Origin of the sequence: Stenotrophomonas sp. CASM110 (assembly GCF_049384345.1) — a bacterium.
Taxonomy (GTDB): domain Bacteria; phylum Pseudomonadota; class Gammaproteobacteria; order Xanthomonadales; family Xanthomonadaceae; genus Stenotrophomonas; species Stenotrophomonas muris.
Map to the genome: position 1 here is coordinate 1 of NZ_JBMRGI010000027.1, position 56,932 is coordinate 56,932.

At 68.9% G+C, this 56,932-nt stretch carries 51 protein-coding genes and 1 tRNA gene (1 of these 52 cut by a window edge); 17 read left to right on the top strand and 35 right to left on the bottom strand.

Translation table 11 applies throughout. The features are described 5' to 3' along the window. Positions 1–44: 44 nt before the first annotated feature. Positions 45–842, bottom strand: a complete 798-nt coding sequence (locus VG561_RS18660) for a TatD family hydrolase (protein ID WP_046433165.1) — start codon at positions 840–842, stop codon at positions 45–47. A 67-nt stretch (positions 843–909) separates the two neighbouring features. Here VG561_RS18660 and hrpB point away from each other — a divergent pair, with 67 nt between their 5' ends. Both hrpB and VG561_RS18670 read left to right on the top strand, forming a co-directional pair. After that, positions 910–3,414 carry an ATP-dependent helicase HrpB gene (hrpB, locus tag VG561_RS18665; protein ID WP_046433145.1) on the top strand — a complete coding sequence of 835 codons (2,505 nt, stop codon included), beginning with the start codon at positions 910–912 and terminating at the stop codon, positions 3,412–3,414. Between the two features lie 200 nt (positions 3,415–3,614). Continuing rightward, on the top strand, positions 3,615–3,989 hold the full coding sequence (locus tag VG561_RS18670) for a hypothetical protein (protein WP_014648816.1): 375 nt from the start codon (positions 3,615–3,617) through the stop codon (positions 3,987–3,989). 93 nt (positions 3,990–4,082) lie between these two features. Here the strand turns inward: VG561_RS18670 and VG561_RS18675 are convergent, their stop codons facing one another. Together VG561_RS18675 and VG561_RS18680 are read right to left on the bottom strand one after the other, a co-directional pair. Then, positions 4,083–4,622, bottom strand: coding sequence for a pseudouridine synthase (locus tag VG561_RS18675; RefSeq protein WP_014648817.1), 540 nt, complete (start codon positions 4,620–4,622; stop codon positions 4,083–4,085). 171 nt (positions 4,623–4,793) lie between these two features. Further along, a complete protein-coding gene (locus tag VG561_RS18680) occupies positions 4,794–5,651 on the bottom strand; it encodes a class I SAM-dependent methyltransferase (protein ID WP_046433148.1) in 858 nt (285 codons plus the stop codon). A gap of 169 nt (positions 5,652–5,820) precedes the next feature. On the opposite strand from VG561_RS18680, the gene VG561_RS18685 reads away from it, so the two are divergent. From VG561_RS18685 to VG561_RS18700, 4 genes are all read left to right on the top strand, one after another. Further along, entirely contained in the window at positions 5,821–6,777 is a 957-nt protein-coding gene (locus tag VG561_RS18685) for an aldo/keto reductase (RefSeq protein WP_053495507.1), read from the top strand. Between the two features lie 649 nt (positions 6,778–7,426). Beyond that, a tRNA-Gln gene (locus VG561_RS18690) sits at positions 7,427–7,499 on the top strand. Positions 7,500–7,855: 356 nt separating this feature from the next. Next, positions 7,856–8,980 carry a slipin family protein gene (locus VG561_RS18695; RefSeq protein WP_423179874.1) on the top strand — a complete coding sequence of 375 codons (1,125 nt, stop codon included), beginning with the start codon at positions 7,856–7,858 and terminating at the stop codon, positions 8,978–8,980. Positions 8,981–9,036: 56 nt separating this feature from the next. Then, entirely contained in the window at positions 9,037–10,257 is a 1,221-nt protein-coding gene (locus tag VG561_RS18700) for an RtcB family protein (RefSeq protein ID WP_014648821.1), read from the top strand. A 95-nt stretch (positions 10,258–10,352) separates the two neighbouring features. On the opposite strand, the gene VG561_RS18705 is transcribed toward VG561_RS18700, so the two are convergent. Both VG561_RS18705 and VG561_RS18710 read right to left on the bottom strand, forming a co-directional pair. Next, complete coding sequence (locus VG561_RS18705) at positions 10,353–11,258, bottom strand: NAD(P)/FAD-dependent oxidoreductase (RefSeq protein WP_423179875.1); 906 nt, start codon at positions 11,256–11,258, stop codon at positions 10,353–10,355. After that, positions 11,248–11,703, bottom strand: a complete 456-nt coding sequence (locus VG561_RS18710) for an Rrf2 family transcriptional regulator (protein ID WP_423179876.1) — start codon at positions 11,701–11,703, stop codon at positions 11,248–11,250. The genes VG561_RS18705 and VG561_RS18710 overlap by 11 nt, the downstream gene beginning before the upstream one ends. A 183-nt stretch (positions 11,704–11,886) precedes the next feature. Between VG561_RS18710 and VG561_RS18715 the strand changes: the two genes are divergently transcribed. After that, entirely contained in the window at positions 11,887–14,007 is a 2,121-nt protein-coding gene (locus tag VG561_RS18715) for a methyl-accepting chemotaxis protein (protein ID WP_423179877.1), read from the top strand. Positions 14,008–14,252: 245 nt separating this feature from the next. Then, positions 14,253–15,062 carry a 2,5-didehydrogluconate reductase DkgB gene (dkgB, locus tag VG561_RS18720; protein WP_014648825.1) on the top strand — a complete coding sequence of 270 codons (810 nt, stop codon included), beginning with the start codon at positions 14,253–14,255 and terminating at the stop codon, positions 15,060–15,062. Positions 15,063–15,224: 162 nt separating this feature from the next. Here the strand turns inward: dkgB and VG561_RS18725 are convergent, their stop codons facing one another. Beyond that, positions 15,225–15,932, bottom strand: coding sequence for an alpha/beta fold hydrolase (locus VG561_RS18725; protein ID WP_032960593.1), 708 nt, complete (start codon positions 15,930–15,932; stop codon positions 15,225–15,227). A gap of 139 nt (positions 15,933–16,071) precedes the next feature. On the opposite strand from VG561_RS18725, the gene VG561_RS18730 reads away from it, so the two are divergent. Beyond that, complete coding sequence (locus VG561_RS18730; RefSeq protein ID WP_049442059.1) at positions 16,072–16,452, top strand: YbjQ family protein; 381 nt, start codon at positions 16,072–16,074, stop codon at positions 16,450–16,452. Between the two features lie 73 nt (positions 16,453–16,525). On the opposite strand, the gene VG561_RS18735 is transcribed toward VG561_RS18730, so the two are convergent. Together VG561_RS18735 and mgtE are read right to left on the bottom strand one after the other, a co-directional pair. Next, a complete protein-coding gene (locus VG561_RS18735) occupies positions 16,526–19,246 on the bottom strand; it encodes a bifunctional acetate--CoA ligase family protein/GNAT family N-acetyltransferase (protein WP_049442060.1) in 2,721 nt (906 codons plus the stop codon). Between the two features lie 150 nt (positions 19,247–19,396). Beyond that, positions 19,397–20,767, bottom strand: coding sequence for a magnesium transporter (gene mgtE, locus VG561_RS18740; RefSeq protein WP_014648829.1), 1,371 nt, complete (start codon positions 20,765–20,767; stop codon positions 19,397–19,399). Positions 20,768–21,113: 346 nt separating this feature from the next. On the opposite strand from mgtE, the gene VG561_RS18745 reads away from it, so the two are divergent. Further along, on the top strand, positions 21,114–22,892 hold the full coding sequence (locus VG561_RS18745) for a monovalent cation:proton antiporter-2 (CPA2) family protein (RefSeq protein ID WP_014648831.1): 1,779 nt from the start codon (positions 21,114–21,116) through the stop codon (positions 22,890–22,892). 189 nt (positions 22,893–23,081) lie between these two features. Here the strand turns inward: VG561_RS18745 and VG561_RS18750 are convergent, their stop codons facing one another. The 26 genes from VG561_RS18750 to VG561_RS18875 form a co-directional block, all read right to left on the bottom strand. After that, on the bottom strand, positions 23,082–26,420 hold the full coding sequence (locus VG561_RS18750; RefSeq protein WP_423179878.1) for an ankyrin repeat domain-containing protein: 3,339 nt from the start codon (positions 26,418–26,420) through the stop codon (positions 23,082–23,084). Then, positions 26,413–26,673: a YcgL domain-containing protein gene (locus VG561_RS18755; protein ID WP_049404015.1), complete on the bottom strand. Its 261-nt coding sequence runs from the start codon at positions 26,671–26,673 to the stop codon at positions 26,413–26,415. The genes VG561_RS18750 and VG561_RS18755 overlap by 8 nt, the downstream gene beginning before the upstream one ends. A gap of 160 nt (positions 26,674–26,833) precedes the next feature. Beyond that, positions 26,834–27,274 carry a hypothetical protein gene (locus tag VG561_RS18760; protein WP_032960605.1) on the bottom strand — a complete coding sequence of 147 codons (441 nt, stop codon included), beginning with the start codon at positions 27,272–27,274 and terminating at the stop codon, positions 26,834–26,836. Between the two features lie 61 nt (positions 27,275–27,335). Beyond that, the gene (locus VG561_RS18765) at positions 27,336–28,574 is read right to left on the bottom strand and encodes a beta-ketoacyl-ACP synthase (RefSeq protein WP_014648835.1); all 1,239 of its coding nucleotides are present in this window, start codon (positions 28,572–28,574) and stop codon (positions 27,336–27,338) included. Beyond that, complete coding sequence (locus tag VG561_RS18770) at positions 28,574–29,305, bottom strand: 3-ketoacyl-ACP reductase FabG2 (protein WP_032960607.1); 732 nt, start codon at positions 29,303–29,305, stop codon at positions 28,574–28,576. Before VG561_RS18770 ends, VG561_RS18765 begins: the two co-directional genes overlap by 1 nt. After that, complete coding sequence (locus tag VG561_RS18775) at positions 29,302–29,757, bottom strand: dehydratase (protein ID WP_032960608.1); 456 nt, start codon at positions 29,755–29,757, stop codon at positions 29,302–29,304. Before VG561_RS18775 ends, VG561_RS18770 begins: the two co-directional genes overlap by 4 nt. After that, the gene (locus VG561_RS18780; RefSeq protein WP_049442067.1) at positions 29,754–30,938 is read right to left on the bottom strand and encodes a beta-ketoacyl-[acyl-carrier-protein] synthase family protein; all 1,185 of its coding nucleotides are present in this window, start codon (positions 30,936–30,938) and stop codon (positions 29,754–29,756) included. The genes VG561_RS18775 and VG561_RS18780 overlap by 4 nt, the downstream gene beginning before the upstream one ends. Continuing rightward, entirely contained in the window at positions 30,935–31,492 is a 558-nt protein-coding gene (locus VG561_RS18785) for a DUF3261 domain-containing protein (RefSeq protein ID WP_134809430.1), read from the bottom strand. Before VG561_RS18785 ends, VG561_RS18780 begins: the two co-directional genes overlap by 4 nt. Next, on the bottom strand, positions 31,480–32,730 hold the full coding sequence (locus VG561_RS18790; RefSeq protein WP_014648840.1) for an NAD(P)/FAD-dependent oxidoreductase: 1,251 nt from the start codon (positions 32,728–32,730) through the stop codon (positions 31,480–31,482). Before VG561_RS18790 ends, VG561_RS18785 begins: the two co-directional genes overlap by 13 nt. Positions 32,731–32,782: 52 nt before the next feature. Next, positions 32,783–35,137 (bottom strand): MMPL family transporter, encoded by a 2,355-nt coding sequence (locus tag VG561_RS18795; protein ID WP_032960614.1) that lies wholly within the window; start codon positions 35,135–35,137, stop codon positions 32,783–32,785. Beyond that, entirely contained in the window at positions 35,130–35,759 is a 630-nt protein-coding gene (locus VG561_RS18800; RefSeq protein WP_041863962.1) for a LolA family protein, read from the bottom strand. Before VG561_RS18800 ends, VG561_RS18795 begins: the two co-directional genes overlap by 8 nt. After that, positions 35,756–36,187, bottom strand: coding sequence for an acyl-CoA thioesterase (locus tag VG561_RS18805; RefSeq protein ID WP_032960618.1), 432 nt, complete (start codon positions 36,185–36,187; stop codon positions 35,756–35,758). The genes VG561_RS18800 and VG561_RS18805 overlap by 4 nt, the downstream gene beginning before the upstream one ends. Continuing rightward, positions 36,174–37,724 (bottom strand): HAL/PAL/TAL family ammonia-lyase, encoded by a 1,551-nt coding sequence (locus VG561_RS18810; protein WP_142235038.1) that lies wholly within the window; start codon positions 37,722–37,724, stop codon positions 36,174–36,176. The genes VG561_RS18805 and VG561_RS18810 overlap by 14 nt, the downstream gene beginning before the upstream one ends. Next, positions 37,714–38,655 (bottom strand): acyltransferase, encoded by a 942-nt coding sequence (locus VG561_RS18815; protein ID WP_014648845.1) that lies wholly within the window; start codon positions 38,653–38,655, stop codon positions 37,714–37,716. Before VG561_RS18815 ends, VG561_RS18810 begins: the two co-directional genes overlap by 11 nt. 1 nt (position 38,656) lies before the next feature. Beyond that, entirely contained in the window at positions 38,657–39,427 is a 771-nt protein-coding gene (locus VG561_RS18820) for a glycosyltransferase family 2 protein (protein ID WP_014648846.1), read from the bottom strand. Next, positions 39,417–41,102: an AMP-binding protein gene (locus VG561_RS18825; RefSeq protein ID WP_111205367.1), complete on the bottom strand. Its 1,686-nt coding sequence runs from the start codon at positions 41,100–41,102 to the stop codon at positions 39,417–39,419. Before VG561_RS18825 ends, VG561_RS18820 begins: the two co-directional genes overlap by 11 nt. Further along, positions 41,095–41,646: a membrane protein gene (locus VG561_RS18830; RefSeq protein WP_046433259.1), complete on the bottom strand. Its 552-nt coding sequence runs from the start codon at positions 41,644–41,646 to the stop codon at positions 41,095–41,097. Before VG561_RS18830 ends, VG561_RS18825 begins: the two co-directional genes overlap by 8 nt. Before the next feature lie 22 nt (positions 41,647–41,668). Beyond that, positions 41,669–41,926 (bottom strand): acyl carrier protein, encoded by a 258-nt coding sequence (locus tag VG561_RS18835; RefSeq protein WP_005411609.1) that lies wholly within the window; start codon positions 41,924–41,926, stop codon positions 41,669–41,671. Between the two features lie 17 nt (positions 41,927–41,943). Continuing rightward, positions 41,944–42,201, bottom strand: a complete 258-nt coding sequence (locus VG561_RS18840; protein WP_005411610.1) for a phosphopantetheine-binding protein — start codon at positions 42,199–42,201, stop codon at positions 41,944–41,946. After that, on the bottom strand, positions 42,188–42,985 hold the full coding sequence (locus tag VG561_RS18845) for a lysophospholipid acyltransferase family protein (protein ID WP_014038937.1): 798 nt from the start codon (positions 42,983–42,985) through the stop codon (positions 42,188–42,190). Before VG561_RS18845 ends, VG561_RS18840 begins: the two co-directional genes overlap by 14 nt. Then, the gene (locus VG561_RS18850; RefSeq protein ID WP_014648849.1) at positions 42,978–43,721 is read right to left on the bottom strand and encodes a beta-ketoacyl synthase chain length factor; all 744 of its coding nucleotides are present in this window, start codon (positions 43,719–43,721) and stop codon (positions 42,978–42,980) included. The genes VG561_RS18845 and VG561_RS18850 overlap by 8 nt, the downstream gene beginning before the upstream one ends. A 217-nt stretch (positions 43,722–43,938) precedes the next feature. Then, positions 43,939–44,952 carry a cytochrome d ubiquinol oxidase subunit II gene (gene cydB, locus VG561_RS18855; RefSeq protein ID WP_032960627.1) on the bottom strand — a complete coding sequence of 338 codons (1,014 nt, stop codon included), beginning with the start codon at positions 44,950–44,952 and terminating at the stop codon, positions 43,939–43,941. 1 nt (position 44,953) lies between these two features. Further along, positions 44,954–46,351, bottom strand: a complete 1,398-nt coding sequence (locus VG561_RS18860; RefSeq protein WP_032960628.1) for a cytochrome ubiquinol oxidase subunit I — start codon at positions 46,349–46,351, stop codon at positions 44,954–44,956. A gap of 213 nt (positions 46,352–46,564) precedes the next feature. Then, entirely contained in the window at positions 46,565–46,780 is a 216-nt protein-coding gene (locus VG561_RS18865; RefSeq protein WP_014648852.1) for a hypothetical protein, read from the bottom strand. Next, a complete protein-coding gene (locus VG561_RS18870) occupies positions 46,777–47,430 on the bottom strand; it encodes an RNA polymerase sigma factor (RefSeq protein WP_014648853.1) in 654 nt (217 codons plus the stop codon). The genes VG561_RS18865 and VG561_RS18870 overlap by 4 nt, the downstream gene beginning before the upstream one ends. Positions 47,431–47,466: 36 nt before the next feature. After that, entirely contained in the window at positions 47,467–47,796 is a 330-nt protein-coding gene (locus tag VG561_RS18875; protein ID WP_005411618.1) for a hypothetical protein, read from the bottom strand. A gap of 167 nt (positions 47,797–47,963) precedes the next feature. Between VG561_RS18875 and VG561_RS18880 the strand changes: the two genes are divergently transcribed. The 7 genes from VG561_RS18880 to VG561_RS18910 all read left to right on the top strand — a co-directional run bounded on the left by VG561_RS18880 (position 47,964) and on the right by VG561_RS18910 (position 56,705). Next, positions 47,964–50,333 (top strand): prolyl oligopeptidase family serine peptidase, encoded by a 2,370-nt coding sequence (locus VG561_RS18880; protein ID WP_169411216.1) that lies wholly within the window; start codon positions 47,964–47,966, stop codon positions 50,331–50,333. Beyond that, complete coding sequence (locus VG561_RS18885; RefSeq protein WP_032960632.1) at positions 50,330–50,749, top strand: NUDIX hydrolase; 420 nt, start codon at positions 50,330–50,332, stop codon at positions 50,747–50,749. Before VG561_RS18880 ends, VG561_RS18885 begins: the two co-directional genes overlap by 4 nt. A gap of 30 nt (positions 50,750–50,779) precedes the next feature. Next, positions 50,780–51,340 carry a hypothetical protein gene (locus tag VG561_RS18890; protein WP_346601588.1) on the top strand — a complete coding sequence of 187 codons (561 nt, stop codon included), beginning with the start codon at positions 50,780–50,782 and terminating at the stop codon, positions 51,338–51,340. Positions 51,341–51,374: 34 nt separating this feature from the next. Further along, the gene (locus VG561_RS18895; RefSeq protein ID WP_346601589.1) at positions 51,375–52,487 is read left to right on the top strand and encodes a hypothetical protein; all 1,113 of its coding nucleotides are present in this window, start codon (positions 51,375–51,377) and stop codon (positions 52,485–52,487) included. A gap of 37 nt (positions 52,488–52,524) precedes the next feature. Further along, positions 52,525–54,138 carry a hypothetical protein gene (locus tag VG561_RS18900; RefSeq protein WP_423179879.1) on the top strand — a complete coding sequence of 538 codons (1,614 nt, stop codon included), beginning with the start codon at positions 52,525–52,527 and terminating at the stop codon, positions 54,136–54,138. Positions 54,139–54,191: 53 nt separating this feature from the next. Beyond that, the gene (gene hemF / locus VG561_RS18905) at positions 54,192–55,088 is read left to right on the top strand and encodes an oxygen-dependent coproporphyrinogen oxidase (protein WP_014648860.1); all 897 of its coding nucleotides are present in this window, start codon (positions 54,192–54,194) and stop codon (positions 55,086–55,088) included. A 96-nt stretch (positions 55,089–55,184) separates the two neighbouring features. Next, positions 55,185–56,705 carry a hypothetical protein gene (locus VG561_RS18910; protein WP_423179880.1) on the top strand — a complete coding sequence of 507 codons (1,521 nt, stop codon included), beginning with the start codon at positions 55,185–55,187 and terminating at the stop codon, positions 56,703–56,705. A 44-nt stretch (positions 56,706–56,749) separates the two neighbouring features. On the opposite strand, the gene VG561_RS18915 is transcribed toward VG561_RS18910, so the two are convergent. Then, positions 56,750–56,932: the final stretch of a DUF421 domain-containing protein gene (locus VG561_RS18915; protein WP_014648862.1), read on the bottom strand. It continues 297 nt past the right edge of the window; only the last 183 of its 480 coding nucleotides appear in the window; the start codon falls outside the window, past its right edge — the gene reads right to left on this strand; its stop codon occupies positions 56,750–56,752.

Here is a 56,932-nt window from a genome sequence, read left to right on the forward strand (position 1 = left end):
GGCCGGCAATCAACCGTGTTGCCGGCCAGCGGCCGGCACTACCATCAACCTGCGCCGGGCAGGCGGAAGAACGTACGCGTCGCGGCCGTTGCATTCGCGGCGGTAACTGCCACGTCCTCGCCACGGTCACGCGCCAGTTCTTCCACGATGTGCGAGAGAAACATCGGTTCGTTGCGGCGGTCCTTCGGCATCGGCTTCAGCGTGCGCGGCAGCAGGTACGGTGCGTCGGTCTCGATCATCAGGCGGTTGGCCGGGATGTTCTTCACCAGTTCGCGCAGGTGCGCGCCACGGCGCTCGTCGCACAGCCAGCCGGTGATGCCGATGTACCAGTCCTGGTCCAGGTAGTCGAACAGCTCGTCACGCTCACCGGTGAAGCAATGCACCACCGCCGGGCCGATGCGGCCTTCGAAGTTCTTCATCTGTGCCATGAAATCGGCATGCGCATCGCGCTGGTGCAGGAACAGGGGCTTGCCATTGTCCGCGGCCAGCTGCAGCTGGCGCTCGAACGCGCGGTGCTGGGCCGGGCGCGGCGAGAAATCGCGGAAGTAGTCCAGCCCGCACTCCCCCACCGCCACTACTTCCGGGTGGGCATGCAGCGCGCGCATTTCGGCATCGCATTCCTCGGTGTATTCCACCGCGTGGTGCGGGTGCACGCCGGCGGTGGCGTACAGGAAGCCGGGGTGCTGCTGGGCCAACTGCAGGGCCAGTGGCGAGTGCTCGCGGCTGGCACCGGTGATGACCATCTGCACCACGCCGGCCTGGCGCGCGCGGTCCAGCACGGCATCGCGGTCGCGGTCGAAGGAGTCGTGGGTCAGGTTGGCGCCGATATCGATCAGGTGCATGGTCATCGCGGGGGAAAAGTGCCCGCGCATTGTACCTGCGCCTGCCGTGGCCCCTTATCCTTTGCATATGAACGCCCCGCTCTTCCCGATTTCCCCGCTGCTGCCGCAGATCCAGCAGCAGCTGGCCGTGCAACCACGGCTGGTGCTGGAGGCCCCGCCCGGTGCCGGCAAGACCACCCAGGTGCCGCTGGCGCTGCTCGACGCGCCGTGGCTGCAGGGCCGCAAGATCATTCTGCTGGAACCACGCCGGGTCGCCGCGCGCAGCGCGGCGCTGTTCATGGCACGGCAGCTGGGTGAGGAGGTCGGCGGCACGGTCGGCTACCGCATCCGCTTCGAGAACAAGGTATCCGCGCGCACCCGCATCGAGGTGGTCACCGAGGGCATCCTGACCCGGATGCTGCAGGACGACCCGATGCTGGAAACCGTCGGCGCGATCCTGTTCGATGAATTCCACGAGCGCCATCTCAGTGGGGATCTGGGCCTGGCGCTGGCGCTGGACGTGCAGGCGCAGCTGCGCGACGACCTGCGCCTGGTGGTGATGTCGGCCACGCTGGACGGCGAGCGGCTGGCACGCTTCCTCGATGCGCCGCGGCTGAGCAGCGAGGGCCGCAGTTATCCGGTGGCGATCAGCCACTTCCCGGCGCGCCGCGATGAAGCCCTGGAACTGCAGGTGCGCCGCGCGGTGCAGCAGGCGCTGGCCGAGCACCCCGGTGACCTGCTGGTGTTCCTGCCCGGCCAGCGCGAGATCGCGCGCGTCCAGGCCGGCCTGCAGGAGTCACTCGATGGCAACGTCGAGGTGCTGGCGCTGCATGGTGAACTGCCGGTGGAACAACAGGCGCGCGTGTTGCAGGCCGCCAGCGATGGCCGCCGTCGCGTGGTGCTGGCGACCAACGTGGCCGAGTCGTCGGTGACCCTGCCCGGCGTGCGCGTGGTGATCGACAGCGGCCAGGCGCGCGAGCCGCGCTACGACCCCAACAGCGGCTTCACCCGGCTGGACGTGGTGGCCATCGCGCAGGCGTCGGCCGACCAGCGCGCGGGCCGTGCCGGTCGGGTGGCCGAGGGCGTGGCCTGGCGGCTGTGGCCGCAGTCGCAGCGGCTGGAGCCGCAGCGCCGCGCGGAGATCGACCAGGTGGAACTGGCCGGACTGGCGCTGGAACTGGCCGCGTGGGGCAGCAGCGACCTGCGCTTCCTCGACCCGCCACCGGCCGGCCCGATGGGTGCGGCGCGCGAGCTGCTGCAACGCCTGGGTGCACTGTCGGACTCGGGCGCGATCACCGCACTCGGGCGCCGTGTACTGGCGCTGGGTACGCACCCGCGGATGGCGGCGATGCTGCTGGCAGCGCCCGATGCCCGCGCGCAGGCGCTGGCCGCCGATCTGGCCGCCCTGCTGGAAGCGCGCGACCCGCTGCGCCAGGGCGGTGACGCGCTGGCGGCCCGCTGGCGCGCACTGGCCGCGTTCCGCACTGGCCGCGCGCCGGGCGATGCCAACCGCAGCGGGCTGGCCGCCATTGATGCCGCCGCCAAGCAGTGGCGTCGCCGCCTGCGCTGCGAGGCTACGCCGCCGGCCAGCATCGAGGCGCACGAACTGGGCGATCTGCTTGCACACGCCTTTCCCGACCGGATCGGTTTCCAGCATCCCGGCGATCCGCTGCGCTACCTGCTGGCCAATGGCCGCAGCGCGCGCCTGCACGAACTGAGTGACCTGCGCGGTGAGCCGTGGCTGGTGGCCAGCGAACTGCGCTTCGAGGCGCGCGATGCGCTGCTGCTGCGTGCCGCACCGGTGGATGAAGGCCAGCTGCGCAAGGCATGGCCGGAGCGCTTCGTCACCGAAGACGTGGTGCGCTGGGACAGCGAGCGACGCGCCCTGGTGGCGCTGCGCGAGACCCGTTTCGACCGGATCGTGCTGGACAGCCGCTCGGCCGGCCGGGTCGATCCGCAGCACGCCGCGCAGGCGCTGACCGATGCGGTGGCCGAGCTCGGCCTGCAGGCGCTGCCGTGGACCGAGGGCCTGCGCCAGTGGCAGGCACGGGTGGAATCGCTGCGGCGCTGGATGCCCGAGCTCGGCCTGCCCGACTGCAGCGACGATGCCCTGCTGGCCACGCGCGCACAATGGCTGCAGCCCGCGTTCGCCGGCAGGACGCGACTGGATGCGCTGGATGAATCCAGCTTCGGCGAGGCGCTGAAATCGCCACTGGAGTGGTCACAACGGCAGTTGGTCGAGCGTCATGCGCCGACCCGCATCACCGTGCCGTCCGGACTGGAGCGGCCGATCACCTATGCGCTGGACAGCGAGAGCGGCGATCCGCTGCCGCCGGTGCTGGCGGTGAAGCTGCAGGAACTGTTCGGCCTGGCCGACACGCCGCGCATCGCCGATGGCCGCGTGCCGCTGACCCTGCACCTGCTCTCCCCCGGCGGCCGCCCGCTGCAGGTCACCCAGGATCTGCGCAACTTCTGGGAAAGCACCTACGCCGAAGTGAAAAAGGAGATGAAGGGCCGTTACCCGCGCCACCCATGGCCGGATGATCCGTGGACGGCGACGGCCACGCACCGGGCCAAGCCGCGCGGAACCTGATTGGTAGTGCCGGCCGCTGGCCGGCAGCCCCCTGGCACCAGGCGGAGAGCATTGCCGGCCAGCGGCCGGCACTACCGGGTGCGGAGCCTGCCTGATCCTGAATGGCTGCGGTAAAGTCACACCACGTGCGTCCCCGACTGACATACCGTTTACGGGCAACACGCGACACTGGACTTCGACCCGAGGCAAAGGATCCCCGCATGAGCAAGCTGACCGTAATCACCGACCGCGCTCTGGAGCGCGCCCTGGAGCTGGCCCACACCGCCGGCGATGGCCTGAAGAGCGCCGGTGGCAGCCTGCGCAACGCGGACTGGATCAAGACCGGCGCCGCCCTCGGCGCAGTGAAGACCGGCGGCAAGGTCGCCACCAAGTTCGCCCGCCGCAACCCGGCCGTGACCATTGCCGCGGCTGCCGTCGGCGTCGGCCTGCTCGGCTATGCGCTGTACCGCAAGCAGCAGAAGAAGAAGGCTGCCAATGGCCACGTGGTGAATGGGCAGGCGCAGCGCATCCACGCACGCGACCGCCGCAACGACACCGTGGTGGACGAGCACAGCGATATCGGCAGCGACGCGTGAAGCTGCCCGGGTCAGACCCCTTCCGCAGGAAGGGCTCTGACCCTACCAGCTACGAGAGGGCCGGATGCCGCGAGGTATCCGGCCCTTTCTGTTTCAACCGATCTGCCGCCACTGCCCCGGCTGCAGGTCGTCCAGCCGGTAGGGCCCCATCGCCACCCGCACCAGCCGCAGCGTTGGCAGGTTCACTGCCGCGGTCATCCGCCGCACCTGGCGGTTGCGGCCCTCGCGGATCGTGATCGCCAGCCAGGCATCGGGCACGGTCTTGCGGAAGCGCACCGGCGGATCGCGTGTCCACAGCGACGGCGCCGGATCGAGGCGCTCGATCTTCGCCGGCAAGGTCGGCCCGTCATTCAGCTCCACCCCATCGCGCAACCGTTGCAGCTGCTCATCGCTGGGCGTGCCTTCCACCTGCACCCAGTAGGTCTTGTCGGCCTTGTGCTTCGGGTCGGTCAACGTGTGCGCCAGCGTGCCGTTATCCGTCAGCAGCAGCAGGCCTTCGCTGTCATGGTCCAGGCGACCGGCGGCATACACGCGCGGCGGCAGGCCGAACCCGGCCAGCGTCGGACGCGGCGGTACGCTGCGGTCGGTGAACTGGCAGAGCACGTTGAAGGGCTTGTTGAAGGCGATCAGCATTGCGGGCACGGCAGTCAGCGGGTGGCGCATTGTCCCATGCCGCGCCACGCGCCACTCGGCTGTAGAGCCGAGCCCATGCTCGGCTCATCGCGCACAGCACGGCGGAACGCAACAGCAGCCGAGCATGGGCTCGGCTCTACAGAGTCAGCATGCGCCAGCCCGGCACCCCTCTTACGGCTTGATGAAGCGCAGGGTCATGCGGTCGCTTTCGCCGATCGCCTGGTACTTCGCATCATCGGCCTTGTCGTGCTGGTTGGTCGGCGGCAGCGTCCACACGCCGTTCGGGTGGTCCTTGGTGTCGCGCGGGTTGGCGTTGACCTCACTGCGCGCGTCCAGCTTGAAGCCGGCGGCCTCGGCCATCGCGATCACCTGCTGCTGGCCGACATAGCCGGTGTCATCGTCGTCAGCCACGTCGGCCTTGGCGCGGTGCTCGACCACGCCCAGCACGCCGCCCGGCTTGAGCACGTTGAAGAAGCCCTGGAACATGCCCTGCGCCTGGCCGGCCTTGCGCCAGTTGTGCACGTTGCGGAAGGTCAGCACCACATCGGCTGAACCGGCCGGGCCGAACACCGGCTTGGCCGGATCGTAGGCCACCACGGCAGTCTTGCCGAACTGTGCCGGTGCAGCGGCGTACTTCCTTTCCAGGCTGTCGCGGCTGCGCTGCTGGTAGTCACGGCCGCGGCCTTCGGGCACCGCCATCGGATCGACCACCGCAGCAACGTAGTGGCCCTTGTCGTGCAGCAGCGGCGCCAGGATCTCCGAGTACCAGCCGTTGCCGGGGGTGATCTCGATGACGGTCTTTTCCGGCGTCACCTTGAAGAACGACAGCGTCTGCGCCGGGTGGCGGAAACCGTCGCGCTTGACGTTGTTGGCATCGCGGGTGGGCGCCTTCACCGCCGCGTCGATGGCCGGCGACACCTGGATCTTCGCCGGCGCGACCGTGGCCGGTGCGGCAAACGCGGGAACAGCGGCAAGCAGGGCCGAAGCAAGCAGCAGGCGGCAACCACGCAGGGACGAAGCAGGCATCATCGGAGCGACTCCAGCGGAAGATGCGGCGAGACTAGCAGCCGCGGCGCCCCAGGTGTTCACAAAATGTTAGCCGCGTGCGTATCGCGGAACACTGTTTTGTGGTCGCCGCCGCAGCACGGTCACACTACGCGTTCTATTCTGGAGCACTTCCCCCAAGGAGTCCGTGCCCATGACGGCAACCCGCGAACTGGGCCGTTCCGGCCTGCATGTACGTCCGCTCGCCTTCGGTGGCAACGTGTTCGGCTGGAGCGCCGATGAGAAGGCCAGCTTCGCCCTGCTCGATGCCTTCGTCGACGCCGGCTTCAACCTGGTCGACACCGCCGATGTGTATTCGGCCTGGGTGCCGGGCAACACCGGCGGCGAATCGGAAACGCTGATCGGCAAATGGTTCGCGCGCAGCGGAAAGCGCGACAAGGTGGTGCTGGCGACCAAGGTGGCCAAATGGGCCGAACGCCCCGGCCTGACCCCGGACAACATCAATGCGGCGGTCGAGGATTCGCTGCGCCGCCTGCAGACCGACGTGATCGATCTGTACCAGGCCCACGAGGATGATGAGTCGACGCCACTGGAAGCGACCCTGGCCGCGTTCGGCCGCCTGATCGAAGCCGGCAAGGTGCGCGCCATCGGTGCCTCCAACTACAGCGCCACGCGCCTGGCCGATGCGCTGAAGGTGTCCACCGACTACAAGCTGCCGCGTTACGAAACCCTGCAGCCGGAGTACAACCTGTACGACCGTGCCGGCTACGAGAAGGAGCTGGAACCGCTGGTGCAGCGCGAACAGATCGGCGTGATCGGCTACTACGCCCTGGCCAGTGGCTTCCTCAGCGGCAAGTACCGCACACCGGCCGATGCGGCCAAGAGCCCGGCACGTGGCGAAACGGTGGTGAAGCGCTATCTGAACCCGCGCGGCCTGCGCATCCTGCAGGCGCTGGATGACGTGGCCAGCAAGCACAATGCCAGCGCCGCACAGATCGCACTGGCATGGCAGATCGCGCGGCCGTCGATCACCGCGCCGATCGTCAGCGCCACCAGCGTCGAACAGCTGCACGATCTGCTGGCAGCGGCCAACGTGTCGCTGAGCGTGCAGGATGTCGCGCAGCTGGACGCCGCCAGCGCCGAAGCGTGAGGCCCGGTAGTGCCGGCCGCCGGCCGGCATTGCCCACGTGCAGAAGAAAACAATTGAACAAAATGGTTGCACGCGACTAAATCGTGGTTTATCGTGCGCACCTCGTTTCAACAACCACTGGAAACTTCCCTTGAACGCGCATTCCGTCGCCATCGCCAAACTGCTGCCATGCCTGCGCATGGACGGGCTGGCGCGCGCGTTCGGCAAGGAAGACCAGCTGACAACGGCCTGATACCCGCCCTGCGGAGATCGGCCACCCCGATCTCCGAGGCCTGACGACGCCCTCGGAACGCAAGTCCCGGGGGCGTTTTCGTTTGCGTCGGCACAAGGACCCGCGATGCCAGAACTGCACCCCGCGCGGCAACCCGCCGCTCACTGACCCAGGTTTCTCCCGCCCCGCCGAAGGATTTACTTCGCGCGATCGGCTGCGCCCGGACATTATCTGCATCGCATCAAAACATTATCGCTCGTCGATAATGTCGGTGGCCTGCACCCTCGATTCTCCAACGGTCCCGTTTCCATCACGGGCTGGTGCGCGCGGCGTTGCCGTGGCGTATGCCGGAGGTCGCGGACATGCCATCGCCTGGATCGCCTGCTGGAGGCAGGCGCCGGTTCGCCGGTACGCGGTTCGATTCCGCGCGGTCCCCAACTGGATAGCTCAGCAGGGTAGAGCAACGGATCCTGATTCCGTCTGTCGTGGGTTCGACTCCCACTCCAAACCACATGACCTGTCACGTCATGACTTGAAGCAACACCCGGGGCGCAAGCCCCAGCGGCCATCGTCGCCGTCCACCGCCATCGCCTTCGGGCGGGGCATGGAAGGCAACGGACCGCACGCCGGGCCCCGGCCCGCCGCCACTGCCAGCCACGTTCCGCCCCGGTGCTGCCTGCCGGGAACGGCGATGGCAGCACTGCCGGCGCACCGAAGGCTCCGCGCGCGGACCGTCCGCCGATGGCCGCCCTCTTCCGCTGCCTGCACGTGGTGTGCAGGCGGCCGCGCCACGACCTGATCGACCCGGGTCATGGCGATTCATCCGCAACGGGTCGAACCACCAGAGCCATACAAGGAGAGACTCCCATGTTCTGGACCATCAAGGTCGTGATCGGCGACGGCGAGCGCGGCCTGGTGTATCGCAACCGTCGTTTCCGGCAGATCCTGCTGCCGGGCGTGCACCGCCTGTCGCCGTTCGGCGGCCGCCCGCACGTGGACATCCACACCGCATCGAAGGGCGCGGCCTATACCGGCAGCGACCAGGACAGCCTGATCGAGGCACTGGGCGCGACGCTGGACACGCACTTCGTGATGGCCAATGTCAGCGCCACCGAAGTCGGCCTGTTGCTGCGCAACGGCCGCATCGATGAAGTGCTGCCGCCGGGCAGCCGCCGCCTGTACTGGCGGGGTTCGGTCGACACCCAGGTACGCGTGATGGCGCTGGGTGACGAGCCGCGCATCCCGGCGGACGTGCAGCAACGCCTGGGCCAGCTGGGGGTGCTGCCGCGTGTGGCGGTGATCAGCACCGTGCCAAGCGAGTCGGTCGGCCTGCTGTTCATCGATGGCACGCTGCGGCAGACGCTGGACGCCGGCCTGCACGCGTTCTGGAACTTCAACGGCAACGTGTCGGTGGAGCGCGTGGAACTGCGTGCACGTTCGCTGGACGTGTCCGGCCAGGAGCTGCTCAGCCGCGACAAGGTGACCCTGCGGGTGAATCTGGCCGCGACCGTGCAGGTGATCGACCCAGTGCGTGCACACCGCACGCTCAGCAATGCCGATGAGTTCGTCTACCGGCAGCTGCAGTTCGGCCTGCGCCAGGCGATTGCCGCGCGCAGCCTGGACGAGCTGCTGGGCGACAAGGCGGCGCTGGACGGCGAGATCGCCGCCCATGTGCAGGCCGCGATCGAGGGCCACGGCGTGCGGCTGCTCGGCGTGGGCATCAAGGACGTGATCCTGCCGGGCGAGATGAAGGAGATCCTCAATGGCGTGGTGCTGGCCGAGAAGCAGGCCCAGGCCAGCGTGATCCGTCGACGCGAGGAGGCCAGCGCCACGCGTTCGCAGCTCAACACCGCAAAGCTGATCGAGGACAACCCGGTGCTGATGCGCTTGAAGGAGCTGGAGGCACTGGAGAAGGTCACCGAGAAGATCGACACGCTCACCGTATTCGGCGGCCTGGATGGCGTGCTGAAGCAGCTGGTGACGATCAGGTAGGGGGCAGCGGCGGCGCAGGGACGCGCCGCCGGCCCATCAAGGACATACACGAAGACATGGACACTCAACACAACTATCAATGGCTGCACGCCGAGGGCACCACGCCGATCAAGGGCTGGGTCAACGGTGTGCCGCTGGAAGCGCAGGCGCATGAGCAGCTGCGCAACATCGCCGCGATCCCGTTCGTCGGGCCGTGGGTGGCCGTGATGCCGGACGTGCACCTGGGCAAGGGCGCGACCGTCGGCTCGGTGATCCCGACCCGCGGTGCGATCATCCCGGCCGCGGTCGGCGTCGACATCGGCTGCGGCATGGCGGCGGTACGCACCACGCTGCGCGCCAACGACCTGCCCGACGACCTGCGGCAGCTGCGCAACAGCATCGAGCGCAGCATTCCGGTCGGCAACGGACGCGGCGGCGAGCATCACCGCATGCCCGACAGCATCCACACGCGGCTCGTGCAGTCCGGGCTGGCCGCCGGCCTGGAGAAGATCAAGGACAGGCACCGCAGAATCCGCACCGACAAGCTCGACCGCCAGCTGGGTACGCTGGGTGGTGGCAACCACTTCATCGAACTGTGCCTGGACGAGACGGACACGGTGTGGGTGATGCTGCACAGCGGATCGCGCGGCACCGGCAACCTGATCGGCACCTACTTCATCGAGAAGGCGCGCGAGGAACTGGCCCGGCGCGTGCTCGGCTTCCACCTGCCGGACAAGGACCTGGCGTTCTTCATGGAAGGCGAGCCGCTGTTCGATGACTACGTCGAAGCCGTGTCGTGGGCGCAGGACTACGCCCGGCAGAACCGCGAGGCGATGATGTCGCGCGTGCTGGCCGAGATGCGCCACCGCTTGCCGAAGTTCCAGCTGGCAGCGATGGCGGTGAACTGCCACCACAACTACGTGCAGAAGGAGACGCACCACGGCCAGGAACTGCTGGTGACCCGGAAGGGGGCGGTGAGTGCGCGCGAAGGCGAGCTGGGCATCATTCCCGGCAGCATGGGCACGCGCAGCTACATCGTGCGCGGCAAGGGCAACGCCGACAGCTTCCACAGCTGCAGCCACGGTGCCGGCCGGGTGATGAGCCGTGGCACGGCGCGCCAGCAGATCACGCTGGCCCAGCACCGCGAGGCCACCGCGCACGTGGAATGCCGCAAGGACAGCGGCGTGCTGGACGAGTCACCGGCCGCGTACAAGTCGATCGACGATGTGATGGCAGCGCAGCTGGACCTGGTCGAGGTGGTGCACACCCTGCGCCAGGTGCTGTGCGTGAAGGGGTAACGGAGCGGTGCTGGCCAAGGCCGGCCTCTACCAGAGCAGCACGTCGCGTCGGGGGTCAGATCGCTTTCTGCGAAAGGGATCTGACCCCGGCACATTCAGCGCGGCACGCTGTCTTCGGCCACCAGCGCATGATGCACGCCGATGCCCGCGCGCACGCCTTCGGCCATGGCCAGGGTGATGTTGCCGACCGTCGTCGCATCGCCTGCGGCATACACGTTCGGCACCGAGGTCTGCTTCATCATGTCGACCTCGATCAGCACCCCCAGCGGGCTCTCGACCAAGGTGCAGCCAAGCTGCTGCACCAATGACGTGGCCATCGCCTGGGTGGCCGGTACGAACAGCGCACGCTGGGCGATGCGGCGGCCGTCGGCCAGCTCCACCTCCAGCCAGGTCGGCTGGTCGCCCTGTACGCCCAGCACCGGCGAGGTCTCGATCTGCACGCCGCGCTGCTGCATGGCAGCCCGTTCCTCATCGGTGATCGGCAGGCCCTGGCTGAAGAAGGTGACATTGCCCCAGTCGGCAAACAGCGGCGCCTTGCCGGCGGACATCGGATGGCCGCCAAGCAGGCCGATGGCGCCGCCACCCACTTCGTAACCATGGCAGTAGGGGCAGTGCAGCACGGTGCTGCCCCAGCGCTCGGCCAGCCCGGGCAGTTCCGGCAGCTGGTCGGCGATACCGCTGGCCAGCAGCAGCTTGCGCGCGGCCAGCACCTGGCCATCGGCGGTACGTACTTCCACGCCCTCTGCGCTGGCGTTGGCCTGCACGGCCTCGGCATGCACCCAGCGCACGCTGGGGTAATCCAGCAGCTGCTGGCGCGCGGTCTTCAGCAGCTCGGCGCCGCTGATGCCATCCAGCCCTGGCACCCCGTGCGAATGGCTGGCGAAGCGGTTGCGCGGCGAGCCGGCGTCGATGACGGTGACCGGCCGCCGGGCGCGGGCCAGGATCAGGCCGGCGGCAATGCCGGCGTAGCTGCCGCCGACGATGAGCACATCAGGATTCATGAGGACCTTCCAGGGAACGGTGATGGGCGAGATGGCGGGCGAAGTCGGCGCCGAGCTGGTCCAGCGTGGTCGCCCGCAGGCGCGCCTCCAGCAACCGCTGTGCCTCGCGTGCCCCCTCCAGCAGCGCGCTGTTGACCAGCTGCTGGATCGGGCAGCCGCCGCCGGCGTCGCGGGCGCCGACCTGCACCAGCGGTGGTGCGCCCACGGCCAGGTAGATGTCATGCAGGGTGATCGTTGCAGCGTCGCGGGCCAGCTGGCTGCCACCGCCATGACCGCGGGTGCTGCGTACCAGGCCGGCCTTGTGCAGTTGCGCCAGCAGACGGCGGATCACCACCGGATGGGTCGGCAGGCAGGACGCCAGCTTCCCGGAGGTGCGCGGGCCATCCTGGCCGACCAGATGCGCCATCACGTGCAGGGCGTCAGAGAGCGGGTTCGCGGATTTCATGTAACTACATTAGTTACATTTATATCCCCTGTCCAGGGTCCGCATTTGTTCCATATGGACACATTTGTCCTATGAAACACTTCCTTCACATCACTAAACGAAACGCTAATGTGATGTTCGTCGCACTTCAGCGGAAGCGTAGCGGGTCGATACCGCATTGCCCCTTCCCGAGAGTGCTTCCCGATGAATGCGTCTGTCCGTGCTCCGCGCCTGCAGTCCAAGCTGCTCGGCGCGGTTTCTGTTGGCTTGGCCGTGGTCCTGCTATGCGCGCTGGCAGGCCTGGCCTCCGCCTGGTTGAAGTTGTCCACCGAGGTCCCGCCCGAAGTCGCGCACAGCCGCGATGCCGAACGCCTGCAGCGTGAGTTCCGTGGCCAGGTGCAGGAATGGAAGAACGTGCTGCTGCGCGGGCACGACGATGCGCTGCGCCAACGCCACCTGGATGGCTTCGACAGCGAAGGCCGCCTGGTCGGGCAGCTGGCCAAGGGTCTGGCCACCAGCCCGGACCCGCGCACGCGTGAGCTGGCGCAGGCGTTCGTTGGCCTGCACGCGCAGCTGCAGCAGGACTATCACGCGGCGCTGCAGGCATTTGCCGCGGCCGGCTACGATCCCGCGGCCGGCGACAACCTGGTGCGCGGCAAGGATCGCCCGGTGGCGATGGCTCTGGATGCGCTGAGCACGCACGCCACGCAGGTGGCTGAAGCGGCGGTGGAGTCCCGTTCGCAGCAGGCCCGGCAGACCCTGCTGGTGTGCGCGGCGCTGACCGTGCTGGCCGCCGTGCTGCTGCTGATCGGTCTGGCCTGGTGGCTGCGGCGTGCGGTGGTGCAGCCGGTGCTGGCAGTGGAAGCAGCGGCGCGCGCGGTGGCCGCCGGTGACCTGCAGCACGCAGTACAGGTGCGCAGCCGCGACGAGATCGGTCGCCTCGCGCAGGCCATGCAGGCGGTGCAATCCACGCTGCGCAGCGTGCTGGATGCACAGGCCGCGATGGCGCAGGCGCACGAAGCCGGCACCATCAGCCATCGCATGGACGCCGCTGCCTTCCCCGGCGCGTTCGGCACCATGGTGGCCGACTGCAACGCACTGGTCGATGCGCATATCCGGGTGAAGATGCGCGCGATCTCGATCATGGGCCGCTACGCGGTCGGCGACCTCAGCCAGGACATGGAACGCCTGCCCGGCGAGAAGGCCGTGATCACCGAAGCGCTGGACATGGCCAAGCACAACCTCGGCCTGATCAATGGCGAGATCCGCCGCCTGGCCGAAGCTGCCGGCGCGGGAGACTTCAGCCAGCGTGGCGACAGCGCGCGCTTCGAGCATGACTTCCGCGCGATGGTCGATGGCCTGAACCGCCTGATGCAGACCACCGAACTGAACCTCGGCGAAGTCTCGACGATGCTGCGCGCCATCGCCGATGGCCGTCTCGGCGCGCGCATGCACGGTGATTTCCAGGGGGTGTTCGCCCGTATCGCCGGCGATGCCAATACCACCGCCACGCAGCTGGCCACCATCGTCACCGACATCAAGCACGCCTCCGGCAACATCCACGCCGCCGCCGCGGAGATCGCCGCCGGCAACAATGACCTGTCGCGCCGCACCGAGCAGCAGGCGGCCAACCTGGAGGAGACGGCGGCATCGATGGAGGAGCTGACCTCCACCGTGCGCCAGAACGCCGAACATGCGCGCCAGGCCAACCAGCTGGCGATCGGCGCACATACGGTCGCCTCGCACGGTGGCAGCGTGGTCGGCCAGGTGGTGGCGACGATGGGCGCGATCGAGACCTCGTCGCGGCAGATCGCCGAGATCATCAGCGTCATCGATGGCATCGCGTTCCAGACCAACATCCTGGCGCTGAATGCTGCGGTGGAAGCGGCACGCGCCGGCGAACAGGGCCGCGGCTTCGCGGTGGTCGCCAGCGAAGTGCGTACGCTGGCGCAGCGCTCGGCGGCAGCCGCGAAGGAGATCAAGTCACTGATCGAAGCCTCGGTGGAACAGGTTGGCCATGGCGCACAGCGCGTGCGCGAGGCAGGCGACACCATGGCCGAGATCGTTGCATCGGTGCAGCGCGTGACCGACATCATGGCCGAGATCTCCGCGGCCTCGCAGGAGCAGAGCGCGGGCATCGAACAGGTCAGCCAGACCGTGATCCAGATGGACGGCACGACCCAGCAGAACGCCGCGCTGGTGGAAGAAGCCAGCGCCGCCGCGCGCAGCCTGGAGCAGCAGGCCAACCGCCTGATCGATGCGGTGGATGTGTTCGACCTGTCGACCACGGCGGCGGCGAAGGGCGGGCTGGCACGCGCGGCTTGATTGATCCGGTTGCCGGCAAGCGGCCGGCACTACCGTCGAGCGCAGACAGGGGGAGTGCCGGCCGCTGGCCGGCAGCGTCCAACGCTGCATGGGTGGCGGCATGAACAGTGCGGACCAACGGTCCGCACCCACCACCACCTGCCGTCGTACACGTCGATGCAATGCACCGTTGCCGGCATGCACACGGCCGCTGGCCTACCCTTTCGTGGACATTCCCGCCTCCCTCCCCCTCTGCTGGAGCCCCCATGACTGTCCCCGCCTTCGGTCTCGGTACCTTCCGCCTGAAAGACCAGACCGTGATCGACTCCGTGCGCAACGCGCTGGCGGTCGGCTACCGCGCCATCGATACCGCGCAGATCTACGGCAACGAAGCCGAGGTCGGCCAGGCCATCGCCGATTCCGGCGTGCCGCGCGACGACATCTACCTGACCACCAAGGTCTGGATCACCGCGTTCAAGCGCGATGCGCTGCTGGCCAGCCTGCGCACCAGCCTGGAAAAGCTGCGAACCGAGTACGTCGACCTGGCGCTGATCCACTGGCCATCGCCGAACGACAAGGTCGACGTGCCGATGGAGGAGTACCTGGCCGCACTGGCTGAAGCCAAGGCGCAGGGCCTGACCCGCGAGATCGGCATCTCCAACTTCACCATCGCGCAGACCCGCAAGGCGATCGGCATCCTCGGCGCCGGTGCCATTGCCACCAACCAGATCGAAATCCACCCCTACCTGCAGAATCGCCTGCTGGTGAAGTTCCTGCAGGACAACGGCATCCACATCACCGCCTACATGAGCCTGGCCTACGGCGAGGTGATCAAGGACCCGGTGATCCAGGCCATTGCCGGACGCCACCAGGCCACGCCGGCGCAGGTCGCGCTGGCCTGGGCGCTGCAGCAGGGTTTCTCGGTCATTCCGTCCTCGACCAAGCGCGAGAACCTGGCGAGCAACCTGGAAGCGGCAGCGATCCGCCTGACCGACGAAGACATGGCACAGATCGCCAAGCTCGACCGCGGCCATCGCCTGGCCAACCCGGAAGGCATCGCCCCGGCCTGGGATTGAGGCAGTGGTGCTGTAGAGCCGAGCGCACGCTCGGCTGCTGCCTCCCCGGAGCCGAGCATGGCTCGGCTCTACAGGTAGGTGCCGACCTTGGTCGGCACTGAGCCCTGATCGATCGTTGGAACACCGTGCCGACCAAGGTCGGCACCTACGAGAGGGCGGGGATCATCCCCTGCCCTGCAGCAACCACCCACGCATCGCCGCACTGACCTCGTCCGGCTTCTCCATCGGTGCCAGGTGCCCGCAGTCAGGCACCACCACCAGCTGCGAGTGCGGCACCATCGCGTGCATTTCCTCGCTCACCGCCAGCGGCGTGATGCGATCGTTCGCGCCGCACACGATCAGCAGCGGATCGCGGTAACCGGCCAGCACATCATGGCCATCGCGGCGTTCCAGCGCGCTCTGGCGCAGGAACACGTCCGCGCCCAGGCGGGCGGTCATGTCGCGCACGCGCTGCACCAGCACGTAGTCATCCAGCCGCGACGCATCGATGTAGCTGCGCATCAGCACATCGCCGAAGCCGTGGAACTTCCCCGGCAGGCGCACGCTGGCGCGTTGGCTGCGGCGCTGCTCGGCACGTTCCGGTGAATCGGCGTGGATCGAGGTATCGATCAGCGCCAGCTGCAGCACGCGCTCCGGCGCAATGCGCAGGATCTGCTGGGCGACGAAGCCGCCCAATGAGAAACCGGCCAGCGCAAAGCGCTCCGGTGCCTGTGCGAGCACGTCCTCGGCCACCGCCTGCAGGGTCTCGCCACGGGTCTGGTCGCCTACTGTGCAGTCGGCGATGTCGGCCAGGTCGGCCAGCTGCGCGCGCCACAGCTCGGCATCGTTGAGCAGGCCGGGCAGCAGCAGCAGGGGAATACGGTCGGTCATGGGGGTATTGTCGCGCCAGCACGGTGACGGAACCATGCCGCAACAGGCGGTTGCGTTGTAGAGTCGCGCCATGCTCGACTACTGCACAGCCCGTCGAGCATGGCTCGACTCTACAGAAGGCGGCGATACGGACGCGACCATGGCAGACCCCTACAACAGCGGCACCCCCACCCCACCCGCGCTCCGCTTCGATGATGCGCTGGTCACCACCGCCTTCGAGCTGCCTGGGCACCGCGTCGTGCGCAACCTCGGTGTGGTGCGCGGCATCACCGTGCGCTCGCGCTCGATCGTCGGCAACTTCCTCGGCGGTATCCAGACGATCTTCGGTGGCAACATCACCATCTATACCGAACTGTGCGAACAGGCCCGCGAGGAAACCTACCGCGACATGGTCAAGCATGCGCGGCAGCTGGGTGCCAACGCGATCATCGGCATGCGCTACGACGCCACCGATGTGATGACCGGGCTGACCGAAGTGCTGTGCTATGGCACGGCGGTGGTGGTGGAACCGATGCGTTGAAGCTGTAGAGCCGAGCCCATACCCGGCTCAGGCGTGCCCGTGTGATGCAAGGCAGCCGAGCGTGGGCTCGGCTCTACAATGGCACGTCGGGCACCTCGACCTGCTGCACCGGCAGGGTCACCATCATCACCGTCGGGTCGTCCGGGTCCAGCTTCGTCTTGAAGCCCAGGCTCTGGCACATCGCCAGCATGGTGCTGTTCTCGCGCAGCACCTGGCCTTCGACCACGTCCAGGCCCAGCCACTTGGCGTACTCGATCATGATCGCCATCAGCCGCCAGCCGATGCCATGGCCCTTCAGGTCCGAGCGGATCAGGATGCCGTACTCGCCGCGGTGGTAATCCGCATCGGCATGCAGGCGCACCGCGCCCAGCATCTCGCCGCTGCGCGGTTCGATCGCCACCAGCGCAATCGAGCGCGCGTAGTCGAGCTGGGTCAGGCGCGCGATGAACTCGTGGCTGAAGTGCTTCACCGACTGGAAGAAGCGCAGGCGCAGGTCCTCGTCGCTGACGCGGGCGAAGAACGCACGGAACAGCGCGTCGTCCTCCGGCCGCACCGGGCGCACGAAGGCGCGGCCGCCATCGGACAGTTCGATGGTGCGCTCCCACTCCTTCGGGTACGGGAACACCGAGAAACGTGGATGGCCGCGGCCCTTGTGCAGGATGCGCGACGGCGCCACCGCCACGCGGGCGTCGAGGGCGAGGATGCCCTTGCCGTCGACCAGCAACGGGTTGATGTCCAGCGTACGCACTTCGGGAATGTCGGCGGCCAGTTGTGCAAGCTTCACCAGCGCCAGCGCCAGTGCGCGCTCGTCAGCCGCCGGCACGTCACCGTAGGCCTTGAGGATGCGCGAGGCGCGGGTCTGGCCAATCAGCTCGTGGGCCAGGCGCAGGTCCAGCGGCGGCAGCGCCAGTGCCTTGTCGTTGATCACTTCGACGGCAGTGCCGCCGCGACCGACCACGATCACCGGGCCGAACGTCGCGTCATCGGCGATGCCGACAATCAACTCGCGCGCCTTCGGACGCACGATGGTCGGCTGCACCAGCAGGCCATCGACACGCGCATCCGGCCGCAGCTGGCGTGCGCGCGACAGGATCGCGTTGGCCGCGCTCTGCACCGCCGGCAGCGTGGACAGGTTCAGGCGCACACCATCCACTTCCGACTTGTGCGGAATATCCGGCGAGAGAATCTTCAGCGCGACCGTGGCACCGCGTTCCAGCAGGGGCTGCGCCAGGTCCATCGCCTCGTGCGCATCACGCGCATGCATCACCGGCGCGGAGGGAATGCCGTAGGCCTTGAGCAGTTCATGCGTAGCCAGCGGGTCCAGCCACTGCTGGCCGTTGGCCAGCGCGGCATCGACCAGTGCGCGCGCGGCGGCCGTGTCGACGCTGAAGTCCTGCGGCAGGCTGGGCGGCGTTTCCATCAACGCGTTCTGCGCTTCGCGGTAGCGCACCAGATGCTGGAAGCCACGTACGGCTTCGGCCTCGGTCGGATAGGTCGGCACCCGCGCCGCGTTGAGCGTGGCGGTGGCCTGGTCGTCGTTGCCCAGCCACACCGCGAACACCGGCTTGTCGCGGTGGTGGCGCGGGCGCAGGCCGAGCGTGCGGGTGAGTGCCTGCGCGGCGTCCGCCGATGAGGTGAATGCGGTCGGCACGTTGACCACCATCACCGCGTCATTCTCGTTGTCGGCCAGCAGCGCTTCGATGGCCGCGGCATAGCGGTCACCATCGGCGTCGACCACGATGTCGACCGGATTGCTGCGCGACCAGCCCTGTGGCAATACCGCATCGAGCTTCTGCACCGTGCTGTCGGACAGGGTGGCCAGCGTGCCACGCAGCGCGATCAGCTGGTCCACGGCAAGGCGGCCGACGCCGCCACCATTGCTGAGAATGGCCAGGCGGCGGCCAGGGAAGGTGCCCAGCCGCCCCAGTGATTCGGCGGCGGTGAACAGCTCGTCCAGCGCACCGACGCGCAGCAGGCCGGCGCGGTTGAAGGCCGCACCGTACACATCATCGGCGCGGGCCAGGGCCTGCACATGGGTATCGCGGCTGCCCGGCTGCACGCGCTCGGCGCGGCCGGACTTCACCACCACCACCGGCTTGGCGCGGGCGGCGGCACGCGCGGCCGACATGAACTTGCGCGCGTCCTTGATCTGCTCGACGTAGAGCAGGATGGCGCGGGTACGGTAGTCGGTGGCGAAGTAGTCGAGCAGGTCGCCGAAGTCGACGTCCATCGTATCGCCCAGCGAGACCACGGCGGAGAACCCGACCGAGCGCGCCACGCCCCATTCCACCAGCGCGGCGGCAATGGCCGAGGATTCGGAGATCAGCGCGAGGTCGCCGGCCTGCGGAAAATGTGCGGCGATGCTGGCATTGAGCCGCGCGTGCGGCGCGATCACGCCCAGGCAATGCGGCCCGAGGATGCGCAGGCCATGCTTGCGCGCCACCGCCTCTACCTGTGCAGACAACGAACCGGGGCCTTCGCCCAGGTGCGCGGTGAGGATGATCGCCGCCTGCACGCCACGTTCGGCGGCAGTGCGCACCACCTGCGGCACGATCGCCGCTGGTGCGGTGATCACCACCAGGTCGGGCACCCAGTCCAGGTCCTTCAGCCGCTTGACCGTGCGGATGCCATCGATCTCGGCATGCCGCGGATTGATCCACGCCACCTTGCCGGGGAAGCCGGTGCCACGCAGGTTGCGCATCACCGCGCGCCCGGCCGAACGCTCGCGCGGGCTGCCGCCGATCACCGCGACCGACTGCGGACGGAACACGGACTGCAGGTGGTAGGTACTCATGCGCCTACGGTACCCAAATTCCGTGGCGATGGGGTCGGAGGCGGGGTCGGACCCCTTTTCGCAGGAAAGGGCTCCGACCCCCTGCTGCGGATATCCGGGGTCAGAGCCCTTCGCTGCGCGAAGGGATCCGACCCCGGCGTGCACGTTTTGTTACAGCAGCGTGCCGTGCAGGATCATCGCGGCGATGCTGAAGTAGATCACCAGGCCGGTCACATCCACCAGGGTGGCCACGAACGGGGCCGAGGCGCTGGCCGGGTCGAAGCCGAGCCGCTTCAGGATGAAGGGCAGCATCGAGCCGGACAGCGAACCGAAGGTGACGATGCCCACCAGCGCGGCGCCGATGGTGATCGCCAGCAGGATCCAGTGCTCGCCGTAGTCGTGCAGGCCGCCCAGCTGCCAGATCACGATGCGCACGATGGCCAGGCAGCCGAGGATGGCGCCCAGCACCATGCCGGTCGGCACTTCGCGCAGGGCCACCTTCCACCAGTCGCGCAGGCGCAGTTCGCGCAGTGCCAGGCTGCGGATCAGCAGCGAGGTGGCCTGCGAGCCGGAATTGCCACCCGAACTCATGATCAATGGGATGAACAGGGTCAGCACCACCGCGCGCGCCAGTTCGTCCTCGTAGTGCTGCATCGCGCTGGCCGTCAGCATCTCGCCCAGGAACAGCACGCTCAGCCAGCCGGCGCGCTTGCGCAGCATCTCGAAGAAGCCGATCTGCATGTACGGCTTGTCCAGCGCTTCCATGCCGCCGAACTTGTGCGCGTCCTCGGTGGATTCCTCGATCAGCGCATCGAGCACGTCGTCCACGGTGACGATGCCGAGCATCTGCTGCTGCGCGTCGACCACCGGAATCGCCAGCAGGTCGTGGCGGCGGATCAGCCGTGCCACCTCTTCCTGGTCCATCAGCGCATCGACCGTTACCGGCGGATTGACCTGGGCCACGTCCAGGATCGATTCCTCGGGCAGGCCGGTGATCAGCCGGCGCATGGTCACCACCTGCTGCAGCTGCTGGCTGGCCGGCTCCAGCACGTAGATCGCGTACACCGTCTCGCGGGTGCGCTCGACCTGGCGGATGTGCTGCAGGGTCTGCGCCACGGTCCAGCTGGCGGGCACCGCCACGTACTCGGTGGTCATCAGTGCGCCGGCGGTGTTCGGCGGGTAGCTGAGCAGCTTCTGGATGACCTGGCGGGCGTCGGTGCCCAGCAGCGGGATCAACCGCGCGCGCTCTTCCTCATCCAGCTCGTGGACGATGTCGGTGGCGCGGTCGTCGGCCATCAGGCCAAGCAGCGCCGCAGCCCGCGCGGGTGGCAGCGCGGCCACCAGCTCACCGCTGCGGTGCAGCTCCGGCGCTTCGAGCATCTTCACTGCACGCGGCAACGGCAGCGCAGCCAGCGTTTCCGCGGCGCGGGTCAGGTCCAGCGTGTTGAGGAATTCCACCGCGTCGGCGGTGTTGTAGTTCGCCAGCGGTGCGGCCAGTGCGGCGGCATCGGCCACCGGGCGCAGCAATTGCTTCTGGTTCATCGGTTTTGCCTTGTGGGGATGCGACCTCGCGCAACGCCAACGCAGGCAAACCGTCCCGGTGTCAGGCCGTGGCCATCGCTGGCGTCGAACGAGGTCGACTTCTACTGTCGCTGGACATGGGTTGGGGACTCCGGGATGCGTATGCCAACGGACGCGCCGCCAGCGGCGGGCAGTCTGGACCCGTGGGCCATGCAGGTCAACCTGGCCGCCCCGCGCTGGGCGCCCATCCGGTCGGTTGTTCTCGTGCATACACAGGCCGGCGCGCATAATGTCGTGGTGGCGCTCGCCACGCCCTCCCCCATCCGAACGGACGCACAGCGGGCTCCCCCGATGACCAGGTATTCCCATGCATAGCGGTGGTCTGGAACTGGCCCTGGTGCTGCTGCTGGCGGCGGTCATCGCCGTGCCGGTGTTCAAGAAGTTCGGCTTCGGCGCGGTACTGGGCTACCTGGCGGCCGGCGTGGTGCTGGGCCCGGACGGGCTGGGCTTCGTGCAGGACGCCGACCGCATCCTCGGTGCCGCCGAGATCGGTGTAGTGATGCTGCTGTTCGTGATCGGCCTGGAGCTGTCACCGGCACGCCTGAAGGTGATGCGGCGCTCGGTGTTCGGCGCCGGCGCGGCGCAGGTGGCGTTGTCCGGGCTGGTGCTGGGCGGCCTGCTGCTGCTCGATCACTTCCAGTGGAAGAGCGCGCTGGTGGTCGGCGTGGCGCTGGCGCTGTCATCCACCGCGGTCGGCCTGCAGCTGCTGTCCGAGCACAAGGCGATCAACAGCGACCATGGCCGGCTCGGGTTCGCCATCCTGCTGTTCCAGGACCTGATCGCGATCCCGCTGCTGGCGGCCATCCCGCTGCTGGGCGGAGTGAAGAACGAGACCCTGCGCTGGGAAGATGCGGCCGTGGCGCTGGGTGCGCTGGCGGTGGTGATCCTGTGCGGACGACCGGTGCTGCGCAAGGTGTTCAGCATCATTGCGCGCACCCGCAGCCCGGAAGTATTCACTGCCACCGCCCTGCTGGTGGTGCTGGGCACCGCCTGGTTCATGCAGGAAGCCGGCCTCAGCCCCAGCCTCGGCGCGTTCCTGGCCGGCGTGCTGCTGTCCGATTCGGAGTTCCGGCATGAGCTGGAAGCGCAGATCGAACCGTTCAAGGGGCTGCTGCTGGGCCTGTTCTTCATCGCAGTGGGCATGGGCATCGACCTGGACCGCATCGCCGCCGAGCCGTGGCTGATCGCCGCGGGTGTCGGCATCCTGCTGGTGGTCAAGTTCAGCCTGCTCTACGCGGTTGGACGTGTCGCCCGGCTCAGCTCGCGGCAATCGCTGCTGCTGGGCAGCGTGCTGTGGCTGGGCGGCGAGTTTGCCTTCGTGGTATTCAACGAGGCACAGCGCGCGCACCTGCTGGGCAACGCCAACCACGACCGGCTGGTGGCGATCGTCGGCCTGTCGATGGCGATCACGCCGCTGCTGATGATCGCGCTGCTCAAGCTGCTCGGCCAGGAAAAAGCCGCACCACGCGCGGCGGCCGAGGCCGACAAGGTGGCGCCGGACAACCGGCCCAAGGTGCTGATCGCCGGCATGGGACGCTTCGGCCAGGTGATCGCGCGCCTGCTGACCGCGCAGAAGGTGCCGTTCGTGGCGCTGGAGGCGAACCCGGACACCGTTGCCGACCTGCGCCGCTTCGGCAACCAGCTGTACTACGGCGATCCGACCCGGCCGGAGATGCTGCGTGCGGCGGGGGGCGAGCACATCGATGTGTTCGTGATCACCGTGGATGACCCGGAGACCAACCTGCGCGCGGTACGCATGGTGCGCCGGCTGTACCCGGACGCGACGGTGCTGGCGCGTGCACGCAACCGCCAGCATGCCTGGCGCCTGATGGACATGTCGGCCGAGCCGTTCCGCGAAGTGTTCGGCACCAGCCTTGAGATGAGCGGGCGCGTGCTGACCGCGCTGGGCGTGGCACCGGACGTGGCCGAACGCCATGTGCAGCGCTTCCGCGAGCACGATGAGCAGCTGCTGCGCGACCAGTATCTGGTGTACGACGACGAGGCAGCGGTGATCCAGACCTCGCGCGACGCACGCAACGACCTGATGCATCTGTTCGAGGCCGACGCGGAAAGCGACGGCAAGTAGGCGTGCCGACCAACGGTCGGCACCCACCGGGGCACGATCGGCACCCACCGGGGGCAGGGTTGGCACCGACCCGATCGATGGCGGACCCGGTAGTGCCGGCCGCTGGCCGGCAGCCTCGGTATCCCGGAGGTCTCAGCAGGTTGCCGGCCAGCGGCCGGCACTACCCACTGCGGATTCCGATCCCGGTGCTCAACCGTTGTCGCGCAGGAACCGCGCCATCGACGAAACGCCCGGCACGCGCGGTTCGAACTCGCCAGCGACGTCGATGAAGCCGCGCATCACCGCGATCTCGCGCGGGCTGCGGTTGAGGCTGTCGCGCACTTCCGGATCGGCACCGGCGCGCAACAGGCGCTGCACCAGCAGCGGCAGTCCATGCAGGGCGGCCAGATGCAGCGGGCCGAAGCCGCGCGGATCGCGCACGTCCAGGCTGACGTCCTCATCCAGCAGGCGCTCTACCGCCGCCATCACCACCTGCTCGTCGCAGGCGGTTCCCGGCTCGGCGCGTGCGCCCAGCAGCAGCAGCAGCGGCGTGACCGAACCGGCGGCGGCCTGGTCCGGCTCGGCGCCCGCCAACAGCAGGGTGTCGAGCAGGGCCAGCAGGCGCGAGCGGTCGCGGGCACTGAAACCGTACAGCGCGGCGCAGTGCAGCGGGCCCAGCTGCTGCGCGTCACCGGCATGCACGTCGGCACCGGCAGTGAGCAGGCGCGCGACGATGTCCGGCAGGCCCAGCGCCGAGGCCAGCATCAGCACGGTCACCCCGCCCGGCAGGCGATGTTCCAGCTTGGCGCCGGCATCGAGCAGGGCCGAAACGATGTCGACCTGGCGCATGCTGACCGCCGCCGACAGCGGCGTCGCACCGCTTGCAGCGGCGTGCTGCGGATCGGCACCGCGCGCCAGCAGCAGGTCGGTCACGGCCAGGTGGCCACCACCGGCCGCACGCAGCAGCGCGGTGCAGCCCTGTGCGTCGACCGCGTCGACGGCAAATCCCAGATCGATCAGGCGGCGCACGGCGTCCACATCACCGGCCATCGCAGCGGCCGGCAGATCGGCCTCGCGCAGGGTACGGCGTGGCAGCGGCCACACCCGCCAGTCCAGCCAGTCGGCCAGGTCACGGCGACCGATCGACAGCGCCACGCCCAGTGGCGTCTGACCGTCGGCGGCACGTGCTTCCGGCGAGGCACCGTGCTGCACCAGCAGCTTCAGCGCGCCTTCGCGGGCCAGGGCGGTGGCCAGGTGCAGTGCGGTCATGCCATGGCTGTCGCGCGCCTCGCGATCGACACCGGCCTTGAGCAGGGCCTGCTGCAGGCGCAGCCAGCCCAGGCGTACCGCCAGCGACAGCGGTGGGTCACCGGCCGGCGAAGCGGCGAACGGATCGGCGCCACGCTCCAGCAGTTCCAGCGCCAGTTGTTCCAGGCCGCGGGCGGCCTGGTCGTGCTGTGCGCAGGCGGCCAGGAAGCGTGCCAGCCCACCGCGCCCAGCCGGCGACAGGCCGCGCTGCAGCATGACCTGCAGCGCCGGCACCGCGTCGATGCCGCGCGACAGCAGCGCGAACATCGGCGTATCGGCGCAGGCGTCGCGCACATAGGGATCGGCACCGTGGGCCAGCAGCCAATCGACCGCGCGCGGCTCCAGGGCCAGCTCCGGATCGAGCAGCAGGCCGCCCAGTTCTTCCGGCTGGCACAGTCTGGCCAGCGCGGCCATGCCATCGGTGTTGCCGAAGCCCAGCGCTTCGCGCAGCAGGGTCAGCGGCGGACGGTCCGGCAACAGGCCGCTGGCGCTGGCCGCTTCACCGCGCTCGGCCAGGCCATCACTGACGGCTGCCGGCAGCGGATAGGTCGGGTCCAGCAGGGCCACGATCGCCCAGCGGCCCGCTTCGGCCGCATAGTCCACCGCGCGGCGGCCAACCGGGTCGGTGGCGTCGGCGGCGATGCCCAGTTCCACCAGGCGCTTGATCAGCAGCGGCGAGACATCCTCGGCCATCACTGCCAGCTGCACCGCATTGCGGCCTTCGCCGTCCACCGCGACCAGGTCCGGCTTGTGCGGCAGCAGGTGCTCGACCACGGCGGCACGGCCGGCACGGGCGGCTTCCAGCCACGGCGTGCGGCCCAGTGCATCGCGCGCTTCCAGGTTGGCGCCGGCGCCCAGCAGCACGCCGATGATCTCCACGTGGCCGGCCAGCGCTGCCTCGTGCAGCGCGCTGCGGCGCTGGCGATCACGCGCGTCGGCGCGTGCCTTGTGCTTGAGCAGCAGCTGCACGCCGGCCGGATCGTCGTCCTCGGTGGCGGCGGCGGCCAGCAGCACCGGGGTGCCGTCGGCCGGTTCGCTGCGTGCACCGCGCTCGAGCAGGAAGCGGGCCAGGCGCCAGTTGCCGACCTGGCAGGCCACCGCCAGCGGCGACCAGCCCTCGCGGTTCAGCGCATCGACTTCGGCAGCGGCATCGCGCAGCAGCGCGGCAACGCCCGGGTCGGAACTGCGTGCGGCATGGTGCAGCGGGGTGTTGCCATCGCTGTCGGTGGCACGTGAATCGGCGCCGTTGGCGAGCAGGGTCATCACCGCTTCGGGGCGGCCATGCCAGCTGTCGCGGGTGGCGGCCAGCAGCGGGGTCATGCCCCGGTGCGGCGCGTTCACATCAACGCCGCGGGCAATCAGCTCGCGCAGCAGGCGCAGGTCCGGCAGCACCGCCGCCAGCACCGCCAGGCTGCGCTGGTCACGCCAGTTCGGGTCCGGCAGCGCATACGGATCAGCACCGGCCTGCAGCAGCTGCAGGCCGCGGTCGACGCGGCCCTGGCGCGCGGCCTCATACAGGGCCGGTGTCAGTTCCTGCGGCGCCATCGCCTCCAGCGGCGCGGTTTCGGCCGCAGCGGGGAACATCGGTTCCTGTTCGCTGCTGGCAGCGGCGAACGGGCTGGGGCGCAGCGACACCAGCGGCGCGGGCGCGACCCGCTGCAGCAGCAGGTGCAGCGCCGGCGACAGCAGCACGACCGCCAGTGCGGCGGGCCAGCGTGCGCCGTCCGGCAACAGGCCCGGCCAGGCCGGCAGCACCACCAGTGCGGCCAAGGCGATCACCAGCGCCGCCACGCCAAGACCACGCCAGGCGGTCAGGTCGCGGCCGGCCAGCGCCTGCCAGTGCTGGGCCAGGCTGCCATCCAGGCGTTCGACATCGTTCCACAGCGGCCAGGTGCGCCAGGCCGCCAGCAGGCCGGCACTGACCAGCACGCTCAGGCCCAGCACCGCCGCCAGGCTGCCGCTGTCACGCAGGGCCGCCAGCGGCCAGGCCAGCAGCAGCGCCAGCAGCAATGGCGCGGCAGCCCACAGCGCCAGCAGTGCGGGCAGGTCCTGGCGTGCGACCACCTTCAGCGGCAGCAGCGCACGGCTGCGACGCCACCACGACACGCCCAGCGCGAACGCCGGCTGCGCCAGTGCGGCAAGGATGGCACCCGGCACACCGCCCACCGCAGCGCCCAACGCCAGCATGGCACCCACGGCGAAGGCGATCGACAGGGCACGCGGACGGGAGGTGTCAGTCATAGTGTCGCGGCATCAGGCTGGCCACCGACGGCGGTACCTGCAGGTAGAACCCGCGTTCGCTCATTTCGCTGCGGACCTTTTCAGGATCGGCCTGGGCCAGGCGGCGCTGGACATCCAGGGCCACCTCCAGCACGAAGGTGAGCGTCCCCAGCGAGGTGAGCAGCGGCGCGGGCAGCGCGCTGAAATCATCGCGTCGGGGAACGTAGACGTAGGTGTCCGGCTTGAGTTGGCTTTTATAGACGTAGGCGTGCATGTCCGCGGGACGATAACCCGGGAAGAGCCATGATTGTGTCGGAAAGCCGACACCGGGGAAAGCCGTCAGCCGACGATGGCGGCGCGATCGGCGGCGTTTCCCTTGCGAGGTTCAGCAATGTGGCGGCGACGTTCAGCCAACGCCGCCGCCACACGGGCGCTTACTTGACCTTGGCGTAGGTGCCCTTCAGCGCGACACCGGCGAGGATGGTGCCGGCGTAGCACTCGTAATTGGTGCTGCTCTTGAACTCGTTCTTCTTGTAGTAGCTGACGATGTCGACCACGGCGTTGGCGCCGCGCGACCTGGCGCCGTCCTGCAGCGCGCGCAGCGCCGACAGCGCGACCCAGCGGCAGGCCTCGGCATCGCTCTTGTTGGCGGCGTTGGTCTTCTTGTTGGTCACGTCTTCACCCAGGCGCTGCTGCACGCTGACCGGCTGGCCGGCCAGGTAGAAGCGCACGCTGCCGTCGATGCCGGCGTCCTTGGCAGCCTGCGAGCTGACCAGCTCCTGCAGGGACTGCTCGACGCGGGTATCGCGGGCAGAGGCGGTGGAGGTCAGGGCCAGCAGCGCGGTGGCAGTGGCGATCATGAGAGTGCGGCGCATCGAAACTTCTCCTTGTCAGGGGTGCGGGTGGATGGCGGAAACAGTGCGGTGGGGCGGTGGATCACTCGCTCCAGCGGCGGAACACCAGTGAGGTGTTGATGCCGCCGAAGGCGAAGTTGTTGCTCATCACGTACTCGGCCTGCAGTTCGCGGCCCTGCCCGGTGATGAAGTCGAGCTGGCCACAGCGCGGGTCGACCTCGGCCAGGTTCAGGGTCGGCGCGAACCAGCCGGCGCGCATCATCTGGATGCTCAGCCAGGCCTCGAACGCGCCACAGGCACCCAGCATGTGGCCGACATAGCTCTTCAGCGAGCTGATCGGCACGCGGTTGCCGAACACCTGCGCGGTCGCCTGGGTTTCGGCGATGTCACCGTGGTCGGTGGCGGTGCCGTGGGCGTTGACGTAGTCGATCTGCGCCGCGTCCAGGCCGGCATCCTCCAGCGCCAGGCGCATGGCCTGGGCCATGGTGTCGGCGCTGGGCTGGGTGACGTGCTGGCCATCGCTGTTGGTGCCGTAGCCGACCACCTCGGCAAGGATGGTGGCGCCGCGCGCCTGCGCGTGCTCCAGGTCTTCCAGGATCAGCGTGCAGGCGCCCTCGCCCAGCACCAGGCCATCACGGCCGGCATCGAACGGGCGCGGGGTGGTCTGCGGCGCATCGTTGCGCACGCTGGTGGCGAACAGGGTGTCGAACACCGCCGCTGCGGTGGCATCGAGCTGCTCGGCACCGCCGGCCACCATCACCGTCTGCTTGCCACTGCGGATCGCTTCATAGGCCGCACCCACGCCCTGGCTGCCGGAGGTGCAGGCACTGGAGGTGGTGTACACGCGCCCGGACAGGCCGAAGAACACGCCGATGTTGACCGGCGCGGTGTGGCTCATCATCTTCAGGTAGGTGGTGGCACTGATGCCATCGGTGGTGAACTCGTTGAGCATGCGCCCGAATTCACCGGTGGCCTCGTGGCTGCCCGAGGACGAGCCGTAGGCCACGCCGGTACGGCCGCTGCGCAGCACCGGATGCTCGTGCAGGCCGGCTTCACGCAGTGCCACCTCAGTGGCGCGCACCGACATGATCGCGACCTTGCCCATCGAGCGGGTGGTCTTGCGGTTGTAGTTCGGCGGCAGCTCGAAATCCTGCGCCGGCGCGGCCAGCTTGGTGTTCAGCCCGGCATAGACATCCCACTCGGGCATCGCACGCACCGCATTGCGGCAGCTGCGCAGGTGTGCCTCGATGGTCGGCCAGTCGTGGCCGAGCGGACTGATGGCGGCGGCACCGGTGACCACCACGCGACGATCGGCGGCCATCAGATCATGCCTCCGTTCACCGAGATCACCTGGCGGGTGATGTAGCCGGCCGGCTCGGACAGCAGGAACGCCACCGTGGCCGCCACTTCGTCGGGACGACCGACGCGGCCGGCGGGAATCAGCTTGAGCGCGTGTTCAACCACTTCATCGTTGAGCATTTCGGTCTCGATCAGGCCCGGGGCCACGCAGTTGACGGTGATCTGGCGGCTGGCCAGTTCCAGCGCCAGGGCCTTGGTGGCACCGATGATGCCGGCCTTGGCGGCGCTGTAATTGACCTGCCCGCGGTTGCCGGCCAGTCCGGACACCGACGACAGGGTGATGATGCGGCCAGGCTTGCGCCGGCGCACCATCGGCATGATCAGCGGATGCAGTACGTTGTAGAAACCGTCCAGGTTGGTGTGGATGACCTGGTCCCAATCCTCCGCTGACAGTGCCGGGAAGGCACCATCACGGGCGATGCCGGCGTTGCAGACCACGCCGTAGTACGCGCCGTGCGCTTCGACATCGGCCTCCAGCACAGCGCGTGCGGCCTCGCGATCAGCCACGTCGAACATCAGTACGCGGGCCTGCTGGCCCAACGCGTGGATCTCGGCCATCACGGCCTGTGCCTCATCCAGGCGGCTGCGGCAATGCACCACCACGTCGAAGCCGTCACGCGCGATGCGCAGCGCGATGGCCCGGCCGATGCCCCGGCTGGCGCCGGTCACCAGCACGCTTCGATTCCCTGTCATGCCTGTCCACTCTCCAGATAGGCCATCGCATCGGCCGGTTCGAACACCGACACGTTGGCTGTCGCCCATTCGTCCTCGCCTGCCAGGATGCGGCAGGCGAACATCCCCAATCCATTGTCACCCAACAGCTCGCAGCGCGCCTGTACGCGCAGCCGCGATCCGCTGGGAAAGCTGCTGCGCGGGCTGCTGTAGCGGCGGCTGCCAAGCAGGAAGCCCAACTGCGGCGGCTTGCCCGCCGCGCGCGCACGGCAACCGGCCCAGGCCGCGATGGCCTGCGCCATGTATTCGATGCCGACCCACGCCGGCACCTGGCCCTCCTCGACGAACAGGCCCGCGTCGGGCACCACCAGTTCGGCCTCGATGGTGTCCTGGTCCCAGTGCGTGATGCGCTCCAGCAGGCACATGTCCTGGCGGTGCGGCACCACCTCTTCGATCGCGTACAGCGTGTTCATCGACGCTCCAGCGCCAGCACGGCATTGCTGCCGCCGAAGGCGAACGAATTGCTCAGCACCCGCCGCGGTGCCTGTGCCAGGCGGGTGGCCGGTGCGACCAGCGGCAGTGCCGGCAGCGCGGGGTCTGCCACGCCGTCCCACCAGTGCGGTGGCAGCTGCTGCTGCGGGTTCCCGGCCAGCACGATCCAGCACAGTGCAGCTTCGATCGCGCCTGAAGCACCCAGCGTATGGCCGGTCAGCGGCTTGGTCGAACTGGCCGGCACCTGGTTGCCCAGCACCTGCGACACCGCCAGGCTTTCCATCGCATCGTTGTGGCCGGTGGCGGTGCCATGCAGGTTCACGTAGTCCACTTCATCGGCCGCCCAGCCGGCGCGCTGCAGCGCCTGCTGCAGGGCATCGATGGCACCCAGGCCCTGCGGATCGGGGGCGGACATATGGTGCGCGTCGGCCGATTCGCCCCAGCCGGCCAGGCATACCGGGCCGGGTTCGCGGGTGAGCAGGAACAGCGCGGCACCCTCGCCGATGTTGATGCCGGCACGGTGCTGCGAGAATGGATTGCAGCGCAGGGCCGACACCGATTCCAGCGCGCTGAAGCCGGCCACGGTGAAGCGGCACAGCGAGTCCGCGCCACCTGCGATCACGGCGTCGACGATACCGGCCCGCAGCATGCGTGCAGCCGACATCAGTGCCTTGGCACTGGACGAGCAGGCGGTGGACAGGGTCCACGCCGGCCCCTGAGCGCCGCTGCGCTGGCGCACGAACTGCGCGGCAGTACCCATTTCCTGCTGGGCGTAATCGAACCCGGGCGGCCATTGGTCCTGTTCGGCATGGGTGCGCAGGGCCTGCTCGGATTCACCGATGCCCGAGGTACTGGTGCCCAGCACGACCGCCACGCGTTCGGCGCCGTGGCGGGCGATCGCGGCGGCCACCGCCGGTGCGATCTGCGCCAGTGCCACGTCCAGCAGGGCGTTGTTGCGCCCGCGCAGGGCGGCCGGCAGTTCTTCCAGCGTCGGCAGCGGTGTACGCACCTGCCCCAGCGCCAGGGTGTGCCCCGGCAGCAGGGTATCGTTGTCGCTGAGCCCGCCCGGCACGCCGGCGAACATCGCCGAAGCCACCGCGTCGCGGCCATCGCCGAGCGCGCAGACCACGCCCAGATCGTTCAGGTAGATCGGTGCACTCATCGATCCGGCCCGGCCATGTCGATCGATTCGATGCGCAGCGCATAGCCTTCGGCGCGGTTGTCCAGCTGCACGCTGCCATCGTCCAGGCGCTGCAGCTGCAGCCACACCGTGCCGTCGCGCGACAGGCTGCGCTGATGGCCATCGTCACGGACCTGCCAGCCGGCTGGCAGCGCGGCCGCGATGGCTGCGGTCGGCCACAGCGCGAACTGCAGGTCATCCAGCACGCGCTCGGCGCGCACCTGCGGCGGCAGCCACGGCGCGCGCTGCTGGGTCAGCTGCTGGCCGTCCCACTGCAGGCGCACGCCGGTCTGGCCCATCGCCTGCACCGCCAGCTGCACCTGCTGCGCATCGGCTTCCAGCAGTGCATCCAGGTCGCGCTCATGCGTGCCGAACCGGAAATGCAACTGCTGCTGCAACGCCAGCGGCGCCGGCAGGCTGGCCGGCGACAGGCGCAGCGGCGGCAGTTCCACCAACGGCTTCGGCATGCGGCCGGCGCAGGCCACCAGCAGCAGGCTCAGCAGCAGTGCTGTCGCAGGGGCGATCAGGCGCCGCACAGCTGCTCCAGCACGCGCATGCGGCGGCCACTGTCATCGGCCACGTACGGGTTGTTGGTGTCCCAGGCGTAACCGGCCAGGATGGAGCTGATCATGTCGCGCACTTCGGGCTGCTGCTGCGGGTGGTAGATGATCTTCTGGAAACCGCCTTCGTACCAGCTTTCGACAAAGCGGCGGAAGGTCTTCACGCCCGCCCGCAGCGGGACCGAGAACTCCGCTTCCCAGTCCACGGCTTCGCCGGCATAGCGGCGCGCCAGGCATGCACTGGCCAGCTGCGCGGACTTGAAGGCGATGGTCACGCCGGACGAGAACACCGGGTCGAGGAACTCGCCGGCATTGCCCAGCAGGGCATAGCCCGGCCCCCACAACGAACTGACATTGGCCGAGTAGCCGGTGATGCGGCGCACCGGCAGCACCGCCCATTCGGCATTGGCCAGCAGCCGGGTCAGGTTCGGGTCCTCGCCGACGATGGCCTGCAGTTTCTGCAGGTCGTCGCCCTCGTAGCGCTCGAAGAACGACGGTTCGGCGACCACGCCCAGCGAGCAGCAGCCGTTGGAGAACGGGATTGTCCAGTACCAGACGTCGACGTGCTCGGGATGGGTGGTGATCAGGATCTTGTTGCGGTCGAAGTCCGCTTCGGCCGGAATGTTGTCGCGCACGTGGCAGAAGATCGCCCCGCGCACCGGGAAGTTGGACGGGGATTCCAGCTGCAGCAGGCGCGGCAGCAGGCGTGCGAAGCCCGAGGCGTCGAGGATGAAATCGGCCTCGATGCGGTACTCGCTGCCGTCCGGGCGGCGCACCGTCACCGCCGGCTGCTCGCCGGCTTCGACCGACAGCACTTCATCACCGAAACGCAGCGTGGCCCCCATGCGCTCGGCACCGCGCGCCAGCACGTTGTCGAAGTCGGCGCGCTGCACCTGGTAGGTGGTGCCCCAGCCCGGCGAGAACTTCTTCCTGAAGTCGAATGCGGTACGCGCTTCGCCGTGCACGAAGGCCGCGCCGTTCTTGTGCTGGAAGCCGGCTTCGACCACGTCCTGCAGCAGGCCGGCGGCCTCGATGTACTCCATGCTCTGCGGCAGCAGGCTTTCGCCGATGGAGAAGCGCGGGAACTGCTGGCGCTCCAGCATCAGCACCTGGCGGCCCTGCTGGCGCAGCATCGCCGCAGCCACGGAGCCGGCCGGGCCGGCACCGATGATCAGGATTTCAGTACGTTCGACAGCATCCACAGCAGTATTCATCGGTGCGTCCTTGTTGCTCGATCAAGTGGAAAGAAGGAAGTCGGAAGCAGGCTCAGGCCCGCGGCAGATCATGCGGCGGCGGCCGGAACAGCGGCGAGATCAGCCAGACCAGGCCGATGCCGAACAGCAGGGTCAGGCCGAACGCGCGCAGCGCCGGGGTCTGCGACAGTCCCAGCAGGCCGAACGACAGCCAGGTGCTGGCCGCGCCCACGCACACCGCCAGCCAGGCACTGGCATCGCCGCGGTGCTCGATCAGGAAGATGCCGTAGTCGATGCCCATGCCCAGCAGCAGCATCAGTGCCAGCACGTTGAACAGCTGCAGTGGCTGGCCGAACAGGCCCAGCAGGCCCAGGGTCAACGCACCGGCAATCAGGGTCGGCGCGAACACGCGCCAGGCCTGGCGGCGGTAGCGCAGCCACAGCGCGCCGAACACCAGCACGATGCCGACCAGCAGCAGCCCCCCCATCAGCTTGCGGTAGTGGCCCAGCAGCTGCGAGAAGTCGGCGGTGCGGTCCACCCAGCGCACGCCGGGCAGGCCTTCGGCCGCCCCGCGCAGGGTCGCCAGCGCATCGGCGCGCGACAGGTCATCGACCATCACCACGCTGATCATCTGCCCACCGACCTCACCCACCCACAGGTGGCGGAACGGCTGCGAGGCCGGCGAGGCCAGGAACGCCTCCGCGGTCAGCGGCGTGGTGGCGAAGTCGGGGCGCGGCAAGGGTTCTCCGACCGCATCGGACACGGCCTGCAGCACGCCCGGTTCCACCTTGGCGGTCAGCGCCGCATCGGCCTGCTGGCGTGCCGGCGACGGCAGCCAGTCACTGATCGCGCGGTAACCGCCGATGCGCTTGTCGTTGGCCAGTACACGCAGGCGTTCGGTCAGTGCTTCTTCGCGCTGCAGCAGCTGTGCAGCGTCACTGCCCTGCACCAGATAGAACTGCGCCGGGCTGGGCATGCCCAGCAGCTGGCTCAGGCGGATCTGCTGGGCCATCAGTGCCGGCGGTGAGGACTGCAGGCTGCGCAGGTCGTCATTGCTGTGCAGGCGGGCGATGCCGATGGCAGACAGCGCCAGCGTGATCACCACGAACACCGTCACCGGCCGGCGGCCATGCAACCGCGGGAAGCGCTCCAGCGTGTTGCCCAGCCACTGCGAGAAACGGGTCTGGCGGATCTCGCCGCCATCCAGCCACGGGAACCAGAAGATCACCGTGAGGAAGGCGGCGGCCAGGCCGACCACCGAGAACAGCGCCATCTGGCGCAGGCCCGGGAACGGGGCCAGGCCCAGGGCCAGGTAGGCCAGCGCGCTGGTCAGCAAGGCCAGCCACAGGCCCGGCAACAGGTGCCGCAGCAGCTTCCAGCGGCGATCGGCCGGCTCGGCCTGGCGCGAGGCAAACCAGTGGATGCCGTAATCCTCGGCCACGCCCACCAGCGACGCACCGAACACCAGGGTGAGCACGTGCACCTTGCCGAACACCAGCACGGTCACCGCCAGCGCCACGCCACAACCGATCAGCAACGACGCGGCGACCAGCAGGATCGGCCGCAGCGAACGGAACGCCAGCCACACCAGCAGCAGCACCGCGGCCAGCGAGCCCCAGCCGATCGTGTTGATCTCCTGGTTGGCCTGCACCGCGGCCGCCTCGGCGTGCAGCGGCACGCCGGCATGCAGGATTTCCAGCTCCGGCGCTGCCGCCCTGGCAGCCCGCCCGGCACGTTCCAGCAGGCCGTCGAGATGACGCTCACCGTCGAGCTGGAACGCCGAACCCGGTGTATCGAACTGCAGCACGGCCCAGTGCCTGCCCTCGGCTTCGAGCAGGCCATCATCGCCCAGCCGCAACCCCGACCCCTGCGCCTGCTGCTGCCACCATTGCGGCCACAACGACAACGGGTCTTGCCGCCAGTCGGTCAGGCGCGGAGCGCCCATCGGGCCGTACAGCGCGGCCAACGCCTGCTCGGCCAACGCGCCCGGTTCGCTGCCCTGCAGCTGCTCGCGCTGGGCCGGCGTCAGCAGGCGGTCGCGGTACGGCGCGTAGAACGCGCGCGCCTCATCGAACCAGCCTTCGATCGAACCACTGGGCACCAGCAGGGCTCGGTCAGTGTCCTTGGCCATGGCCGCGGCAAAGGCCGCCTGCGCACGCTTGGCGGCGGCGCCGTCCCTGCTGCCCAGCAGTACCACCACCTGCCGCGAGCTGCCGTCGGCGATGCGCCGGGTGACGTCGCTCAACAGGCGGTCATGCGCATCCTGCGGCAGCAGCGCGAGGATGTCGGTGTCGATCCGCGATTGCTGGCTCCACAGGTGCCACTGCTGCGCGCCCAGTACCAGCAGCAGCAACAGCCAGGCGATGCCCAGCCAGTGCCACCAGCGCCGCAGCCGCTCCGGTGCGTTCGATGCGACGGCCTCACTCAAAGCGGCGTGCCTCGTCGGCGGTGAGGGTGGCCGGCGCCTCGCTCAATGCACTGAACTGGATCTGCGTGCGGTCCTTGTTGGCCTCGACGATCTCGACCTGGCGCACGTAGCGGTCACCCTGCAGGGTCAGCGACTGGAACGCCTTGGCCAGCATCGCCGACTTCGGCGTCAGCCGCAGCCGCCAGCCCTGCCCTTCACGGCTGGCCGCCACGTTGAACTGGCTGGACAGCGCCTGCACGTCGCCACTCATCAGCGCGAACATGATCGCGTTCACCGAACGCATCGCCGGCTGCTGCCGTGCATCGAGTTCGACACGGGTGCTGCCATCGCGCTGGCGGCTCAGGATGCGGTCGGCGGTGACCACCACTTCGGAAGGGAACGGCTTGAGCGTGGCCCAGATCACGCCGTGCTGGCGCGCGACCACGAACTGGCCCTGCGAGCGCAGCGGGTTCCTGAAGCCGCTGACCTGCTTTTCCTGGCTGAACTGGCCACGCAGCACATCCGGCCGCGCCACCGCCTGGGTGATCGCATCGATGGCGGGGTCGGCCGCCTGCACCTGCGGTGCGGCAACGAAGATCAGCGCGCACAGCAGCACGCTCGAAAGACGGACAAGGGGGTTCACGGCGCAGGTACTCCCAGGCGTTCCCACAGTACCGGCGGGCACTGGTACAGCATTTCCTTGCTGGCCGCGTCCACCGCGACCTGGATGGTCATCGCGCGGGTCAGCACCTGGCCGCTCTGCGCATCGAGGATTTCATACTCGATCTTCAGCCGGTTCTCCCATTCCACGATGCGCGCGACCACGCGCAGCGCCTGGTTGAACAGCAGCGGCCGCACGTACTTCACCCGCGCATCGACCACCGGCCACAGGTAGCCCGATTCGAGCATCTGCGGGTAGTCGTAGTCGTAGCGCCCGAGCAGCGCGCAGCGCGCGATCTCGAAGTACTTGAAATAGTTGCCATGCCAGACCACGTTCATCGGATCGCAGTCATGGAAGGCAGGGGTCAACGCAATTTCGCCAACCCGTTCGATGGCCTCATTCACCGGCATACAGCTCCCAACGTTGCGCGCGGATCTCCACCAGCAGTTCCCGCAGTTCGCGATCCAGCGCGCGGTCTTCTTCAACCAGGGCGATGCGCTGCCCCAGGTCGGCGTACATGTCGGCCAGACTGCCATGCAGCTGCGCGTTCAGGCCAACCCGTTCGCGCAACGCCAGGCCCTGGCGGGCGGCGATCAGCATCGCGGCCACCACCTGTTCAGTCAGCTCGATCACGCGCAGGCAGTCGCGCGCGGCGATGGTGCCCATGCTGACCTTGTCCTGGTTGTGGCACTCGGTGGAACGCGAGAACACGCTGGCCGGCATGGTCTGCTTCAGCGCTTCGGCAGTCCAGGCCGACACGCTGATCTGCAGCGCCTTCAGGCCATGGTTGATGGCCGCGCGCGGGCCGGTGGCCGCCGACAGGTTGGCCGGCAGGCCGTGGTTGTAGCGGGCATCCACCACCAGCGCCAGCTGCCGGTCGAGCAGGTCGGCAACGTTGGCCACGGTGTTCTTCAGGGTGTCCATCGCCAGTGCGATGTGGCCGCCGTAGAAGTGGCCGCCATGCAGGATGCGCTCGCCGTCGGCGTCGATCAGCGGGTTGTCGTTGGCACTGTTCAGTTCGGTTTCGATCAGCTGGCGCAGGAACGGCAGGCTGTCTTCCAGCACGCCGATGACGTGCGGCGCGCAGCGCAGCGAATAGCGGTCCTGCAGGCGCTGTTCGTTGCGCGGCGGGCGTTCGCTATGCAGGTCGCTGCGCAGGCGCGCAGCGATGCGGCCCTGGCCCGGGTGCGGCTTGGCGGCGAACAGGGTTTCGTCGAAGTGGTGCGCGTTGCCGTCGCTGGCCAGCACGTTGAACGCGGTCAGGCGCGTGGCCATGCGCGCCAGGTAATCGGCGCGCTGCCAGGCCAGGCAGGCCAGGCCGGTCATCACCGCGGTGCCGTTCATGATCGCCAGGCCTTCCTTCGGCCGCAGCTTCAGCGGGGTCATGCCGATCTTCGCCAGCACTTCGGCCGCCGGCTGCACGCGGCCGTCATGCAGCACCTCGCGCTCGCCGCACATCACCGCCGCCACGTACGACAGCGGGGTCAGGTCGCCGCTGGCACCGACCGAGCCTTCGGCCGGGATCATCGGCAGCACGTCGTGCTGCAGCAGCGTGGCCAGGCCTTCCAGCAGCGGCACGCTGACGCCGGACATGCCGCGCACCAGCGACGCCAGGCGCGCGGCCAGCACCGCGCGGGTCTCGACCGGGTCCAGGTAACGGCCCAGGCCGCAGCCGTGGTAGGTGTACAGGTGGTGCGGCAGTTCCGCCACCAACGCCGGCGGGATGTTCACCGTGCACGAGTCGCCGTAGCCGGTGGTCACGCCGTAGATCACGCCGTCCTCGCGCAGCAGGCGGTCGAGGAAGTCGGCACCGCGCTGGATGTGCGCGCGGAACGCCGGCGCGTCGCTCAGTGCGGCCTCGCACTGGCGCTGGGCCAGGGCAACCACGTCTTCGATGGTCAACGGTGCGTCGCCAAAGCGGCACACGGGTACGGCGTCAGTCGTCATGCGGAGCCTGATCCCAGAAGGGGAAGAAATTGAACCAGTCCAACGGGGACTGGATGACCTGGAGTTCCAGCCAGCGCGCGAAGCGCTGTGCCTGTTCGGCCAGCGCGGCGTCGCGCGAGCCACGCGGCAGCACGATGCGTTCGGCGAACTGTTCGAATGCCACCCGATAGCCGTCGCCCTCGTGCAGGCAGGCCATGGTGTAGACCGGGCAGCCCAGCGCCGCGGCGAGCACATAGGCGCCGATCGGGAACGGCGCGCGGTGGCCCAGGAAATCGGCAGTGACGCTGCGGCCACCCTGTACCGGCGTGCGGTCGCCGACGATGGCAACGAAGCCCCCCGCCGCCACGCGCTCGGCCAGCATCACCGCGGTGGCCGGCCCCATTTCGGTCACCTGCACCAGTTCCACCGCCGCCAGCGGGTCCAGCCGCTGCAGCAGGCGGTTGAAGCGCTGCGCATGCGCGGTGTGCACCAGCACGGTGATGCGGAACCCCGGCACCTGTTCGGCCAGCACCTGGCACAGCTCCAGGCAGCCGATGTGCGCGGTGAGGATCAGCCCGCCCTCGCGGCGCGCGATCTTCTGCAGTACCAGGTCACGATGCAGGTGGATGCGTTCGGCCGGGTAGCGCCCGCCCAGGCCGAGGATCTTGTCCAGCATCGTATCGGCGAAGGCGAAGAAGTGGCGCAGGCTGTCACGCCGTGTCGGCGCGCGGCCGAGCACGCCGCTGTGCGCCTGCAGCCGCTGCAGGTACTGCATCGAAGCCTGGCGCCCTATACGGTTGCCCAGCCAATGGCAGGCCACCACCGGCCACACGCACAGGCGGAACGGCCAGCGCCCGAACCAGCGGTGCACCCAGCACAGGAACAGCACGCCGGCCACCGACGTCGATTCGCCGATGTCGGCCCAGTGCGGGGCACCCTGCGCGGCCGCCATCTCAGCGCTGCCCCCGCAGGCGGCGCCACAGCAGCCGCGGCGCACGCCAGAGCATGCCGAAGAACAGGCGGGTATGCATGCGGCTGATGCGCACGTTGTCGCGCCACACATCGAAGTGCGACACGCCATCGGATGGATAGGTCACACGCGTGGCCAGGTGCTCGACCGGCAATTGCCGCCAGTACAGCCGCACCATCACTTCGGTATCGAAATCCATGCGCCGGCCGATGGTCTCTTCACCGATCAGGCGCAGTACCGGCGGCAGCGGATACACGCGGAAGCCACACATGGTGTCGCGCAGGTGCAGCGACAGCGTGTTGATCCAGACCCAGATGTGGGTGGCGTAGCGGCCATACAGGCGCGCCTTGGGAACACTGGCGTCGTAAGCCGGAATGCCGCAGATCACCGCCTCGGGATGGGCGCGCGCGGCTTCGATGAAGCGTGGCAGGTCAGTGGTATCGTGCTGGCCGTCGGCATCGATCTGCAGCACGTGGCTGTAGCCACGCGCGCCGGCCTCGGCAAAGCCGGCCAGCATCGCCCCGCCCTTGCCCTGGTTGACGTCCAGGCGCAGCAGGTCGACGCCCTGGCGCTGTGCCAGAGCGCGCAGCACCGCCGCGCACCCATCGTGCGAACCATCGTCGACCAGCAGGCAGGGCAGTCCCGCGGCCTGCACGCCATCGACCACCGCCGCGATGGCGTGCTCGTGGTCGTAGACAGGGATCACCACCAGTGGCGCGAATGCGGCACCGGCAACGGCCGGGTCAGTCCGCATCAGCGAAAACCACCCTGCCGCTGGCATGCACACCGTGGCTGGAGGTGTAGCGGAAGGCCAGCACGTTGCGTGCGGCATCCCAGTCCAGCTGCAGGGTCAACTCGTCACCGGGGCGGGCCACGTGCTGGAATTTCACCGCATCCATGCGCACGAACGCGCCCCGCATCACAAACGCCTGGCGGGCGAAGCGCACCGCCCAGTCCAGCTGCGCCACGCCGGGCAGGATTGCCGCCTGCGGGAAGTGGCCCTGGAACGGCCGCAGCGCCGGGTCCAGGGTCATGCGCAGGGTGGCGCTGGCGGCATCGCGGTGATCCCACGCCGGCACCGGCATCAACGGCTGGAACAGCGCCGCCAGCGCGGCCTGGGTCACCTTGCCCTGCGCATTGATCGGCAGCGCCTGCACCAGGCGCCAGCGACGCGGCCGGGTCACTGCATCATGCGCATGCGCCAGGCGGGCGCCAAGGCGCTGGCCCAGCGCCCGCCGCGCAGCGTCGCCGCCCTCCAGCAGCGCCGGATCGGCCGGCACCACCACGGCGGCCAGCTGCTCGCGCTGCCCGGGCAGCACCAGCACGCGCGCGTCATCCACCTCGGCGTCTTCGCGCAGCGCGCGTTCCAGCGCATCCAGCGACACCCGGCGTTCCTCGATCTTGACGATGCGGTCGGCCCGGCCCAGCAGGCGGAAGCGGCCGTCGGCCAGGGCTTCGACACGGTCCTGGGTGCGCCACCAACCGGGGGTGTCCAGGTGCGCCGAGGCCACCGCCAGGCAGCCATCGTCGATGCGCCACTGCACGCCCGGCAGCGGCTGCCACGGCGGCAGGTCGATGTCCCAGCGGCGCCAGGCGATGCCGCCGGTCTCGCTGCTGCCATAGACCTCGGTCGGGGCCACGCCCAGCCACTGCCGCACCTGCCGCGCTGCGTCTTCCGGCAGCGGACCACCGGAGGAGAACACCGCGCGCAGGCGGCCATGCAGGCTGGCCCAGTCGAGCTGCCCGGGCAGGCGCTTGAGGTGGGCCGGCGTCGCCACCAGCACCGTATCGGTACCGGCCAGCGCACCCACCAGGTCTTCGTGGAAGAACCGGCGCGGATGAATCAGGCGGCCGGCGGCCAGCGGCCACAGCACGCGGAACAGCAGCCCGTAGATGTGCTGGTGGGACACCGTGCCATGGACCTGCACACCCTCCATCTGCGCACCGAACGCGGCCTGCAGCGCCTCCACCTCGCGCGCCAGCTGGTCCAGGCGCTTGCCGATCGCACTGGGCTGGCCGGTGCTGCCGGAGGTGAACACGCACAGCTCGCAGGCGCGCTCGTCCAGCGCCTGCAGCTCATCGTCCAGCGCGGCGTCCAGCGCCACCAGCGAGCGGTAGTCGGCGGACACGTCGCCTGCGAAGCCGCTCACCTGCGGCTGCAGCGCCTGCAGCGTGGCTGGCAGGTTGTCGGCGGCCAGGAACACCCGCTTGCCGGCATGCCAGGCACCGAACAGCGCGGCGGCAAAGGCCACGGCATCATCGAAGTACAGGGCCCAGTCGCGGCCTTCGGCGGCCGCAAAGGCGGCGCGCCAGGCCAGTACGCGCTGGCGGAAGCCGGCATGGTCGATCACCTCGCCGTCGCACAGGCCGACGCTGCGCTGCGGCCGTGCCTCCAGCAGCAGCCGGTCCAGGGCAATCCACTCAGCCATGCGCGTGCGCCGCCTTCACCTGCCGCCGCACCAGCCACTCCCCTGCGAACAACACGCCCATCATCACGTACGCCAACAATCCGTTGTAGAGCATCCAGACCCGGTCCGACGCGTACAGCGCGGTCAGCAGGGCCAGGCTGCCGTTGAGAACGAAGAAGCCGCACCACACCTGGGTGACGCGGCGGGTATAGGCCACCGCGAACGGCGGCAGGTCCGGCTCCTGCAGCCGCGCCAGGCGCTCCACCAGCGGTGGCCCGAAGCGCAGGCTGGTGCCGAACACCGCCAGCATCACCACGTTGACCAGCGCCGGGTACAGCTTCAGCGGCAGGGCCTGGTTGAGCACGGTGGCCAGCACCGCCAGCAGGCCGGTGCCAGCGGCGGCGGCCCACCACAGCGGCTGTCGCGTGCTCAGTGCACGCAGCAGGGCCAGGGTGAACAGCAGCAGCGACAACCAGCGCGGCTCGAAACGGCCCATCGCCAGGTACACCAGCAGCGGGTAGGCAAGCGAAATCGCTGCCACCACGACGGTACGTGCGCGAGCCATGGCGAAGCCGCCGGCGCTGCGGTCAGGCGGCTGCCTGGTCCGGCAGCAGTCCATGCACGACATCGACGATGTCCTGCACGGTGCGCACGGCCTTGAACGCTTCCGGCTGCAGATTGCGGCCGAGCAGCGGCTTGAGCTGCACGATCAGGTCGACCGCATCGATGCTGTCGATGTCCAGGTCGTCGTACAGGCGGGCCTCGGGGGTGATCCGGGCGGTTTCGATCTCGAAGCTGTCGGTCAGGATGCTGACGATGCGTTCGAACAGTTCATTCTTGGTCATGGCAATTCCTGGCGCCGTTACGACTGGCGGGCGGCGACGAACTCGCCGAGCGCGCGCACGCTGGAGAAATGGCGACGGGTTTCTTCTGAATCGGCCGAGAGGCTGACACCGTACTTCTTCTGCAGCGCCAGGCCCAGTTCCAGCGCGTCGATCGAATCCAGGCCGAGGCCCTCGACGAACAGCGGCGCGGTCGGATCGATGTCCTCCGGCGTGATGTCCTCCAGCGAAAGGGAGGAAATGATCAATTCCTTGATCTCGTGCTCAAGTGCTTGCACGGGGCGGATCTCCAGACAGGTCGAAATAACGAGAAAGGTGCTCGGTGACGCGGCGTGCTGCCAAGGCATCCCCCCTTGGCGAGTCGTCATCGGCCAGGAAGGGCGCGATCGGGATATCTTCGCCGATCTGCAGCCGAACGTGAAAGCGACGTGAGGGGACACGATACCACTTCTGTCCCTTGGTCAACGTGGGCGGGGTGCAGGTGATCCGTACCGGGGTGATGTCCAGCCGGCCGCGGACGGCGATGTTGGCGGCCCCGCGCTGCAGCCGCGGCGGTTGGCCCGGCACGCTGCGGGTGCCCTCCGGGAAGATCACCAGGGTACCGCCGGCATGCACCGCCGCTACGCAGTCGTCGACCAGGCCGGCCCCGTCATCGTTGGCGATGTAGCCGGCCGCCCGCACCGGGCCGCGCATGAACGGGTTGCAGGCCACGGCCCGCTTCACCACGCAATCGGCGTTGGGCAGCAGCGAAATCAGGCAGACCACGTCGATCAGGGTCGGGTGATTGGCCAGTACCAGCAAACCGTCGCGCTGCAGGCGTTCCCCGCCCTCGATCTGGTAGGTCATCACCCCCAGCGCACGCATCAGGCGCAGGTGGCTGGCAAAGGCGACCTGGACCACGCGGCGGGCGCGGCGGCGGCGGACCACCGGGTCGCGCATCAGCAGCAGCACCGGCATCACCAGCACGCCCAGCAGCAGGCCGCCCACGCCAAATGCGGCGAAGCTCAGGCCGGTGCCGAACACCCGCCAGGCATGATCGAGGCGGCGCAGCGCCTCAGCCACGGCGTCCCCAGCGCCAGCGCTGGCCCTGGGCCACGTGCTCCAGCGCCGGCGCGCCAGACAGCAGGAAGCGGTGCAGGTCCAGCGCGTGCGGCAGCGTGCCCGGGGCGGTAGCGGTGGCCTCCGGCGCCGCCTCCCATTGCAGCGAGAGGGTCGGCTGGCCCGCTGTCGGCGCGGTCAAACGCCAGCACCAGGCAAAGAACGGGTCGGGTTCGTCGGCAAACGTCGCGTAAATTTCAGGAAGCGGCGACTCATAGACCACCACCCGCACTTCGCGGGCACCATCGGCCAGCAGCCCGGCGGCCTCCAGGCAGGCGGTCTCGACCGTGGCCTGGCCGGCGGCCAGCGCCAGGTAGTTGCCGCGGTGGCCGCGGGCGATCGAGTACAGCGCCGCGATCGCGTTGTGCACCGACAGGCCGAACCCGGTGGGGGACAGAGGCTGATCGCTGGCCAGCGCCCCCAGCAGGTCCATCGAACGGGCCACGTCGCCGTGGCGGCTGGCGAACACCAGCGGCACCTGGCTGTCAGCGCCCTGCCCGTCCTCGCACCAGCAGGCAGCCTGGATCGCCATCCGGCCCAGCCGCTCGATGCGGCGGCGCTGCATCGCCGGGATCTCGGCCAACGCCGGCGTGTCTTCGCCCTGCGGCGGATACGGCGCATCGGCCCAGCCCAGCCACTGGCTACGCTCGCTCAGGCCGGGCGCCCAGGCGGCCCAGTCGACGATGGAGAATTCGATCATTTAGCGATGGTGCTTCAACGGGAGAACGATAGGCACGAGCCATTACGGCGACGCGCGGCGGCCCCCCATTCCTGCAGCCGTGCGTCCGTCCAGGACGTCGCCGGCTGCCCCCCTGGCCGCCGGAAAGGAGCGCACGCTAGCACGTCCTGCGCGGGGTGTGCAGGTTTCACATTCCCCAACGCGGGGGCCGGCACCGGCCGGCCCCGCATTCAAACGATCAGTGGTAACCGGTGTCGGCGTGCACCTTGCCGCGGAACACCCGGTACGACCACGCCGTGTAGCCGAGGATGACCGGCAGCAGAATGACCAGCCCGACCAGGGTGAAGCCCAGCGAGGAGGCCGGCGCGGCGGCCTGCCACAGGGTCATCGACGGCGGCAGCAGGTAGGGCCACATGCCCAGCACCAGGCCAAGGAAGCCGAGCACGAACAGGGCCAGGCTGAGCAGGAACGGCGGCAGGTCGCGGCGCGGATGGGTCGCGCTGCGCCACAGCGCGGCCGCCACCGCCAGGGTCAGCAGCGGGACCGGCGACAGCCACCAGAAGTTGCCGTCGCTGAACCAGCGGTCCATCAACCGCGAATCGAGGAACGGCAGCCAGCTGCTCACCAGGCCCATCGCCGCGATCACCGCCACCACCAGCGGGCGGGTCATCTGCCGCGCCAGCGCCTGCACGCGCCCTTCCGTCTTCAGGATCAGCCAGGTGCTGCCCAGCAGCGCATAGCCGGCCACCAGCGCGGCACCGGTCAGCATCGCGAACGGGCTGAACCAGGCGAACGCGCCGCCCTGGTAGGCACCGTCCACCAGCGGGATGCCCTGCACCAGCGTGCCCAGGATCACGCCCTGGGCAAAGGTGGCCAGCAGCGAGCCCAGGCCGAACCCCACGCTCCACAGCCGGCGCGAACGATGTGCCTTGAAGCGGAACTCGAACGCCACGCCGCGGAACACCAGCGCCACCACCAGCAGCAGCACCGGCAGGTACAGCGCCGACAACAGCACCGCATAGGCTTTCGGGAACGCCGCCAGCAGCCCGGCGCCGCCCAGTACCAGCCAGGTCTCGTTGCCGTCCCAGATCGGCGCGGCGGTGTTCATCATCAGGTCCAGCTGCTCCTCGTCCTCGGCGAACGGGGCCAGGATGCCGATGCCGAGCACGAAGCCGTCCAGCACCACGTACATCAGCACGCCGAAGCCGATCACCGCGAACCACGCCACCGGCAGCCAGGTCATCAGGTCCACGTCAGCGCTCCTCCAGCGGTTCGTCGGCCGCCGACAGCGGGCGTGCCGGCGTATGGCTGCCATGGTCCAGCGACGGCCCCTCGGCATACGGCTGCGGCCCGTGGCGCAGGATCTTCACCAGGTACCAGATGCCCCAGCCGAACACGAAGGCGTAGCCGACCACGTACACGCCCAGCGACAACGCCGTCATCCACGCGCTCTGGGGGCCAACCGCATCGGCGGTGCGCAGCACGCCGTACACCACCCACGGCTGGCGCCCCATCTCGGTGACGAACCAACCGGACAGCAGCGCGATGAAGCCACTCGGCAGCATCCAGTTCCATCCGCGCAGCAGCCACGGTGAATCCAGCAGCTTCCTGCGCCACAGCTGGAACGCTGACACCCAGGCCAACAGCAGCATCAGCGTGCCCAGCCCGACCATGATGCGGAAGGCGAAGAACACCGGCGTCACCGGCGGCCGCTCGCTGGCCGGTACCGAGGTCAGCGGGTCGAAGGTGCCGTCCAGGCTGTGGGTGAGGATCACGCTGCCCAGCTTCGGGATGGCCACTTCGAAATCGTTGCGCTCTTCCTTCTCGTTCGGCAGCGCGAACACCACCAGCGGCACGCCCTCGCCTTCCTCGGTTTCATGCCAGTGCGCTTCCATCGCCGCGATCTTCATCGGCTGGTGCTTGAGCGTGTTCAGGCCATGCATGTCGCCGACGAAGATCTGCACCGGCACGGTCAATGCCGCGAATGCAACGGCGGCGATCAGCATGCGCCGCCCCGCTTCCACGTGCGTGCCCCTGCGCAGGTACCACGCACCGACGCCACCAATCACGAAACAGGTGGTGATGAACGAGCCCAGCGCCATGTGCGCCAGGCGGTACGGGAACGAGGGGTTGAACACCACCTGCCACCAGTCCACCGGATGCACGATGCCGTTGACCATCTCGTAGCCGGCAGGCGTATGCAGCCAGCTGTTGGACGACAGGATCCAGAACGTGGAGAACAGCGTGCCCAGCGCCACCATGCAGGTGGACAGGAAATGCAGGCGCGGCGAGACCCGGCCCCAGCCGAACATCATCACGCCGAGGAAGCTGGCTTCCAGGAAGAACGCGGTCAGCACCTCGTAGGTCAGCAGCGGGCCGATGACCGTACCGGCCACCTCGCTCAGCCGCGGCCAGTTGGTGCCGAACTGGAAGGCCATGACGATGCCGCTGACCACGCCCATGCCGAACGACACCGCGAAGATCTTCTGCCAGAAGAAATACAGCTCGCGCCACACGGGCAACTTCGTGCGCAGCCAGCGCCATTCGATGAAGGCCAGCCAGCTGGCCGTGCCGATGGTGAAGGCCGGGAACAGCACGTGGAAACTGATGACGAATCCGAACTGGATCCGGGACAACAACAACGCGTCCAAGGGACGCCTCCTGCCTGCGACCGGTGGGATACCGGACCACTTTAGGAGGATTTCGTTAAGGTGGGATGCGACCGGGTGACGCGCTGCTTCACTTTGTCGCAGGGGTCAACCGTTCTGGTAGCTGCCAGCCTTGGTTGGCACACACGCCCAAACGCCGACCCAGGTCGGCATCTACCAACGGCGACTGGAACGGCCCACCGCCCGGAGGGCGCCTCAGAGCCAGAAATACCAGGCCGCTGCAGCCAGCAGCGCGCCAAACAACAGCACCTGCACCACCACATAGCCCACGCCACCGTCGCGCGACTCAGCGGCAATGCGCTTCTGCAGCGCCTCGCTCACATCCGGCGTTGCTTCCTGCTGCGCCTGCTCGCGCAACGCCTGTGCCAGCACGCGCGCTTCCGCATCGCGAGGATCGGTGGGTGGGTTCACAGCAGCTCTCCGGCAGTGGCATGCCGCGTCAGTTCCTGCTTCAGGACCTGGCGCGCGCGGTGCAGGTGGCTCTTGATGGTACCGCGTGCCAATCCGGTCACCTGCTCGATCTCGGCCAGATCGAAATCCTCCAGGTAATGCAGGCCGACGATCAGGCGCTGCGGCGCGCTCAGCCGTTCCAGTGCCGCGCCGAGCTGGCGCCCGGCCTGCAGCGCCTCGCTCAACTCGGCGGGCCCGGGGCCTTCATCGCCGATCCCCAGTTCCTCCGGCACCTCCACCGCCACCATCCATTGCGCCTCCAGCCGCCGCCGGCGCAGGTGCTGTAGTGCAGTGGTGTAGGCCACCCGCGAAACCCAGGTACGCAACGAAGATTCAAAGCGGAACCGGTGCAGCTGGCGGAACACGGCCAGGAAGGTTTCCTGCAGCAGGTCAGCCACCTGGTCGCGGTCGCCCACCATGCGTCCGATCACATGCGCGCAGGTGCGCTGGTGGGCTTCAACCAGTTGCGCGAAGGCCGACTGCGAGCCATCGATGATGGCCCGCACCAGGGCCTGGTCCGCGTCCAGCGCTTTGGCGGGAGCCGCCGTCGCCGCCGTATCCTCGCGGCGACGGCCCCGCAGTGCCGACAGCGCTTCGCCGAGCAGGCTCATCTACGGGGCGCCCCCTGTGCCCGTGGCACGCCTGCCTCAGCCCTTGCGCGCAGCAGGACGGGTGAAGTGCCAGGCCAGCAGCTGGCCGAGGCCGGCGCTGCCGACCAGTGCGGCGGCGGCGCCGAAGGTCAGGTCACGGGCACCCATCGCTTCCAGCAGGGCCATGGCCAGCGCCAGGCAGACCAGGCTGATGCCCCAGCGCAGCGCGCCCTGGCGGCGGCGCTCTTCTTCCAGCACGGCCAGCGAGCGGATCACTTCTTCCGGCACGTGCGGGGCCACCAGCTTGCTGCGGGCGCGGGCATCGGCAATGGCATGGATCGCGTAGGCGATGCAGATGAAGAGGGTGATCGGGATCAGTTCCTGCATGGTCGGGCTCCTGTTCGGTGGATGATGCGGGTTCAGGAGAATGGATGCGCGAGGCCGGCCACCGGTTGCACCACTTTGCCAATCCCGCTGCCATGACCTGTGGCCCCTGCCCCGGGCCCGTGCGGCTGCTACGCTTGCCCGGTTTCCTCTACTGGTGCCGTCCGCCCATGTCCCGAGTGCTGCCCCTGTCCCTCCTGCTGTCGGCCGTGCTGGCCGCACCGGCTGCGCATGCCGCGCCGACGCCGATCACCATCGAACAGGCCATGGCCGACCCGGACTGGATCGGTCCGCCGGTCGAGAAGGCCTGGTGGTCGTGGAACAGCCAGCAGGTGGAGTACCAGCTCAAGCGCAACGGCAGCCCGGTACGCGATACCTTCCGCCAGCCGGTGGCCGGTGGCGTGGCCGCGCAGGTGGCCGATGACCAGCGCGGCACCCTGGACGTGGCCGAGCCGGTCTACGACCGCAGCCGCAGCCGCAGCGCCTTCGTGCGCAATGGCGATGTGTTCGTGCGCGACCTGCGCAGCGGCGCGCTGACCCAGCTCACCCGCAGCAACGAGCGCGCGGGCAACGTGAACTTTGCCGCCGACAACGGCGTGATCTGGCGCGTCGGCCAGAACTGGTTCCACTGGACCGCCGCCAGCGGCGTGCAGCAGGTGGCCAGCCTGAAAGCCGAGAAGGACCCGCGTACGCCGCCGAAGGCCGACGTGCTGCGCGACCAGCAGCTGCGCACGCTGGAAACCCTGCGCCGCGACCGCGAGCAGCGCGAGGCATTGAAGGACCAGGACCAGCGCTGGCGCCAGGCCGACCCGACCCGTGCGCCGGGCCCGGTCTACCTGGGCGCCGACGTCGAGATCGGTGACAGCGTGCTGTCGCCGGACCTGACCCACCTGATCGTGGTGACCAAGCCGAAGGACTTCGACGACGGCCGCACCAGCAAGATGCCGCTGTACGTGACCGAATCGGGCTACGAGGAAACCGAGGACACCCGCACCCGCGTCGGCCGCAACGGCTTCGAGCCACACACCCTGTGGTACGTGGACGTGCGCACCGGCAAGGCCGAGAAAGTCTCGCTGTCCAGCCTGCCGGGCATCAGCACCGACCCGCTGGCCGAGCTGCGCCGCAAGGCCGGCAAGGATGCGCTGAAGGGCGAGCGCAGCGTGCAGGTGATGAGCGACTTCATGGGCGGCGGCATCCGCTGGAGCGCCGACGGCCAGCAGGCCGCGGTGATGCTGCGTGCCAACGACAACAAGGACCGCTGGATCATCAGCGTCAACGCCGCCGACGGCCGCGTGCAGAACCGCCACCGCCTGACCGACAACGCCTGGATCAACTGGGGCTTCAACGATTTCGGCTGGATGGCCGATGGCCGCACGCTGTGGCTGCTGTCCGAGGAATCGGGCTTCTCGCACCTGTACACCCAGGCCGGCACCGCCAAGCCGCAGGCGCTGACCAGCGGCAAGTGGGAAACCTCGGCACCGGTGCCGTCGGCCGATGGCAAGGGCTTCTATTTCCTGTGCAACCAGCAGGCGCCGCATGACTACGAAGTCTGCGCGGTCGACACCGGCAACCGCCAGGTACGCGAGCTGACCAGCCTCAATGGCGTGGAGGATTTCTCGCTGTCGCCGGATGGCCAGCAGCTGCTGGTGCGTTACTCCGGTGCCTACCTGCCGCCGCAGCTGGCGGTGCTGCCCAGCACCGGTGGCCAGGCACGCGTGCTGACCGATACCCGCACCGCCGATTACAAGGCGCGTGAGTGGATCCAGCCGAAGCTGGTCGCGGTACCGTCCAGGCACGGTGCCGGCGTGGTCTGGGCCAAGTACTACGAGCCGGAAAACAAGGAACCGGGGAAGAAGTACCCGATCGTGATGTTCGTGCACGGCGCCGGCTACCTGCAGAACGTGCACCAGCGCTACCCGGCCTACTTCCGCGAGCAGATGTTCCACAACCTGCTGGTGCAGAAGGGCTACATCGTGCTGGACATGGATTACCGCGGCAGCGAGGGCTACGGCCGCGACTGGCGCACGGCCATCTACCGCAACATGGGCCACCCGGAACTTGAAGACTACAAGGATGGCCTGGACTGGCTGGTCGACACCCAGCAGGGCGACCGTGACCACGCCGGCATCTACGGCGGCTCCTACGGCGGCTTCATGACCTTCATGGCGCTGTTCCGTGCACCGGGCACGTTCAAGGCCGGCGCCGCGCTGCGCCCGGTGGTCGACTGGCACAACTACAACCACGGCTACACCAGCAACATCCTCAACACCCCGGACATCGATCCGGAGGCGTACCGCGTGTCCTCGCCGATCGAGTACGCGCAGAATCTGCAGGACAACCTGCTGATCGCCCACGGCATGATGGATGACAACGTGTTCTTCCAGGACTCGGTGAACCTGACCCAGCGCCTGATCGAACTGCACAAGGACAACTGGTCGATCGCACCGTACCCGCTGGAACGCCACGGGTACGTGCGTGCCGATTCCTGGCTGGACCAGTACAAGCGCATCCTCAAGCTGTTCGAGCAGAACCTGAAGTGAGCAACGCCGCGGCCATGATCCGGATCGTGGCCGCGGTCATCCTGGATGACCGCGGCCGGGCGCTGCTGGTGCGCAAGCACGGTGCCCGCCGCTTCATCCAGCCCGGTGGCAAGCCCGAACCCGGCGAAGCACCGCTGCAGGCGCTGGCCCGCGAACTGCACGAGGAACTGGGCGTGCAGCTGTGCACCGGTGCCGCCATCGCACTGGGCACGTTCGAGGACTGGGCAGTGAACGAGCCCGGCCACCGCGTGCAGGCCCAGGCCTGGTGGGTGCAGGTGGACGGTACGCCACAGGCGTGCGCCGAAATTGCCGAACTGGCCTGGGTGCCGCTGCAACCACCGCATGGCCTGCCCTTGGCACCCTTGAGCGAACACCATATCCTGCCGGCGGTCGCCACCCGGGTGACGGCCCGCTGAGCAGGCGGGCGCCGACTGCAAGGACATCGGATGTCAATGTCGATCCCGTCGATCCCCTCGCTGCCTTCCCCGGCCTATCACGCCTGGGTGCGTCCTGTCGCACAGGCCTCGTTCTGGCTGTCACTGGTGCTGACGATCTACTTCGTGCTGCAGGGACTGGTGCTGTGGCCGTTGCACAACCTCGCGCTGTGGCGCCTGGTGGAAAGCGAAGTGCAGCACCAGAAGCTGCACAGCCTGATCTGGCTGCTGGCGCACCCGGTAGCCGCATCGATGGTCGTCGCGCTGTTGTGCCTGGCCTCGACCGTATCCAGCTGGGGCCTGCTGCGCGAACGGCGCTGGGGCCTGTGGAGCTTCGTGGTACTGCTGCTGCTGAGTGGCCTGACCAACTTCGCGGCCGCCTGGTGGCTGGACCTGTTCATGGGCGACTTCATTCCGCTGCTGGCCAATGACCCGGCCCTGCTGCAGGAGCTGCAGCTGAAACGCTGGCTGATCACGCTGACCGTGGTCGGCATGTCGTTCGTGCTTCTCGGCCTGCAGGGCTGGCTGGCCTGGCGCCTGCTGCGGCCGGATGTGCGCTCGCGCTTCCACTGAGTTCTACCGATCCCCGTTCGACAAGGACTGTCGCATGCGCTTGCTGATGCTTCTTCCCGCACTGCTGTTCGCCGCGCTGCCTGCCAGCGCCGACGCGTTGCAGTGTGGCGAATACCGCAGCGCCGATGGCGGCACGGCGCTCGTGTTCACCACCCCCAGCAGCGGCTACCGCCACAACGACATCCGTGAACGGGAGCCGCTATGGGTCGATCGCAGTGCGGCGCAGACCCGGTTGGTCATGCTCGACGATGGCGTGGCGCAACCGATCCGGATCAGTGCCGATGGACAGCGCATCGAGGACGACGTGGTGACCTACACGCTGAGCCACTCCCGCGCCTGCGCCATCGAGCCCAGCGTGATGGACGGCAGCTGTCGCGCCGCTGGTAGCCACTGCATCGCTCAGCTGCCCACGGCCTCACCCGGCCAGGCCCTGCGCGCGTGCAACGAAGGCGTTGGCGCAGGCTGCTCGACGCTGCTGCGACAACTGCGCGAGGACAGCGCAGCAGTAGCCGATGACACCGGCCCGGCCCGCTTCGAGCGCCCGGGCATCTGCCGCGAACCCACACCTGGGCATGATCCGGGGGCCTGCGAGACGCAAACCAGTGATGCGCTGGCTGCCGCCATGCAGCAATTGGGCGAACGTCTGCAACAGGTAGACGAAGACGCGCTGGATTCGCCGCTTCCGGGCGCTGCACGTGATCGTCTGCAGCAGCTGTGCCTGCAACACCGTGGTGGTCGCTTCTGCACCGAGGTTGCCGAGCAGCAGTTGATCGCGCTGGAACCCGCGCTGGCCGTGCAGGCGCTGCAGGTCATCTGCGATGCGGGGCGCGCCAGTGCCTGCGAACGTATTGCGCCATTGCGTGAACTCGGCGCCGATCTACGCCTGGTGCCGCTCCGGCAGGTGCCGTGTGGCCGCTACCAGGCCGAGGGCGGCCAAGTCGACAGGCTCGACTTCGGCGACGGCACGCGCGGCCGCCTGTATGACGGCGCCATCCACCTGCAGCAGGACGGCGAAACCCTTGTCCTGCGCCAGCTGGGCAACGGCGACCTGCTTGGCATGGATACGCAGACCGGTTACCAGCGCTACCAGCCGGTGCCCGGCACGGCACAATGCACGCCCCCGCGCGAGGGCCGTGGTTCGCCGTAGCGCCTGGAGTTTCCCGTTCGATCGTCAAGGAGACGACATGCATTCACCCGCACCGCGCCGCCGCTGGCTGGCCTGGGCGCTGCTGCTGGCCGCGCCGATGGCCGCCGCACAGTCACCGCAATGCGGCCTGTTCAAGGCCGACGAAGGCAGCAGCACGCTGCGCATCAGCTCACCGAACCGCGGCGAGCAGAGGCACTTCGGCAGTGCGCCGTCTCCGGTCGCGTTCCAGCAGATCGACGGAAAGCTGCAACTGGTGAATCTGGAGTACGGCCTGCCCAGCGCGTTGCAGGTGCGCGATCGTGGCCGCACGGTCGAGGTGGATGGCACGGTCTACATCCTGCAGGCCCCCGCACAGTGCGCCGCCGCAGCCAGGCCGGCTGAAGGCAGCTGCCTGGCCGATGCGGCGGCGTGCCTGGACAACCGCCGTGAAGCGCCCCCCGCCGCGCTGGAAGCAGGGTGCCGGGAAGGCGTGCCCGGCATGTGCCTGCAGCTGGCCGATCGCTGGCATGACGAGGCCAGGGCGCCGGCCACGCCGGATGAGGCGCAGCAACAGGCCATCCTCGATACCGCACTGGCCGGCATCGAACTGCCTGTGCCGTGCCGGAATGGCGGCTTCAGCAACGAGACACCGGCCTGTGCAGCGGCGCTGGAAGCGGATCCGGCGCTGCAGGAGCAGATCGTCAAGGCCGCGATGGGTGCGGCGATGGTCAAAGCCGTGAGCTCCGTGCTGTCACCCTCCACGCCGGTGGTGGTGCCGGCCGCGCAGCGCCAGCAGCTGTTGCAGTTGTGCCAGCAGGTCGGCCATGGCGGCTTCTGCAGCCGCGTGGCCGAGCTCTCGTGGGAATCCGACGACCCCTTGCAGGCGGTGCAGGCACTGACCACAGCGTGCGCGCCCGGTAAGGAAAGCGCCGCCTGCGAGCGCCTGCCTGCATTGCAGGCGCTGGGCGCCTCGTTGCGGCCGCAGCCGGCTACGGCGCTGCCCTGCGGCACCTTCCGCGCGGCAGGTGGCCTGATGGATACGCTGGACTTCGGCGATGCAGGACGGGTCGGCATCGGCTGGGACAGCCAACTGCGTGCTCGTGTCGAAGTCGGCGACATCCGCATCCGCCACGACAAGGGCGGCGACTTCGTGCTGCGGCCGTTGCCCGGGGGCCAGCTGCTGGGCCTGGACACGTGGACACGCTTCCAGGTGTTCGTGCCGACCGGCGAGGGCGCGAGCACCTGCAGCCCGCCGAAACACTACACGGTGCTGCCGCTGCCGCAGGACTGCCCGCAGGCGCTGGCCAGCGGCGGTGCCGAAGCCTGCTGCGCGCAGGGCAAGCTGCAGGGCTGCAACATTCTTGGCAACCGTCTTGCGCTGTCCGGCCAGTGGCGGCAGGCGGCAGAGCACTACACCACCGTGTGCCGTGCCGGCGTGCGCGAGGGCTGCGAAAACCTGGTCGCAGCGCAGGGCCGCAGCAGCGACATCGACGCCCATGCGACGCTGGAGCGGCTGTGTGCCGCCGACCGCAGCGGGCGCCACGTCGCCTGCGACGTGCTGGACACCGGAAACTGGAGCGCCCTGGAGCTGGGCCGTGTCCTGCAGGAGGCGGTGGACGAAGCGACGGCCGAGGACACTCCGGCGCCGCGCGCTTCCAACCGCAAGCGATGAGCCGGCCAAGGCCTGCCCGCAGCTTCGGGCGGGCCCTGCGGTAAAGTAGCGCCATGAACGAATTCGAGCGCGTGCGCACCTACCTCACCGACCTGCAGGACCGCATCTGTGCGGCGATCGAGGCCGTCGATGGCCAGGCCCGCTTCCAGGAAGACCTGTGGCAGCGGGCCGAGGGCGGTGGCGGGCGTACCCGCGTGCTGCGCGACGGCGCGGTGTTCGAGCAGGCCGGCATCGGCTTCTCCGACGTGGCCGGCAGCCGCCTGCCGCCGTCGGCCTCGGCCAACCGCCCGGAACTGGCCGGCGCCTCCTGGCGCGCCACCGGCGTGTCGCTGGTGTTCCACCCGCTCAATCCCTACGTGCCGACCACCCATGCCAACGTGCGCTTCTTCCAGGCGCAGCGCGACGGCGAAGTGGTGGCCAGCTGGTTCGGCGGCGGCTTCGACCTGACTCCGTTCTACCCGTTCGACGAGGACGTGCAGCATTGGCACCAGGTCGCCCGCGACCTGTGCACACCGTTCGGCGACGAGCGCTATGCCGCGCACAAGCGCTGGTGCGATGAATACTTCTTCCTGCGCCATCGCAATGAAACGCGCGGCGTCGGCGGCCTGTTCTTCGATGACCTGCACGGCGATTTCGAGCGCGATTTCGCTTATCTGCGTGCAGTCGGTGATGGCTTCCTCGACGCCTACCTGCCGATCGTGCAGCAGCGCAAGGACGCCGCATATGGCGAGCGCGAACGCGAGTTCCAGCTGTACCGCCGCGGCCGCTACGTGGAGTTCAACCTGGTCTACGACCGCGGCACCCTGTTCGGGCTGCAGAGCGGTGGCCGCAGCGAAAGCATCCTGATGAGCCTGCCGCCGCGGGTGCGCTGGGAGTACGGCTTCACCCCGGAAGCGGGCAGCGCCGAGGCGCGCCTGGCCGACTACCTGGTGCCACGCGACTGGCTCTGATCGTCCGGCGCCACGCCTGATCCGTGGCGCCTTCTTACGCCTGTGGTGCGCCCCGCGCCGGACAGGCCCTGCACTGCCTCCTTCAAGGATGACCCCATGCCTGCTGCTGTTCCCTTCCGCCCCCGCGCCGCGGGCTGGCGCTCCCTGCTGTTGCTTGCATTGGCCTCGGCCAGCCTGCCGGCCGCCGCGCAATCGATGGCCTGCGGCACCTACAAGGACGTCGACGGCAACACCACGCTGACCATCGAAAGTGAAGGCCATGGTTTCCTGTCCGGCCCCTACCAAGCCACCGAGCAGCTGCGCATCGCCCGCCAGGAGGACGTGCTCGGCACCGGCAACCTGTCCACCGGCCGCCTGGAAAACTGGTACTTCTCGGACAACGATCGCACGATCAGCACCCCCTATCGCGAATTCACCCGCGAGCACACCGCCGCCTGCAAGACGATGCCGGAGCCCATCGAGGGCGGCTGCGTAATGAACACCTCCGAGTGCCTGGAGGCGTTGCCGGAAGCCGAACCGCTGAAGCTGCATGCCTGGTGCGCCGAAGGCGTGGGCGCGGCCTGCATGCAGCTGCTGGAGACCTACCAGCGGCAGGCCAAGGACGCAGCGCCGGCGCCTGCACGTTCCGAGCCGCCGATGCCGGAGATCTGCAAGGAGGATTCGGCGTCGTTCAATGCCGAGGGCTGCAGGGCGATCGCCGAGGTGGTCGGCGCCGAGATGATGGGCAAGGCCGTGCTCGGCCTGCAGCATTCGAACGACCCTGTCTTGCCGTCCGCGCAGCTCGATGAACTGGCCGCACTGTGCCGGCAGCAGCACGGCGAGGCGTTCTGCGCCGACGTTGCCGAGGCGCTGTGGAGTGGTGGGCGCCTGTTGCAGGCCCATGAGGCGCTGCAGCTGTCGTGCGCCCAGCGCGCGGAGGGCGTGGCCTGCGGCCGCGCCGAGGCGCTTGCCCGACTGGCCTCGGTACCGGCCGCTGCACTGGCCCCGGTGCCGGCTTCCGCGCTGCCCTGTGGGAGCTATGAAGCGGAGTACGGCGTGCTCTCGCAGCTGCGCTTCCTCGATGGTGGCCTGGTGGAAGCCGGGGGCCGCGACCAGCGCCTGCGCGCGAGCCTGCAGGACGGGCGCATCCTCATCCATCGCGACGTCGGCAGCGACTTCGTACTGCAGCCGCTGAAGAACGGAAACCTGGCCAGCGTCGACGGCGGCAACCGCTTCGCCTACTACGAGCGCAAGCCGGGCTCAGGCAATGCCAGCTGCGCACCGCCGGTGGCCTTCGTGGAGATCCCCCTGCCGCTGGACTGCCCGACCCTGGACCGCAAGGACGGCGCCAAGGCCTGCTGCACCGATGGCAAGCTGCTGGGCTGCAAGGTTGCCGGCGAGGCACTGTTCAAAAACGAACAATGGGCCGCATCGCGGTCCTACTTCCAGACGCTGTGCAGCGCGGGTGTGCGCGAAGGTTGCCTGGCAATGGCCGCGGTGTATGCGCATACCGCGGGTCCGAAGATTCCGCAGGCCATGGCGGCGATCTGCGCGAAGGACGGCAAGGGCACCCACGTCGCCTGCGATGTGGACGCGACGCGCAACTGGCCGGCGCTGAAGGCTGAAGCCGCTCCCTGAGGCCAGGCACCTGTTGAGCCGGGCATGGGCCCGGCGCTACGAGGTCAGGTGCTCTTCCGCGCGATGATCGTGATGTGCCCGGTCGTCTCCAGCAGGGCGATCTGCACGTCCTCGATCCGTAGGCCGCCCTGTTGGCGCAGCGCGGCATCGAAATCGGCCCGGCTGATCAGTTCGCGGCGGAGAACGCCCTCCAACAGCCGGCCATCACGCGCGATCACGGTGGGCTC

What these genes read in the sequence shown, in the direction of transcription:
- VG561_RS18775 (WP_032960608.1), bottom strand. Translation starts at nt 29,757, where the DNA reads ATGAACACGCTGTACGCGATCGAAGAGGTGGTGCCGCACCGCCAGGAC.
- VG561_RS18900 (WP_423179879.1), top strand. Translation starts at nt 52,525, where the DNA reads ATGCATTCACCCGCACCGCGCCGCCGCTGGCTGGCCTGGGCGCTGCTG.
- VG561_RS18670 (WP_014648816.1), top strand. Translation starts at nt 3,615, where the DNA reads ATGAGCAAGCTGACCGTAATCACCGACCGCGCTCTGGAGCGCGCCCTG.
- VG561_RS18725 (WP_032960593.1), bottom strand. Translation starts at nt 15,932, where the DNA reads ATGACCGACCGTATTCCCCTGCTGCTGCTGCCCGGCCTGCTCAACGAT.
- VG561_RS18715 (WP_423179877.1), top strand. Translation starts at nt 11,887, where the DNA reads ATGAATGCGTCTGTCCGTGCTCCGCGCCTGCAGTCCAAGCTGCTCGGC.
- VG561_RS18895 (WP_346601589.1), top strand. Translation starts at nt 51,375, where the DNA reads ATGCGCTTGCTGATGCTTCTTCCCGCACTGCTGTTCGCCGCGCTGCCT.
- dkgB (WP_014648825.1), top strand. Translation starts at nt 14,253, where the DNA reads ATGACTGTCCCCGCCTTCGGTCTCGGTACCTTCCGCCTGAAAGACCAG.
- VG561_RS18685 (WP_053495507.1), top strand. Translation starts at nt 5,821, where the DNA reads ATGACGGCAACCCGCGAACTGGGCCGTTCCGGCCTGCATGTACGTCCG.
- VG561_RS18755 (WP_049404015.1), bottom strand. Translation starts at nt 26,673, where the DNA reads ATGCACGCCTACGTCTATAAAAGCCAACTCAAGCCGGACACCTACGTC.
- VG561_RS18680 (WP_046433148.1), bottom strand. Translation starts at nt 5,651, where the DNA reads ATGATGCCTGCTTCGTCCCTGCGTGGTTGCCGCCTGCTGCTTGCTTCG.
- VG561_RS18825 (WP_111205367.1), bottom strand. Translation starts at nt 41,102, where the DNA reads ATGGCTGAGTGGATTGCCCTGGACCGGCTGCTGCTGGAGGCACGGCCG.
- VG561_RS18695 (WP_423179874.1), top strand. Translation starts at nt 7,856, where the DNA reads ATGTTCTGGACCATCAAGGTCGTGATCGGCGACGGCGAGCGCGGCCTG.
- VG561_RS18700 (WP_014648821.1), top strand. Translation starts at nt 9,037, where the DNA reads ATGGACACTCAACACAACTATCAATGGCTGCACGCCGAGGGCACCACG.
- VG561_RS18760 (WP_032960605.1), bottom strand. Translation starts at nt 27,274, where the DNA reads ATGCGCCGCACTCTCATGATCGCCACTGCCACCGCGCTGCTGGCCCTG.
- VG561_RS18880 (WP_169411216.1), top strand. Translation starts at nt 47,964, where the DNA reads ATGTCCCGAGTGCTGCCCCTGTCCCTCCTGCTGTCGGCCGTGCTGGCC.
- VG561_RS18770 (WP_032960607.1), bottom strand. Translation starts at nt 29,305, where the DNA reads ATGACAGGGAATCGAAGCGTGCTGGTGACCGGCGCCAGCCGGGGCATC.
- mgtE (WP_014648829.1), bottom strand. Translation starts at nt 20,767, where the DNA reads ATGAACCAGAAGCAATTGCTGCGCCCGGTGGCCGATGCCGCCGCACTG.
- VG561_RS18870 (WP_014648853.1), bottom strand. Translation starts at nt 47,430, where the DNA reads ATGAGCCTGCTCGGCGAAGCGCTGTCGGCACTGCGGGGCCGTCGCCGC.
- VG561_RS18710 (WP_423179876.1), bottom strand. Translation starts at nt 11,703, where the DNA reads ATGAAATCCGCGAACCCGCTCTCTGACGCCCTGCACGTGATGGCGCAT.
- VG561_RS18805 (WP_032960618.1), bottom strand. Translation starts at nt 36,187, where the DNA reads ATGCCGGTGAATGAGGCCATCGAACGGGTTGGCGAAATTGCGTTGACC.
- VG561_RS18810 (WP_142235038.1), bottom strand. Translation starts at nt 37,724, where the DNA reads ATGACGACTGACGCCGTACCCGTGTGCCGCTTTGGCGACGCACCGTTG.
- VG561_RS18830 (WP_046433259.1), bottom strand. Translation starts at nt 41,646, where the DNA reads ATGGCTCGCGCACGTACCGTCGTGGTGGCAGCGATTTCGCTTGCCTAC.
- hemF (WP_014648860.1), top strand. Translation starts at nt 54,192, where the DNA reads ATGAACGAATTCGAGCGCGTGCGCACCTACCTCACCGACCTGCAGGAC.
- VG561_RS18745 (WP_014648831.1), top strand. Translation starts at nt 21,114, where the DNA reads ATGCATAGCGGTGGTCTGGAACTGGCCCTGGTGCTGCTGCTGGCGGCG.
- hrpB (WP_046433145.1), top strand. Translation starts at nt 910, where the DNA reads ATGAACGCCCCGCTCTTCCCGATTTCCCCGCTGCTGCCGCAGATCCAG.
- VG561_RS18735 (WP_049442060.1), bottom strand. Translation starts at nt 19,246, where the DNA reads ATGAGTACCTACCACCTGCAGTCCGTGTTCCGTCCGCAGTCGGTCGCG.
- VG561_RS18675 (WP_014648817.1), bottom strand. Translation starts at nt 4,622, where the DNA reads ATGCTGATCGCCTTCAACAAGCCCTTCAACGTGCTCTGCCAGTTCACC.
- VG561_RS18750 (WP_423179878.1), bottom strand. Translation starts at nt 26,420, where the DNA reads ATGACTGACACCTCCCGTCCGCGTGCCCTGTCGATCGCCTTCGCCGTG.
- VG561_RS18850 (WP_014648849.1), bottom strand. Translation starts at nt 43,721, where the DNA reads ATGATCGAATTCTCCATCGTCGACTGGGCCGCCTGGGCGCCCGGCCTG.
- VG561_RS18790 (WP_014648840.1), bottom strand. Translation starts at nt 32,730, where the DNA reads ATGAATACTGCTGTGGATGCTGTCGAACGTACTGAAATCCTGATCATC.
- VG561_RS18835 (WP_005411609.1), bottom strand. Translation starts at nt 41,926, where the DNA reads ATGACCAAGAATGAACTGTTCGAACGCATCGTCAGCATCCTGACCGAC.
- VG561_RS18910 (WP_423179880.1), top strand. Translation starts at nt 55,185, where the DNA reads ATGCCTGCTGCTGTTCCCTTCCGCCCCCGCGCCGCGGGCTGGCGCTCC.
- VG561_RS18780 (WP_049442067.1), bottom strand. Translation starts at nt 30,938, where the DNA reads ATGAGTGCACCGATCTACCTGAACGATCTGGGCGTGGTCTGCGCGCTC.
- VG561_RS18765 (WP_014648835.1), bottom strand. Translation starts at nt 28,574, where the DNA reads ATGGCCGCCGATCGTCGCGTGGTGGTCACCGGTGCCGCCGCCATCAGT.
- VG561_RS18820 (WP_014648846.1), bottom strand. Translation starts at nt 39,427, where the DNA reads ATGCGGACTGACCCGGCCGTTGCCGGTGCCGCATTCGCGCCACTGGTG.
- VG561_RS18660 (WP_046433165.1), bottom strand. Translation starts at nt 842, where the DNA reads ATGCACCTGATCGATATCGGCGCCAACCTGACCCACGACTCCTTCGAC.
- VG561_RS18705 (WP_423179875.1), bottom strand. Translation starts at nt 11,258, where the DNA reads ATGAATCCTGATGTGCTCATCGTCGGCGGCAGCTACGCCGGCATTGCC.
- VG561_RS18875 (WP_005411618.1), bottom strand. Translation starts at nt 47,796, where the DNA reads ATGCAGGAACTGATCCCGATCACCCTCTTCATCTGCATCGCCTACGCG.
- VG561_RS18890 (WP_346601588.1), top strand. Translation starts at nt 50,780, where the DNA reads ATGTCAATGTCGATCCCGTCGATCCCCTCGCTGCCTTCCCCGGCCTAT.
- VG561_RS18730 (WP_049442059.1), top strand. Translation starts at nt 16,072, where the DNA reads ATGGCAGACCCCTACAACAGCGGCACCCCCACCCCACCCGCGCTCCGC.
- VG561_RS18815 (WP_014648845.1), bottom strand. Translation starts at nt 38,655, where the DNA reads ATGGCGGCCGCGCAGGGTGCCCCGCACTGGGCCGACATCGGCGAATCG.